The following is a 57,671-nucleotide window of genomic DNA, read 5'->3' as shown; positions in this document are numbered from 1 at the left end:
AGCTTGCTTGAGTGTAGGATATTTTCAAAAACTTGAAGATGAGGTAGATTTAGATAAGTGTAAGTGCATGAATATAGACTATGTCAGAAGAATCACAGGAGGAAGAGCTGTATTACATGATAATGAGCTAACTTATAGTATAATTATAGGAGAAGATAACCCTTTAATTGATAAAAGTATAAATCTATCTTATAGATATATAAGTGAAGGTTTAGTTAGAGGATTGAATTTAAGTGGTATAGAAACAGATAACTTAAATAGTGGAGAGAGAATAGGTAGAGAAAATTTATCAGCTGCATGCTTTAATGCACATGCATCATATGAAGTTACTATTAATAATAAAAAGGTAATTGGAAGTGCTCAAAGTAGAAAAGACGGTGTTTTGTTACAGCATGGTTCAATAATAATGGATTTTGATGTAGAAAAATTGTTTAAATTAATAAAGGCTAAAACACCAGAACTAAAAGAAAGAGCAATGAAATTCACAGCTAAAAAGGCCAGTGGAATAGAGAATGAAATTGGTAAAAAAATAGACATAGATATTCTACAAGCTAATCTAATAAAAGGACTGGCTAGTCAATTTAATGTTGAGTTTGTAGAAGAAGACTTGACTGATTATGAAAAGCAATTAGCTGAAGAATTATATAAAAAATACAAGGATGAAGAGTATAATAAAAAGCGTTAACTTTAATTGACTTTAAGTAAATTAAAGTGATATACTTAAGGTATAATAATATACGAAAATTGAAATCATGAAGGTTTCTTTGGTGTATTGAAATACCTGAGGAAGTCTTTTTTTGATTTTTAATAAAAATCATATTAGGAGGAGATTTATATGTGTGAATCATCAGCTTTCATTTGTAAGAATAACAATGAATTAGAAAAGGTTATGGAGAATGTGGTTAATATAGACCCTTGTGATGGAAAGATTTATTTAACTGATTTATTAGGAGAACAAAAAATAATAGATGGAATAATTAAAGAAATAAGATTGATGGACCATAAGATAATAATACAAGAAAATTAATTAATAGGGGAATTTCATATGATAATAGCAGTGATAGATGGAATGGGTGGAGGTATAGGAGCCCAGATAGTTTCTTCTCTGAGAGAAGAATTACCTACATATGTAGAAATTTATGCACTAGGAACTAATTCTATAGCAACTAGTTCTATGATGAAGGCTCATGCTAATAAAGGAGCTACAGGGGAAAATGCTATAGTAGTATCAGCTAGAAAAGCCAATATAATAGTTGCACCTATTTCTGTAATAATACCTAATTCTATGATGGGGGAAGTCACTTGTAATATAAGTGAAGCTATTGCAGATAGTGAGGCACTTAAGATACTTTTACCTATTATGCCAGAAAATATAGAGTTAGTTGGATTAGAAGGTAAACCATTAGCACTACTTGTAAAAGATTCTGTTAATGTTATAAAAAAAGAATTTAATATAAAATAACAGGGGGAATAACTAATGATGTTTGATAGAGAGATTATAAGATACCACCATGGGCACCATGACCATGACGACCATTGCCATGAACATACTCATGGAGATATGTGCCATGAACATCCACACGACCATGACCATGACCACGAACATAATCATGAAGAATCATCAGAGTCTAAAGATGAGAAAACTTTAAAAATACTTTTAGTACATTGGATAAATCATAATGAGACTCATGAAGAAGGATTTAGAGAATGGGTAGAAAAGGCTAGAGCTATTGGAAAAGAAGAAACTGCAAAGAGTATTGAAAAAGCTATAGAATGTATGGAAGAAGCAAATAAAATGTTATTAGAGGCTAAAAAACATATGTAAATATGATTGTTAAAATCGCTTATATATTTTGATATAGGCGATTTTTTATGCCTTATTTATATTTAATTATTGAAATTTCTAATGAGTATGTACTATACTTTAATGAGGAAATTTATTATAAAACTGAGTTATTTAATATATCTTCGGCTTCAAATATTACTGGAGATAGTTAAGGAGGAGTAGTTCAATTTAATAAAAGGAGAGAATTAGTTATGAAAGATGGTCATATACATTCACCTTATTGTCCTCATGGAAGTAAGGATGATTTTGAAAAATATATACAAAGGGCAATTGATGTTGGTCTAACAGAAATGACATTTACAGAGCATTTTCCATATCCAAATGGATTTCAAGACCCTGCACCTGAAAATGATAGTTGCATGAATCCTGAAAATTTATCAAATTACCTTAATGATGTTAAAAATTTCAAGCATAAATATGAGAGCGAAATTAAGATAAATGTAGGAGCGGAAGTAGATTTTCTTGAAGGTTATGAAGAAGGCATAAAAAACAATTTAGATAAATATGGTGATGAATTAGAGGATTCTCTATTATCAGTACATATAATTAAAATTGATGGTGCCTATTGTTGTGTGGACTATAGTGTAGAAGAGTTTCAAAATCTGATTGATAAGCTTGGAAGCATTGAAGCTGTTTATAATAAGTATTATGAAACATTAATAAAAGCTGTAAATGCTGATTTAGGTACATATAAACCAAAGAGAATAGGTCATTTAAATTTAGTTAGAAAGTTTAATCAAGTATTTCCATATAATTATGAAAGAAATAAAGTTCTTGAAGAATTAATAAAGTTAGTTAAAGAAAAAGGATATGAACTTGATTACAATGTTTCTGGAAACAGAAAAGAATATTGTAAAGAGCCTTATGTAGATGGATACTTATTAGAATTAGCAAAAAAATATGATATTCCATTAGTTCTTGGCTCAGATTCTCACTGTGCAGAGGAAATAAATAATTATGATATAGGATAAAGATGTATATATTATAATCCTAAAGTTATGATAATTTATATTTTTAAAGTATTTATTTAAAAGATTGTAAGTAGATTTATGTAAAATAAATCTACTTACAGTCTTTTTGTTAAATTAGAAAAATATTTATAGATTTGTTCAGTATGAAAGTTTTATAATTAATATTTTTTCATGGATATAGCCTATTTTTACTTATCTTAACAATCATAAAGTGCTTTTAGTATTTAGAGATATTACTGCATAAGTTTATCATTTTCCATTATTATTGGGTCTAGTAATTCTACATTTCCTTCTGACATCTTTAATCTATTGAACATATAATTTTTCACATCTTTTTTACTTTTGAACTTAGTAACTTGGTAAGGTGATGTAGAACCATATTTTTCTATAAATAAGATATCTTTATCAGTTTTGATACATATACCTGTATGACCTATAAATACATTTTTAGTTTCTGGATAACGAAGAAAGCCACTTATAATAGACATATTTTTATTATCTTTAAAAGATATTTTTCTTTTTTTCCACTCTTTTTTTATTTGTTCTGCATTTTTATTTATATCATCTGTGTCTTGAGTTGGTATTGCAGAGAAAAAGTTAATAAATTTTTCTACATCCTTTGAGTTAAATTTTGCATCTCTATTATTCATTATAGTATCTAAATCAATACTTAAATCGATAGAATCTCCAGTAAACTTCTCTTTTGAGTTGATGAAATCTTTAAAAAGTCTAAATGCTGTTATTCTACAATTTACATCCATATAGTTAGGAAACTTTTCCATCCAGTTACTTTGTAATTTATCTAAATTGTATGGAACCTGTTTTGTGTTAATTGAACTATATCCAGACTTAGATATATTTACATTGTTTTGAAGTATTTTAATTTGAAGTTTGTTGTAGCTCCTAACTGATTTAATAAAAATATCAATATCTTTCTTATTTATTTTATTTTTTTCTAATACATTTTTCACTTGATTTTCTATCTTTCTATCTATTATGTTAGAGTATACTAATCTGCTATTATCTTTAATAGTTGAATATGCAAAGATTGTAAGTATGCTTGATAACACTAAAATAGCAGACAATATTGCTATTAGTAAATTTTTTCTCACCTGTTTTTCTCCTTTATAAATTTATTTTGTCGACATATTTATAGTATATAGTACATTTAATTTTAGCTTCAATATGTTTTTAATTACAAAACTGTTGCAAAAAATATAACTTTATTTAAAACTTTTTTTTAATATATAAAAATATATACTAAATAGGGGTATATATTCTTTGAATTTTTAACTAATTTATTTGGAGATTGATTATAGGATTTTATAAGTAAAAAATGAGTAAGCTATCAATGAAATATATAGTGAGACTAGTTTTTTGGATGTAGTATTTTGGTAAATAAGTAGGTTTGAGATATATGATAAATTTTACTTTATTAAAAATAAAATTTATTAAGTTCAATAAATATACTATTAGACTCATTAAAAGTTTAAAAATTTTATTTTTTTAATTCAACTATTCCCCAAAAAATTAGGTTTTAAGGAATAGTTGAATTAAAAAGTTTGGTTACATAATAGTAATTTTAGTTACAAGAATGAAACTGTAAAAATTAGATTTTTATTTATATAATTTCACTAAGAACATTTAATTTAGGAGGTAAAATATGAAGTTAAAAAAATTAAAAACTGGTATGGTCATGGCATTAACAATAATAACTATTGGGACGTCACTGATAAATGTATCAGCTATGGAATTAAACAGGAGTGAAGAATTTGAGACTAAGTACAGTGAAATGAAAAAAGAATTTCAAGAAGAGTATGGAAAGGAAGATAAATTCAAAGTCGTGCTAGATGATGAATTTACAAAAGAAGAAGTAAATGGAGCTAAAGGGATTATAAAGACAACTAATAAAATAAATAATGAGGTTGTAGTTTTAAATTATTTTGATGAAATGAAATCAGGAATTGAATTTGAATTAAAACCAAAAGCTGAAAAAAATGTAATTTTAAGAGCTGAGTTTCAGCAAGGATATGGAAATGAAGATAAATTTAAAGTTGTACTAGACGATGAATTCACAAAAGAAGAGGTAAATGGAGCTAAAGGGATTATAAAGACAACAGATAAAGAAACAGGTGAAGTTATTGTATATAATTACTTTGATGAGCTTGAAAAGTAATATTTAAAGCCTTTAATTAAAAAAAGAATCAGATTTAAAAGTATATAGTATCATGTATAGATTTTAAATTTATAACAATCTATACAGTTAAATAGCCGAATTGTATCAAAAATATAAAAGAATTAAATATAAAAAGAATTGTATAAAAATAAATTTTTCATATAGGGGTGAACTTTACATATTAGAGTTCACCCTTATAAAAAAATATAAAACAACATCTGGCTATATTTAATGTTCAAGTATATTTTTGAATATGTTCATATAGAGTGATTATTTATAGATAGCTGTTATTTACAGACCATAATCTAGTTTAACTTGAGATATTTATATAGTTTTTTTATTTATGGTCTTGAGATATTTATATGGCTTTTTTAACTTCTAGCTTTGATTTTAAAATATCAAGGAATTTATAACAATCGTCTGGATAAATTTCTCCCATATTTGCAACTTGGAACATATTATCATCTAGAAATTTGCCTTTTCCTGGATATACCACATAACCATTTTCTTCTTCTAGTTCTAATATAAATCTATTTATATCAATTTCTTTAGGAAGAAATACAGACGTAACAGTATTAGACATATATTTATCTGGAAGTAAAAATGTTAGACCTAGTTCCTCCATACCATTTCTTAAAATAGCAGAACATTCTTTATATCTTTCTATCTTACTGTCATCTTCTAAAAATTCAGTTAAAGCTTCATTAAGAGCAAATATTAAAGTGACATTAGGTGTATTTGGTGTTTGAGAAGATGATTTTGCAAGCTTATAATGTTTGTAAAGGCTAAGATACACATTTTTACATTGATCTTCTTTAATATTTTGTAAAACGCTTTCTTTAGCACAAAGATATGCAGAGCCTGGAAATGCCCCAAGGGCTTTGCCACCAACACCTGTTATTATATCTATATTAAACTCATCAACATCAATGTATTCACCAGCAGATGCACTTATTGCATCAACAAAAAATATTTTGTTATATTTTTTTGCAAGTTTTCCTAATTCAGGTACAGGATTTATCATTCCTGAACTAGTCTCATGAAATACCATAGCAATTACTTTTATGTCAGGATTTTCAAGTAAGTATTTTTCTAAAATATCTAAGTCTGGATATTCAGCCCATTTAAAGTCTGGTTTGTAGGTCTTAACACTATAAGCAGATAATATTTCTTCTAGCCTTTCTCCAAATACACCATTACTAACTAATAAAGCAGCATCTTCTTTATCAAATATAGAAGATAATACACATTCATTTACAGATGTTCCAGAACCAGATACAACTAGAGAATAATAATCAGAAGTTGCATTATATAATTTACCGATTTTTTGTTGTGTATCTTTAAATAAATTCATGAATTCATTTCCTCTATGACATATATCATAGTGAAGAAGTGAATTTCTAACCCTATCTGTAACCATTACTGGTCCAGGACTAAATAGATATGTTTTTTTCATTGCAAATCCTCCTTAAAGTTTAATTTAAATTTTATGATGACTGTTTATGTGTATATATTAAAAGTTTATGTGTTAATTTAACTAGATTATAGAATAAAACTAATAATATTGCAATAATATTTTAATTAAAATACTTTAACAATCAAAAAAAGTAAAAATATACAAAAAATATTGTAATAAATATTGTATAAATCCCCAAGATGATATAGAATATAAATAAGTTGAATAGATTTTATATTCAAAAAATAATAAAAAATCTATTAATTCTGAAAATAAAGGGGGACGCTTAAAGTGAAATATGTATTAGCAATTGATCAAGGAACAACAGGAACAAGAGCAGTATTAATAAATGAAAAATCAGAGTTTGTTTTTAGTGATTATATGGAGCATACTCAAATCTATCCACAATCTGGATACGTCGAACATGACCCTATAGAAATTTGGAATAACACAAAAACTGTAAGTAATAATGTACTACAACAAGCTTTTAAAAGTGGAATAGATGAAAGTGATATAAAGGGAATAGGTATAGATAATCAAGGTGAAACAGTAATGCTATGGGATAAAAATACAGGTATGCCATTATACAATGCAATTGTATGGCAGTGCAGAAGAACTTATGATTATGTTGAAAATTTAAAGAATATACCAGGATTAGAAAATAAGATAGTAGATAAAACAGGACTAATCATAGATCCTTATTTTTCAGGGACAAAAATTAAATGGATAATAGATAATGTAAAAGGTGTAAAAGAAAAAATCAAAAATGGAGAAGTACTTGCTGGAACATTAGATAGCTGGTTAATTTGGAAAATGACAGGAGGAAAGTCTTTTTTAACTGATGTTTCTACAGCAGCAAGAACCATGCTTTTTAATATAAGAGATATGAATTGGGATAGAGAATTACTTGATATTATAGGAGTTCCTAGAAGTATTTTAGCGGATATAATGCCTACAAGTGGTGATTTTGGGACTACAGACAAAGGGGCATTTTGTGGTGTATCAATAAAAATTACTGCTTCGATGGTTGACCAGCCAGCAGCTCTATTTGGAAATGGATGCTTTGAGCCAGGTATGGTTAAAAATACTTATGGAACAGGATGTTTCTTATATATGAATATAGGTGAAGAGTTGAAAATAGCGGGTAATGGTATATTAACAACTGTTGCTTGGAAAATAGGAGACAAAATTACATATGCTTATGATGGCGGAGTATATATAGCAGGTGCTGCAATACAGTGGCTTAGAGATGGAATTGGAGTTATAAAAAATTACTCAGAAACTGATGATATGGCTAACTCAATACCAAGTACTGGTGGTGTATATTTTGTTCCAGCGTTTGCAGGGATTGCAGCACCTTATTGGGACCAATATGCAAGAGGTACAATGGTTGGTATAACAGGCAGTACTAAGAAAGAGCATATAGTAAGAGCTACTCTTGAATCTGTTGCACTTCAGGTCAAAGATGTTGTTGACTCTATGAATTTAGCTTCAGGAAAGGATATAAAAATGCTAAGAGTGGATGGTGGAATTACAAAAAATAATTTTACAATGCAGTTTCAATCCGATATATTAGATATACCAATTGAAATTGCAGAAAATCCTGAGACAACAGTGCTTGGAGTAGGATATATGGCAGGTCTTTCCTGTGGTGTTTGGAATAGTATTGATGAAATTAGAAATGAGTTTACAATAAGTAAAGAATACACTCCAAATATGACAAAACAAAAAAGAGAAGAAATTTTGCTTGGATGGAATCAAGCAGTAAAAAGAGCTATGAACTGGGAAAACGATACCAAAAAGATGTGTGCTAATTAAAGTACAACATAGTATTTACATGTATAGGAGGAATTAAATATGCCCTTTGATAAAGTTATATTATATATAATGGCTGTAGGGGTGCTTTTAGGAGCATTAGATAGGATAATTGGAAATAAATTTGGTCTTGGTGAACAATTCGAAGAAGGTTTTAATTCAATGGGTCCACTAGCTTTAGGGATGGTTGGTATAGTTTGTTTAGCTCCAGTTATCTCAAATGTATTAGGACCAGTAATAATACCAATATTCAATTTATGTGGAGCAGACCCATCTATGTTTGCAACCATATTAGCAAATGATATGGGAGGATATCCATTAGCGATGGAACTTGCACACAATAAAGAAGCAGGGATGCTTGCAGGATTAGTTGTATCATCAATGCTTGGGTGTACACTTGTATTTTCAATCCCAGTAGGATTAGGCCTTATAGAGTATGAAGACAGACCATTTTTTGCAAAAGGGTTATTAATAGGATTAATAACAATACCTTTTGGGGGGATTGTAGGAGGAATGATAGCAGGATTTAATTTATCAATGGTGATTATAAATATGGTGCCAGTAATAATATTAGCAGTAATATTAGCAATAGGTCTGAAAGTAAATTCAACACTTATGATAAATGGGTCTTTAGTTTTTGGAAAAATTATATCTATATTGATAACAATAGGATTAGGTGCAGCAGCATTTCAAGAAATAACAGGGGTAGTACTTATAAAAGGAATGACACCTATAAGAGAGGGTATTCAAGTAATTGGAAGTATTGCAATAGTATTATTGGGTACTTTTCCTATACTACATTTATTAGTTAAAGTTTTAAATAAACCACTTACAGCAATAGGTGGAAAATTAGGTATGGATGCAACAAGTGCAGCTGGATTAGTTTTCACTTTAGCTAATAGTATTCCAGTGTATAAAATGATGAAAGACATGAGCCCAAAGGGAAAAGTAGTAAATACAGCATGGTTAGTTTGTGCAACAGCAGCACTAGGTGATCACCTAGGATTTACAGCAGGAGTAGTGCCAGAGATGATTACACCTGTTGTAATTGGAAAGTTAGTTGGTGGAGTATTGGCGATTGCACTTGCTATGGTAATGACAAAAGATTTAACAGCAGAAGAAGAGCAAAGTAGTAAAATGAAAAAAGAGGTTGTATAAAAGAATTAATGTTAAAGTAAGCGTTAAGCTAAATTAAAAAATAGAGTTAAGTTAAAAAAATAAGGTAAATAAAAAAAGACATAGTGACATAGTAAAAACACTGTATAGTTTAGGTATAAATGGAGCTAAATAAATAATTATTTGGCTCCTTAACTTTAATCAATGATATTTTATAAGGAACTAAAAAGCAATCATATAAGCTAATTATCAGCTATGACTAAAGGTATTCCTTTTTGAGAAAATTCTATAATTATGTCGTGGTCTATACTAGCAGATGTAATAATAGTATCTATATGCTCTATAGGAGCAACAGAAGCAAATGAATTTATTCCAAACTTAGGTGGCTCAACAACTACTATTGACTTTCTAGACCTTTCAATCATTTTTTTTCGAACAAGTGATTCTTCTAAGTGATAGTCAGAAATACCATTTTCAAGTGTAATACCTCCAGCACCTAAAATTGCCTTATCAACATTAAATTGTTCAATGGCTGCTAATGTAAGTGGTCCAGAAAAAGAACCTTCAGTTTCTCTAAGATATCCACCAAGTACATATACTTTTATATTAGTATTCATAAGTTCATTTGCAACCAAAATTGAGTTAGTTATTACAGTTAAGTTTTTTTTGTCTTTTAAACTTTTTGCAACTTCAAGAACAGTAGTTCCAGTATCCATAAAAATAGTGTCATTTGTATTTATAAATTCACTACATTTAAGAGCAATTTGTTTTTTATCATTTGAATTTATTTTTTTTCTTTTAATATAGTTAAGTTCTACGCTACTTGCTATAACTGGTATAGCACCACCATAAACTCTTTTTAAAAGTCCAATACTTTCCATATGTGCTAAGTCTCTTCGTGCTGTTTCTATTGATATATCAAACATTTGGACTATGTCATTTATTTTAATTATATTATCTGATTCGAGAATACTTAAAATCTTCTCATATCTTTCCTGTGGTAACATGGAAAATCCTCCTTGGATTAATATTATTTTAGTTTTAAGCATAACTTATGATGAATTAAGGATTTATGTCTATATGTTAATGTGTGTATATTTAGTAAATAATATTATAAGCGTTATGCAAGATAATTTTACCATATTTCAAACTTACATTTAAGTAAAAAAGTGAAAATAGATATTTAATGACTTAAAATACCTTAAATTTCATAAATTAATTGACTAAAATATAATTTTATTATATAATTTAATTGCATAGAAATAAGGAGAAGTACTCAAGTGGCTCAAGAGGATCCCCTGCTAAGGGATTAGGCTGGGTAACCGGTGCGAGGGTTCGAATCCCTCCTTCTCCGCCAATTATCAAAGGCTATCCTTGTTGAAGGTAGTCTTTTTTGTAATGTCTATTAATAAAAACAACCTAGCAGACATAATTAAAGAAAGGAGGTAATATATGACAACTTTAATTTTCTTTATAGTGGGAATAGCATCTTTAGTGGTTGCTTTCGTTATTGATGGGGGACACATTGGAGCCTTATTTGTATTTTCATCAGCACTTGTTGTTTTTGGTGGAACTATAGGGGCTGTTGGTGCTTCAACACCATTTCCTGTATTCAAAAAGTCCATAAAGATAATGTTGTTAGCTTTTAAAAATAAAAAGCCTAACAATATAGAAAACATAGTTTATTTCAAAGAAATTGCAATCAAGGCCAGAAAAGAAGGTCTTCTTAGTATTGATAAAGAAATAAGCGAAAATGATGAATTGGACCCATTTATTAGAAAAGGTCTTGAACTTATGGTAGACGGCGTTGATGCAGCTACAATAAGAAATATATTAGAATCTCAAATACAAATAACATCAAAAAGACATAAAGAAGGAATAGCAATATTCGATTCAGCAGGAGGGTATGCACCTACACTGGGAATCATAGGTACAGTTATGGGATTAGTACATATTTTAGGAAATCTTTCGAGTAATCCAGATGCACTTGGACCTCAGATATCTGTAGCGTTTTTGGCTACTTTATACGGTGTTGGTTCCGCCAATTTAATTTGGTTACCAATAGCATCAAAGCTTAAAGCTATAAATCAGCAAGAAACTAATGAAAGACTTTTAGTGATAGAAGCGATACTATCTATACTTGAGGGAGATAATTCTAATTTAATGACAGAAAAATTAAAGATATTTTTGAATTCAAAAGAATTAATTGAACTTGGAGAAGCTGATGGTAGAATTGAATAATATAAAAGGATGGAATATTTATGTTACATGATGAAGACGAAAAAGAAGAAAATAATGAGCGATGGCTTTTAACTTATTCAGACCTCATAACATTACTTATGATTTTCTTTGTCATAATGTATTCTATGAGTAATGTTGATGCAGAGAAATATAAACAATTATCTCAATCCCTAAGTTCTGCATTTGGTGGTTCATCTGGAGTTATTGAAGGTGGACAAAATAAAATAGAACCAGTAGTTGACCAAAACAATAATAATCTAGATAGTTTACAAAATCCTGAGTTTAAAGAAGTTGGTGAAAATATTCAAAAGTATTTAAATGAAAGTGGATTGGCAAATTCGGTATCATTAAAAGCTCAAGATAGAGGACTAGTAATAAGCCTTAAAGATACTATATTATTTGATACTGGAAAAGCTGTTATAATAAATGATTCTAGAGATAAGATTATTCAAATAGGTAAGATGTTAAATGAAATGAATAGTTATATAAGAGTAGAAGGTCATACAGATAACCTATCTATAAAAAATTCTGAATTTAAATCTAATTGGGATTTATCAGTTATGAGAGCAACCAATGTTGTCCAACTTCTTATTGATAGTGCAGGTATTGCACCAAATAAGTTGTCTGCTGTAGGATATGGTGAATTTAGACCAATAGCTGACAATTCATCTCCAGATGGCAAATCAAAAAACAGAAGAGTTGATATAGTCTTGGTTGATAGTAAGTTCGATGATGTAGAAAATGTTGGAGAAAATAAATAGTTAAATAAGCTATCTCAATACAGAGTTATTTCTAATAAGGGATAGCTTTTTTATGCGAAAATTAAAAATAGATGATTAGTAAGTTACCTTTTTGTGATAATATATGGTATCTTAAATATATAATATTTAAATTATGAAAGGACTCAATTTTAAAATTGATATCAAAGGTGAGTAAATAAATGGGTAATAAGAATAAAAACACAAAATATAAAGATAAAACAAGGGCAAGGTATAATAAAAAGGTTGAAACTTTAAATAAAGAGAAGTTAAAAGAATCTAATAAACAACATAAAAAAGAAGATAAGATTACTACTATTATTAATAAATCTAGTATTGTATTATGTGTTCTTTTAGTAATATTTTCTTTACTTTATCTGTTTAAGTTAGTTCAGCTTAATATAATAATGACACTTTTAGTAATTACAGTGGCTATTCAACAAGGTTTGGTATCATTTGGTGCATTTAGAGAGAAGAATTATGCTAAAGGTATATTTTCAATATTTGTAATCATTTGTTTTCTAGTTGCTTTTAAATATACTGTTAGTCCTATTTAAATATATCAGTAAATATTTTATAATTAATATAAGTAATTAAGTTACGGTTTTAATGCTATAATAAATTTTATACATTTGAAGGAGTCGATTTTATGAATAGGAGTGGATTTGTAAAATTAATTATCACATCAATGATTATTTTATTACTTACAGGGTGTGATTTGAAAAAGGAAGAGAGTTATAAACTAGATCCAGAAAATCCGACATCAATAGAAATTTGGCATTATTATAATGGACAGCAAAAAATGGCGTTTGATAAGCTAGTTAAGGAATTTAATGACACTGTAGGTGCTGAAAAAGGAATTATTGTTGAAGCGTTTAGTCAGGGAAATGTAGTTGATTTATCTGAAAAGGTGCTGGATTCTGCTAATAAAAAGGTTGGTTCTGAAGATGTTCCAAATATTTTTGCAGCGTACTCAGATACTGCATATGAAATGGATAAATTAGAACTACTAGTAGATATTGATAAGTACATAAGTAAGGATGAATTAAATGAGTATATAGAAGAATATGTAGATGAAGGTAGACTAAATTCTGATAACGAACTTAAGCTTTTTCCGATTGCAAAGTCTACTGAGATTTTGATGTTAAATAAGACAGATTGGGATAAGTTTGCCAAAGCAACAAATTCAAATATAAATGATATACAAACAATTGAAGGATTAGTAGAGACATCAAAGAAATACTATGAATGGACAGATAGTTTAACAAAAGAGCCTAATGATGGTAAAGCATTTTTTGGAAGAGATGCTCTAGCAAATTATATTATTATAGGAAGTAAGCAGTTAGGAGTAGAAATTTTTTCAGTTAAAGATGGAAAAGTTACACTGAATCTTGATGAAAAGGTTATGAAAAAATTATGGGATAATTTTTATGTCCCATATATAAATGGATATTTTGCATCTTATGGTAAATTCCGTTCTGATGATGCAAAAACAGGAGATATACTAGCTCTTGTTGGCTCTAGTTCAGGAGCATCATATTTTCCAGATGAAGTAATGTTAAATGATAATGAGAGTTATAAAATTGAGACATCTGTCTTTCAAGCTCCACGTTTTAAAGATAAAGAAAAATATGCTGTACAACAAGGGGCAGGAATGGCTGTAACAAAATCTACTAAAGAAGAAGAGTATGCATCAGTAGAATTTTTAAAATGGTTTACAGATAAAGAGTCTAATGTAAAATTCTCTATTGCTTCTGGATACCTACCAGTAAAGAAAAAAACAAATAATTTGGATGTTATAAAGGATGTTATGAATAAAGACGATTTAAAGGTATCAAATAAAGTGGAAAGTTCAATTGTTTCATCTATTGAACAGATTAATAGTTGTAAGTTGTACACTAATAAAGCATTTGATGGTGGGACAAAAGCCAGACAAATCCTTGAGTATTCAATGATTGATAAAGCTAAAGAAGATTTAAATAAAATAAATGAATTAATAAAAAATGGAACCTCTAAAGAGAATGCAGTAGCACAATCTAATAATAATGAAAATTTTTCAGCATGGTTTTTAAATTTTAAGACTGAGCTTGAAAATGCTGTAAAAGAGTAGGTGAATTGGCAACGTGTACCAAAATGCACAAAGGTATGGGTGGAATAAATATGGAAAATAATCTAAAAAAGAATAACTCAATAATGAAAAAGATGATATTTCCTCTAATTATTGTTATGCTAATTCAAACAAGTTTATTTTGTGCCACAATTTTATGGGGAGGAACTATTAAAAGACTAAATGATAATTCATTTGATATTTTAAATGAAAGAGTAATTAATCGTAAAAATTATATACAAAATGAGATGTTACAAAGATGGTCAAAGACAAGCGAGACAGAACTAGCTATTAACTCATCTGTAAAAAAGGTTTTAGATGAAAATAATGTCTCAATTAAAGATGTGGGTATAAACGAAGAAATTAATAAAGAAATTATAAAAAATATATCAAAAGATTTAATATATCTTTTGAGAAAAAATTCTGTTACAGGTTCTTTCATAATTTTAAATAACAAAGATATTGAAGGTGATTCAATAAATAGTAAAGATGAAATAAGTAGGACAGGATTGTATATAAGAGACCTAGACCCTAAATTTAACCCAAATGATAATTCTGATTTGCTAATTGAAAGAGGCTCCTCAGAGATAGCAAGAAGTTTTGGAATATCTATGGATAGTTATTGGGCTCCAAAGTTTTCCTTTAAAAGTGAAAATGAGGAAAAAGGAGATAATTTCTTTTATAAACCATTTAGAGCTGCAATTGATAATCCAAATACATCAAGTTCTAATTTAGGATACTGGGGGAAGTCAGTTCTTATTAACAAATGAAGGCGATAGAGTTATAACATATTCAGTTCCTCTTATTTATGAAGATGGAACTGTATATGGAGTACTTGGAATAGATTTAGGTATAAATTATTTAAGAGAGTTGCTTCCATATGGGGAGATAAATGAGAATAAAAAAGGTAATTATATTTTAGGCGTAGATAGAAATGATGATTTGGCATTTGAAAATGTTGTTTCGAATGGTTATACATTTAAAGACAAATTTTGGGATGGTTTACATTCGAACCTTGAGCAAAAAGAATCTTATAAAAATGTATATAAAGTTAAAAATGAAGATGATGGTAAAATTAAAGAAAGTACTTATGCTAGTGTACAATATTTAGATTTATACAATTCCAATACTCCATTTGAAAATGAGCGTTGGGCTCTTTTGGGAATTATTGAAGAAAAAAGTTTATTGTGTTTTTCAAAAAGAGTGGAAACCTTGGTAATAGTGTCTGTTGCAGTTTCCTTAGTGATAGGGCTTATAGGTATTTATATTGCTTCGAGATTGTTTACAAAACCAATTGTTCTTTTGGTTAATAAAGTTAGAAATAGTAATCCATCAAAACCAGTAAATCTTGATAAAATAAACATATCTGAAATAGATGAATTATCTTCAGCCATAGAGCTACTTAGTGCAAATGTTGCAGATTCCTCATCAAAATTATCACAAATTATTGAAATTGCAGATATGCCAATTGGAGCTTTTGAATTATATAAAAATGGAGATAATGTTTTTTGTACAAAAGGATTTTTTAGTATATTTACTACGGATGATGAATTTCAAGAATATGGATATATATCAAAAAGTAAATTTATAAAAAAAATGAATGAAATGGATACATATTTACAGAAAAATTATAAGACAGAAAATATATACATATATAAATTTGAATCTAAAGATAAAACTTCTAAGTGGATAAGATTAAATATTGTTGAAGATGACTTAAAGATATTAGGTGTTGTTGTTGATGTTACAAAAGAGTTTATTGAGAAAATGAAAATTGAGTATGAAAGAGATTTCGATATTTTAACAAATCTTCTAAATAGGAGAGCTTTTTATTCACAAGTACGAGAAAAATTTGAAAATAAAGAAGAGATTAAAATAGCTGCATTTATAATGTGGGATTTAGATAATTTAAAATATATTAATGATACCTATGGTCATGATGCTGGTGATGAATATATTAGATGTGCAGCAGATATACTTAAAAAGTTTATATCATGGAATGGTATAGTTTCTAGACTTTCAGGGGATGAGTTTTATGTATTCATATATGGGTATGAAAGTAAAGATAGCATAAGAACTATTATTAACTCTGTTAAGACACAGATGAATAATACTTTATTAAAGCTTCATGATGGGACAGAATTTAAAATAAGAGCATCAGCAGGAATTTCTTGGTATCCTAGCGATTCAACTAACTATGATGAACTAATGAAATATGCAGATTTTGCTATGTATCAAATTAAAAATACAATTAAAGGTGAAGTAAGTGAATTTGATGTCAATATATATAATAAAGATTCATTCTTGTTGCATAATAGAGAAGAGTTAAATAAATTAATTGATGGTCAATTGGTTGAATATGCATTTCAGCCTATTGTGGATTGTAAAGGTGAAGTATTTGCATATGAAGCACTTATGAGACCCAAAATGGAAACTTTTAGTTCTCCAATGGATGTTATTAGATTGGCTCGTTCACAGTCTAAGTTATATCAAATCGAACGTATCACATGGTTCAAAGCACTTAAATCTTTTAAGAGATATAGGGAACAGTTTGGAGTGTGTAAATTGTTCTTAAACTCTATACCAAATAATAATTTATCAAAAGTTGATTTTGAAGAAATAGAAGATTTATATGGTAATTATCTAAATAGGGTAGTGCTAGAAATAACAGAGAATGATAAGATTAGTGAAGATTTTATTGACAAAAAGAAAGTGTATATAAATCAGTGGAATATAGAAATTGCTTTAGATGATTTTGGAACAGGTTACAATGGCGATGCTGTACTACTGTACATAATGCCAAATTATGTGAAGATTGATATGTCTATTGTAAGAGGTATTGACAAAGATGAAGATAGAAGAAAAATACTAAAAAACCTTATTTCATATTCTAAGGAAAGAAATATTAAAGTTATAGCAGAAGGTGTAGAAACCAAAAGTGAAATGGAAGCATTAGTAGCTATTGGAATAGATTATATTCAAGGATATTACATTGGTAAACCAGAATTTGTTCCTCAAGATATAAGTGATAAAATTAAACAGGAACTCAAGATATGTTATGAAAATAGAGATGATATAGTTTAATAGAAGAAAAATTAAATGTATTTTTAGGATACTTTTAGTTTATAATTAAAAAAGAAAATAGGATGATTATAAATTAAGGTGGTGGATGTAATAATCACAACAAATATAGATATAAGACAGTTAAATGAAAATCAACTAGAAGCAGTTGAACATATAGATGGGCCTTGCATGATACTTGCAGGGCCTGGTTCAGGTAAGACTAGGGTAATTACATATAGAATAGCTAATATGGTAGTAAACAAAAATATAGCACCAGCAAGAATATTGGCGATAAGTTTTACCAAAGCATCCTCAGTAGAAATGAAAAATAGAGCATTGAGTTTAAGTGATGATATAAGACTCAATAAGGTAACATATGGCACTTTTCATTCTGTGTTTTTTAAGATTTTGAGGTATTTTGAAAGGTACAATTTAGATAGCATATTTGATGAAAAGTCAAAGAGGATAACAATAAAGGCAATATTAAAAAGTCTAAATGTAGAAAATGCAGATGATGATGAAAATATAGGTCAAGTTATAAATGAAATATCTTATGTAAAAAATGAACTTATGGATAAGAATGAATTTAGCTCAGAAGTGTTGACAAAAGATGAGTTTTTAAAAGTATATAATTTATATGAAGAGCAAAAATCAAAAGTTAATAAGATTGATTTTGATGATATGCTTATAAAGACTTATTATTTGCTTTTGAATAATAAATCAGCCTTAGAAATGGTTAGGAATGTATATAAATATATATTGATAGATGAATTCCAAGATATAAATAAAGTGCAATTTGAGGTTTTAAAGTTAATTTGTAATCCACTAAACAACATATTTGCGGTTGGAGACGAAGACCAAAGTATATATGGTTTTAGAGGAGCTAGACCAGATTTTTTGCTTGAATTTGAAAAATATTTTAATAATACTAAAAAAATAGTGCTGGATGTAAATTATAGGTCTAAAAGTGAAATAGTAAATACTGCAAACAGGCTTATAGAAAAAAATAGAAATAGATATGAAAAAGTTATTAAATGTAGTCAAGGTAAGGGAGGCATTGTGAGTTATATTTCTCCATATGATTCAGAGGAAGAAGCTTTACATATTGCCAAGGAAATAATTGACGAAATAAAAAAGGATTATGTAGAGTATTCAGATTTTGCAGTAATTTATAGAACTAATATACAGTCAAGAGCCTTAGTAGATGTATTTATGGATATGAGAATTCCATTTGTAGTAAAAGATTCAGTAATTACAATATATGACCATTGGGCAAGTCAGGATATACTAGCATATTTAAGAATAGGTATTAATCCAAAATCAAATAAAGATTGGTTAAGAATTATAAATAAGCCATTTAGATATATATCTAAAGATAATGTAAATATGGTTAAAGATGAAAAAGATTTTGTAACAGCACTAATAAACAAATGTAACCTTCATCCCAAACAAGTCAAAACAATAACAGATTTGGAGATAGACTTGAGCTATTTGAATACTTTAAATCCTAAAAATGCAATATCTTATATTAGAACTAGTCTTGATTATGATAGATATGTCTTGGATTACTGTAGCAATAGAAAGATAAAGACTAATGGGCTTGTAGAGATATTAAACGAACTTGAGAGCTCTGCTACAAATTTCAATACAGTGACAGAGTTTTTAGACCATATTGAGAGAGTAAAGATTGAGTTAATGGAAAATAACAAGAATAAACAGACTGATGGTGTTATATTTACAACTATGCATAGTGCAAAAGGATTAGAATTTAGGAATGTCTATATTATAGGTGCAAATGAAGGAACAATACCTCATGAAAAATCATATGATATTTGTAAGGAAGAAAAAAAAGAGGAACAATTAGAAGAAGAAAGAAGACTTATGTATGTAGCTATTACAAGAGCTGAAGAAAAACTATGTATAAGTTCTACTTTAAATAAATATGGTAAAAAAGTTGATAAATCATTGTTTATCAATGATATAAAATCTCCAACTAAAAAAGAAATTGATAGTATTGGTGTTGGTGATAAGGTATACCATAAAAAATTTCACGAAGGCGAAATAATCAAAAAAGATGGAAACATGTTTACGATAAAGTTTAAAGATAGAGAGCGAACTTTAGATTTGAAAACTTGTTTATTGAAGAATATAATCCATATTATTTAACTTAGTATATAAAATTTAATAAATATAAGATATATTATTTATAAGTATTTAAGCAATGAAAATGAAAGAGAAAAATATTATTTATAAGCATTTAAGAAATAGAAACAAATAAGAAGTATATTATTTGTAATTACCTAAAGAACAGAAATAAATAAGAAATACATTATTTATAAATATATGGATAATATTAACAAGCATGTAATACAATATCTAAATTTTAGAAAATAAAATTATTAAAAAAATAAAAAACTTATTGACAAAAATATTAGAAGGAAGTACAATTGTATTAACAATTTAAGGAAACAAATCCAGTGATAGAGAAAGTAGCATATATGGATTTACAGCGAGTTAGGGGTTGGTGTAAGCCTAGCAATGAAGTCTATGTGAAGAGAGCTCTGGAGGAAATTATCAGAAGTTTTAGTTAGTATGATAATTGGTTTGCCCGCCTTAAGGGATTGAGAGGATAAGTACTTACTTATCAAAAAGAGTGGTAACGCGGATATAATTCGTCTCTTAGCTGTAAAGCTAAGGGACTTTTTTGATTTTAAAATTAAAATATCCCTGTAGCTATAAAGGCTAAAATTCACAAATTTTGAAGGTTGTATAAGTATTTATCAATAAGAGTGGTAACGCGGTAAAGTCGTCTCTTAGTCATTAAAGACTGAGGGACTTTTTTTGTAACTCGAAACATTAAAGTATTAAAAATTTGAGGGAAAATTATAATTAAAAGAGAGGGGTAGTTAAAATGAAAGTATTTAAAAAATTATTAAGTTTAGGATTAGTATTAGGATTAACATTATCGCTAGTAGGATGTAGTGGTGGAGAAGAAAAAACAAAATTAGAGCAAATAAAAGAAAGTGGAAAATTAGTTGTCGGTACTAGTGCAGAATTCCCACCATTTGAATTTCATAAAGTAGTAGATGGTAAAGATTCAATAAAAGGATTCGATGTAATGTTGGCTGAAGAATTTGCAAAGGAACTTGGTGTAAAGGTTGAAATTAAAGATATGTCATTTGATGGATTAATAGGTGCTTTAAATGCAGACCAAGTTGATATGGTTCTTGCAGGGATGTCTCCAACACCAGAAAGAGAAAAGAGTGTTGATTTCTCAGAATTATATTATTTAAGTAGAAATGCAGTTATAGTTAAAGATGTAGATATAGACAAAGTAAAAACTGAAGACGATTTGAAAAAACTTAGAGTAGGGGTACAGGCAGGAAGCATTCAAGAAGAATATGTAGTTAACACTCTAAAAATGACAACTACAAAATCTTTAAAAGCAATACCTGATTTAATTACAGAATTAAAAAATGGAAACATAGATGCAGTTGTTACTAATGAGGCAGTTTCTTTAATAAATGTTAAAAAATATGATGGAATAAAAATGGCAAATACTGAAGTTGGTAAAGATGTAACAGAAGGTATGGCAGCAGCAATCAAAAAAGCTGATAACAACAAAGACTTTATAGAATTATTAAATAAAAAAATAAAAGAATTACAAGATGGTAAAAAAATAGAAGAATTTTTAAATGAAGCATCTACTGAAGCTGCTTCAAATTAGTAAGAAAGTTATGTGGGAGATGAAATTATGAGTTTAGATTTTAGTTTTTTAAGTAGATTTGGGACTTCTTTTTTGGAAGGAACAGGTGTGACAGTAGGAATTTCTCTTGTGGCATTATGCTTTGGATTTGTAATAGGTATAATTATCTGTATGGCAAAAATATCAAAGAGTAAAGTATTAAGAGTAATATCATCAATCTATATTGAGATTTTAAGAGGAACACCATTATTAGTACAGATATATATAGTATGGTTTGGATTACCTCAATTAGGAATAAGATTCCCTATGTTATTTGGTATACCAAGTGAATTTATAGCTAGTGCATTTGCATTGTCAGTAAACTCTGGTGCATATGTGGCAGAGATACTTAGATCAGGTATACAATCAGTTGATAATGGACAAATGGAAGCAAGTAGATCATTAGGATTAAATTACTGGTCAACTATGAGATATATAATAATACCTCAAGCTATAAAAAATATACTACCTTCATTAGCAAATGAGTTTATTACACTTGTAAAAGAATCTTCAATAATATCTGTAATAGGTGTTGTTGAGATAATGCGTACTGCTGATATAGTAAAAAATGCAGCATTCAGAGCATTAGAGCCATTAATAGTAGCAGCAGCAATTTATTTTGTTATAACATTTACTCTATCAAGATTAGTTGGATTATTAGAAAAGAAACTATCTGTGTCTAACTAGATGAGAGCATGTTTAGCATTTAGGGAAAACATAGAATAGTAAAAAGGAAAGTGATAATATGATTACAATAAAAAATTTAAGTAAATCTTTTGGAGATTTAAATGTATTAAAAAATATAGACTTAGAAATCGCTAAAGGCGAAATAATGGTTATAGTAGGTCCAAGTGGCTCTGGTAAAAGTACACTTCTTAGATGTATGAATTTATTAGAAATACCTACAGGTGGAGAGATAATATTTGAAGGAAAAAATTTAGTTGATAAAAAAACTAATATTGATGAAGTTAGACAAAATATAGGTATGGTGTTTCAGAACTTTAATTTATTCCCACATAAGACTATTTTAGATAATATAACATTGGCACCAATTAAATTAAAAAAAATGACTAAGGAAGAAGCAGAAAAAAAAGCAGAAGTTTTATTAAGTAGAGTTGGTCTTTTAGATAAAAAAGATTCATATCCATCACAATTATCTGGAGGGCAAAAGCAAAGAATAGCAATAGCGCGAGCTCTTGCTATGGAACCAGATATGATGTTATTTGATGAGCCAACATCTGCTCTTGACCCAGAAATGGTAAATGAAGTTTTGGATGTTATAAAAGAACTTGCTAAAGAAGGAATGACAATGGCAATTGTAACTCATGAAATGGGATTTGCTAAAGAAGTTGCAGATAGAGTTATCTTTATAGATGGAGGAAGTATTCTTGAGGAGGATTCTCCAGAAGAAGTCTTTGGAAATCCAAAACACGATAGAACAAAATCATTCTTAGCAAAAGTGTTATAATATATAAAAAAAGGATGTATTGATATTAGAAATTCAATACATCCTTTTTTAGTGATAATTAATATAATTTTTAAAACTAAAATTATACTGACATTAACTTTATCTTAGCTTAATATTATATTTTTGCAGAAAAAAAAAGAGCTCGGGGTAAGCTCTTTTTTTCCATCGAATTAGTTTCCGATATTAATTCGATTTTTAATAAATATAAAATATATCCTTATGAAAGGGTATTGGGAATAGATATATTAACTAACTAGGGTTACCAGGGGGATAACCTTAATTTATTATAACAAAATGCGACACAAAAATCAATATTTTTTTTGATATAAATTATAAAAGTTATTTTTATAACAAGTAAGCTTATAAAAATAGACTTTATAGCAAAAATAAGTATATGTATAATATAATATATTTATTTTATATAATATATTATTTTATCATATATTGTATGTTATCACGTATTTTTGTAGGGTATAGTATAAATATATTATATTTTAGCATAAAATTTTGTAGTTAAGTGAAAAAACTAGATTTTTATGAAAGAAGATTCTATAAACTTAAGATTATCTTTTTAATAAAGATTAACAAAAAAAATACTGTAATTAATGGTATAATAATTAGAGTTGAAGATTTTAAATAAAGGCAGGTGTAATTAAGTTGGAAATATACTTAGATAATAGTGCAACTACAAAACCTTATCCAGAAGTTATAGATAAAATGGTATATGCACTTAGTACGGATTATGGAAATCCTTCTTCTGTTCATAGAAAAGGTGTGGAAGTTGAAAAAGGTATAAAAGAAGTAAGACAGATTATAGCTAAATCTCTAGGCGCGAAAGATAAAGAGATTTATTTTACATCAGGTGGAACAGAATGTAATAATACTATAATAAGAGGTATTGCCAATCTAAATAAGAAGAGAAGAAATCATATAATATCTACAAATATAGAACATCCTTCTGTTTTAAACACACTAAAAGATTTAGAAGAAGATGGATTTGAAGTAACTTACTTAGAGGTCGGAAAAGATGGAAAGATAAATATAGAAGATTTGAAAAATGCTATAAAATCAGCTACATGTTTAGTAAGTATGATGCATGTTAACAATGAAATAGGAACTATACAGCCAATAGATGAAGTTGGAAAATATCTGAAGTCTTTAAAAGAGAAGATATATTTCCATGTAGACGCTATTCAATCATATGGAAATATAAACTTTAGACCATCTAAATACAATATAGATTTTATGAGTGTAAGCGCACATAAATTTCATGGTCCAAAGGGAATTGGATTTATGTATATTAAGGAAAATAATCGCTTAAAGCCTATGTTAACAGGAGGAGGACAAGAAATTGGAATTAGGTCTGGAACAGAAAATGTACCTGGAATATATGGGCTTGGAGAAGCTGTAAATATATTAAGTAAAGATTTAGATGCTGTTATTTTGAAGATAAATAACTTAAAAAACATATTTAGAAATAAAATAGTTGAGAATATAGAAGATATAAAAATTAATTCTCCCGAAGATGGCGTATGTCATATATTAAATGTATCATTTATAGGTACAAAGGGAGAAGTTTTACTTCATTACCTAGAGCAAAAAGGAATTTATGTGTCAACTGGATCTGCATGTTCTTCTAAGAAAAAAGGAAGTCATGTTTTGAATGCCATAGGTCTTACAAATGAAGAAATCAATGGAACAATAAGGTTTAGCCTATCTGATATGAATACAGAAGATGAGATATCTGAAGCTGTGAAAGTATTAAAAGAATCAATTTGTGATTTAAGGTCAATAATGAGAAAGAAATAAAGAATACTGTATAAATAATAAGAAGAAAGTAGTTTAAGAGGTGAAATGGTGTATAATATATTAATAGTAAAGTATGGAGAAATTGGAGTAAAAGGAAAAAATAGATATATATTTGAGAATAGACTTATAAGAAATATAAGAAATATGTTAAAGCCAATTGGCAAATTTAATGTATATAAAGAGTATGGAAGAATATATGTCGATTTAGAAGATTATGATTATGAAGAAGTTATTGAAGAAGTTAGAAAAGTATTTGGTATAGTAGGTGTATGTCCTGGAGTAAGAGCTAAAAAAGATTATGATACATTAAAAGAAATAGCTTTAAAGATGCTAGAAGAAAAAATAGATGCTGGATATAAAACTTTTAAGGTAGAGTCAAGAAGAGGAGATAAATCTTTTAGATTAACTTCTCAAGAAATGAGTATGGATATAGGTGGGTACTTATTATCAAAGGTAGGAGATAGAATTGATGTTGATGTAAGAAATCCAGAAGTTAAAATAAAATGTGAATACAGAGAATTTCATACTATGGTTTATAGTGATACTATACCTGGATACGGTGGATTACCACTTGGAACTAATGGTAGAGCGATGTCTCTTTTGTCTGGTGGTATAGATAGTCCAGTAGCAACATGGATGGTCGCAAAAAGGGGTATGGAAGTAGAAGCAGTGCATTTTCACAGCTATCCATTCACAAGTGAAAGGTCACAAGAAAAAGTTAAAGATTTAGCTAAGATATTAGCTAAATATTGTGGTAGAGTAAGGCTTCATAAAGTAAATATACTAGAAATACAAAAAGCAATTGGCGAGAATTGTAATGAAGAAGAAGCGACTATTCTTTCAAGAAGATTTATGATGAGAATAGCACAAAAACTTTCTGAAAAAAGACATTGTGATGCTTTGATTACAGGTGAAAGTATTGGTCAAGTTGCATCTCAAACTATACAAGGGCTTACTTGCACTAATGCTGTTGTAAATTTACCAGTATTTAGACCACTTATAGCTATGGACAAATCAGACATAGTTGATATAGCTAAGAAAATAGGGACTTTTGAAACATCTATAATACCTGAAGAAGATTGCTGTAGCGTATTTTCTCCTAGAAAACCTGTTACTAAACCTAGACTAGCAAAAATAGAAAAATCTGAGTTGTCACTTGATATTGAAAAATTAGTACAGGATGCAATTGACGGAATAGAGGTTGAAGACATAGAATTTTAATATGGAAGTGATTTAGTTATTTGGGGTAGGTGTTATATGTGATTCAAGTATTATATGTTGGTATTGGTGGATTTTTAGGAGCTATATTAAGATATTTAATATCTCTAAAGTTTGTAGGAACTAAGTTTCCATTTGGGACTTTGGTGGTCAATATTCTGGGTGGAATTTTAATTGGCTTTGTAATGGAAATGAGTATAAGGACAGATTCTATTTCTAATAATTTAAAATTGTTTTTGACAACTGGTTTAATGGGAGGACTAACTACATTTTCTACTTTTAGCTTCGAAACTGTAAAGTTTTTTGATAGTGGGAATTATATATTATTTGGACTAAACATATTTTTTAATTTGGCATTAAGTATTTTGGGAGTTTTTGTTGGAAGGACTTTATGTAGACACTTTATTACTGTATAGCAGATTAAATTAAACACTATAATTTTATTTAATGGGAATGATTATTATGAATAAAAAGGGTTTTACACTAATTGAATTATTGGTAGTTATATCTATAATAGGAATTTTGGTTATAGTTGCGTTACCAGCACTTTTTAAAAATATAGAGAAAAGTAAAGCAGTAACATGTCTTTCCAATAGAGAAAATATAAAGACTCAAATTGTTATTGCTGTGGCTGAGGAACCTAGCAAAGATAAAAAAGAAGTTATAAAAGATGTGTTAAAAAATACTGATGGTAAGTATTTTGAAACAGAGCCAAAGTGTAAGTCAGGTGGAACATATTCAGCAGAGTTTGATGATGGTTATGATGGAATAACTGGAGAAGAAAGTATTGCAAGAGTTTATGTTACTTGTACAGAACATCCAGATGGTGTTGAGATGGCTAGAGATGTACACCAAAGTATGATGGACTTGATTGCATCATTTGCAGTAGACCCTTCTGTAATACCAGGGCCTTCAAAGGGGAATGATGCTTTTAGAAATTATTTACTAAATAATAAATATAAAAATGGTTGGCCTACAATTCCAGATGAATTTAAAAAGAAATATAATTTAAGTAAGGCAACATTATATATACAACCATATGCATATAACCCTACTGAATCTGATGCTACTGTAGTTGTATTTGCAAATGATAAGACTGGAGGTAATTGGTACACATCTTTAGTTTATGATTATGATGAAGGTAGATGGTATAAAGGTAACAATGGTATTTCTGTTGCAGGTAGGTCATGGAATGTTGATTCAGCTGATGGTAAGACTAAATCTGTAAAAACAGAGATTCATACAAAAGCTGGTTGGGGTCCTTTAAATTAATATAGTAAATTTTATCAACTTTACTGGTATTAATCGTTCTATAGAAAAATGATATTTTCTATAGTTGAGTGATACCAGTTTTGTATTTAAGTTTATTTGTGAGGTAGATATATTGATGTTTTGATATTATAAAAGCTTCACATATAAACTAAAAATAATTATAATAAGAATATAAAGAAGTTTAATTATAAAATTAATTTTCTAAAGATTTGGTATTTAAACTAACAAATACATAAAAAGGGGAATCGATGTAATGAATAATTTACAAGATAATCAAACAATAAACTTGATAAAAGAACGTAGAAGTATACGAAAATTTACAACAGAGCAAATTACAGATGAACAATTAGATACATTATTACATTGTGCATTTGCAGCACCTTCAGGGTGTAATAAACAGCCATGGCACATAACTGTTGTACAAGACCAGAAACTTTTAAAAGAGATTAGTGATGATACTCTTTCTAGAATTCATGAAGTTAGTAACGTTGAAATAAATAAAAATTTTAAATTATTTTATGGTGCACCAACTGTTTTATTTATTTCTTATGATGAAGAGAGTTCATGGGCTCCATATGATGTGGGAATACTTACAGGAAACATAACAACAGCTGCACAAGCTTTAGGGCTTGGGAGTTGCATAATAGGAATGGTTAGGGGGCTATTTACACCTGTTGAGCAAGGGGATATTGTAGGTCTTGTTAGTGTATTGGATGACAATGATGTAAAAGAATCAGATTCAATAAAGATGAAGTTTGATACAAATAAAAAATATAGAGAATTACTAGATATACCAGAAGGATATTCTGTACCATTTGGTATTGCTGTTGGTGTCCCAGAAGGGAATTTACCACAAGCTAGAAATGTAGTTTATAAAGTCTCTAGAGTTTAGAATATTTGAGTAGGAGTAGTTATAATGTCTATATCTGTTAATACAAGAAGTACACATGTAAATCAGAGTAATTATAGCAATAAAAGTAATGACAAGTTAGAAAAGTTTGATGAGCAAATACAGAAGCTAGAAAGTTTTATCACAGATTTGAAAACTGATAAAAATATGGATTCTAAGATAAAAAATATGAAAATTGAAGCATTACAACAACAAATTAATGATTTGAAAAATCAAAAACAGGAATATGCAAGTCAATTAATCAAAGAGGGTACACTTAAAAAAGAATCTAAACAATCTGATATTAATCAAGAAAATTCTCAAGATAAATATGATTATGTAAAAGGATTAACTTACTATACCACAAAGACTTTAGTGTCATCTGATTGTGATATAAAAAATATTTCTAAAACTAATAGTATGAGAATTAGTTTATCTGATGATATTCGTACTAAGAATATGGAAATGAGTAGTCAAACTCGTCATTCACCTACCAAATTCGATTTATTTGAGAGTGGTAAATTAAGTAGCGGATTAAGCAAGATTAATATGTCTTTTGGAGAACAACTATATGCTAGTACAGATAAAATTAAAGATAATAATAAAATGAGTTTAATTAATTTAAGTATTATGTATAAAGAATATAAAGTCGAAAAAGATAAAAAAATAATAATAATATTTTAGAAAAAAGTGGTATAAGATTGAAATAAATAAAAAATCATGATACAATAAATGTAAAATAAAGGAAAAAGTGACCCTTAGTTATAAAAAAGTCACTATTTATATGATTAATAGTTTTTTTTACATATATATACATTTTTTAAAAAAAATTATATATATATGCTATTAAAATTATAATTATTTCTTTAACTTGTAAACAGTCGTTCTGTACTTTTACTGATAATCAATTATTAGAAGTGGCAAAAAATTTTGAATGGCTTTGATATACATTTTTTATAATATTCTTATAGTTTTTTTTACATAAAAAAAAACCCTTTTATAACAAACGGAAACTATAATAACCATAATTAAAATAATTATTTTAATTGAAATAATTATTTTAATTAAAAAATTATTGATACTCTAAACACATATCATACTTATATCACAACTAATTTTTATGAAATTGAAAACAATTAAAGTTAATTACTTTAAGTAATATAAATATATAAAATATCTTACTTTATTGTTTTTTAGGTTGTTTAATTCTACAAAAATAAAATTAAAATATTTAGTCTATAGAGCATTAATATCTTTGTGTAAAAATTAAATATATTTTTTATTTAATAAAAAGGATTTCAAGTGAAAATTAAATAAACTATAAAAACTTCACTTTTAAGATAGACTTCATAATAGATTAATTAGACTTTAAATAAATAGTTTTGATAAAGACTATGCAAAATAAAGTATGAAAAATCTGTTTGAAATAAAAAATATTGGAGGGGGATTTTTAATGAAACACAGATTGAGTAAACTAACATCTGTTTTGGCAACCTTAGCTTTAGTTGTTGGTGTAGGAGTACCATCATATGGACAAACTTTACCAGATAAAGTTAATAATGAAGTACTACAAAATACAGAGCGAAGATATGATATTAATGGAAGATATCAAGTAGATTTTCGTGCAAATATGGGAAATGGATATGTAACATTTTTCTCATTATTTGTCCCATGTGGTGGTAACTCATTAAATGTAAAATATGTATGGGGGACTGACCCAAAAGGAGGTTCTCAAGAAGGGTGGGTATTACAAGTTAATGGGGAAAAAGTTTCAACTATTTATGGAACAAGCTATGGATTTCCTAATGGCATACCATCTGCAGGGATAACAGGAAGTCAAATGACAGGAATTTATTCTTTTGTTACAAATCGAGACATGTCTGGAGTAAATTGGAGCTATACATCACCTAATACAGGTAATGGAAACGCTACAAGAACATCATATGCATCTACTGAGATTTCAAATGCAAAACTTTCTATTAAAGTAAATTATAAAAATAAAGAAACAGGAGCTATAGTTGGGTCATATACAACTCAAGTTCCAGCTAAGTATGGAAATAGCACTGTTACACCTGATACTACACAAATTCCTGCTGGATATAAATTAGATCCGGCAAGTCAATCTAAAGTAGTAAATCTTGTTCAAAATGGAGTTAATCCAAATGTAGTTGATTTTACAGTTATTCCTGATAATGCAGGAGTTCCAGAAGAAGATCGTGTTCTTATAGTTGGATTTAAAGATAAAGATGGAAATAATGTTGGAAGTACTTATATAGAAGAAATTCCAGATATACTAGGCTCACATGATGTAACACCAAACACATCAAAAGTTCCTAATGGTTATAAGCTTGATCCTTCTAATCAAACTCAGACTGTTAATTTACAACCAACAGGTCTTGACAAGAGTATTGTTTATTTTACAGTAAGTCCTGATATTCCACTTGTAAATCGTATAGTTACAGTTAACTTTAAAGATAAAGATAGTGGAGCAATAATTGGAGACCCATATACAGTTACACTACCAGCTGAATATGGAAATCATAGAGTGGAATCTGATTCTACAAAGGTACCAAATGGATATGTACTTAATCCAGATAATCAATTTGAAATGGTAAATCTTAGTACCAGTGGTCTTGTACCAGATAGAGTTTACTTTACAGTAAGTAAGATGCCTTCAGAAGCAGAACGTACTTTAACAATTGGTTTTAAAGATAAATATGGTAATATAGTTGGAGATACATACACAGAGGTTGTTAATGCTGTACTTGGAAACCATACAATAACTCCAGATTCTACAAAGGTTCCTGCTGGATATAAATTAGACCCAGCAAGTCAGTCTCAGACAGTTACACTTAATTCTTCTGGAATTAATCCAAATACAATTTATTTTACTGTAGCCGAAAAAACTTATAGGGTAGCTTATGTATCAAACTTCCCTTCAGGAGTAGCTGTTTCTGGTTCAGTACCAAGTGATACAACAGAATATAAAAAAGGAGATACTGTGACTGTTTTAGGAAATACTAATGGGCTTGATGCCGATACTTATACATTTGTAGGTTGGAGTACAGTTAGAAATGACCCATCAACAATATTATCAGGAACAATCACTATGGGAGAAAGAAATATCATATTATATGCAGTGTGGCAAAAAAATTAATAATATAAGTTGTTTATTATTGTAATTTATAAGTTAGAATCTTCTTTAATATTTATATAAGAATAAGATTCTAATAGTTATAAGAAATTCTGATATAGATTTTATCAGTATTTCTTTATTTTACAAAATGAAAAAATAAAATTATTTTTTAAACAAATAAGGAGGGTTTTGATGAATCAAAAGTTAAAAAAATTAACTATATGTATACTTACATTTGCTATAATTCCTTTAAATTATTCAAATGTTTTTGCTGAGTATGATTTAAATAAGATATTTAATAAGCAGATTCAAGATAAAAACTTAAGGAGAGTTAATAATATTACAATAACTTATGATGGTAATGGGGCTACTGGAGGAACGATAAATGAAGCTATACTTAGTGGAGGAGCGTTTATTCCTGGACCAGTAATAACAGGTCCAAAAGTATATGACCTTGATGATTTTGATTCTTATTTAGCACTAAGTAGTAACCTTACAAGAGGAAACTATCATACTGATGCTTGGAGTGTCTCAAGGGACCATTTGGCAAGTGGTACTCAACCATATGCAGGTGGAGAAAATATAGTAGCAGTAGGTATAGACAGAGATATAACACTTTACGCCATTTGGATTCCAGACTTTTTACAAGTAAGATATAACGGAAATGGAAATACTTCAGGTAATGTTCCATCAGATTCAAATAAGTATCATCAGAATGATAATTTGCAAATTAAAGAAAATGAAGGTAACCTTAAAAAAACAAATTATAAACTTACAAAGTGGAATACAAAAGCTGATGGCACAGGAAAATCTTATAATTTAGGCTCAAGTTTTGAGGTATTATTAAAAAATTATGACAATTTTAACATAGACCTTTATGCACAATGGGAATATGATTTGCAACTGGATGGTAATGGAGGAACAGGTGCACTTCCAGATTTGCCAAAACCAGGAGAGGCTGACAAATTCCCAGGGTCAGGTGGACTTATCAATGGTGATGAAGAATTCATAGGGTGGAATACAGAAGAAGATGGAAGTGGTACATCTTTTAAAGAAGGAGACCCTATTCCGCCAGATATCTCAGGAGATACAATATATGCACAATGGGGATATAAATTAGATTATAACTTAAATGGAGGAGCAGGAAGTATATCAGAAGAAAAACATAAAAAAGGCGCTGAAGTAACTGTTACAAGCCAGATACCATCTAAAGTTGGATCAATATTTATGGGATGGAATACAAAAAATAATGGTGAAGGGACTTCATACAGAGATGGTGATAAATTTAACCTTACGAAAAATACAACTTTATTTGCACAATGGAAAGAGGAATGTAGAATAACATATGATAAAAATGGAAGTACAGGTACAGCTCCAATAGATAATAATGTATATGGAAAAGGAGATGAAGTTACTGTACTTGGTGATAATGGTTTAGTAGCACCCTCTGGTAGAGGAGGAAATTTTTATTGGAGTACAAAAGCAGATGATACAGGCAGTAGATATAAATCAGGAGAAAAGTTTAACATAAAGGATATAAATACAACCCTTTATGCATTTTGGACAGATAAATACAGAGTTAAATATGAAAATAATGGTGGACAAGGAGATGTACCTGAAGATGAACTGCATGATGGAAATGCAAATACAAGTGTAAAAGCGAATACAGGAAATCTTACAAAAGAAGGATACAAATTTATTGGATGGAATACAAAACCAGATGGTAGTGGAACTCCATATAAAGGTGATGGAAGTGAGATAATTAATGTTGATGATAATATAACACTTTATGCTCAATGGGAAAAGATATCTGATAATTCAGGTGGAGATGATAATTCAGGTGGAAATAGTGGAGGAAGTAGTGGTGGAAGTAGTGGAGGCTCATCTACTAATACAACTAGCCCATCAGAAGAAAATTTGACAGGTGATGATAGATATGAAACTGCTATAAAAATAAGTAAAAGAGGTTTTGAATCAGCTGAAAATGTGATACTAGTAAATAGTACATCAATACCAGATGCCCTATCAGCAACTCCATTTTCATCTACTAAAAATGCACCTATTTTATTAACTGAAAAAAATAAATTAAATACAAATACAGAAGCAGAGATAAAAAGATTAAAAGCAAAAAATATTTATATAATAGGTGGAGAAAATACATTAAGTTCCGATTTAGAAAAAGAATTAAAATTAAAAGGGTTTACTATTGTAAGAATAGGTGGAGTGGATAGATATTCAACTTCTCTAAAACTTGCTAAAGAAATAGATAAAATAGTAGATGTAGAAAAAGTATCTGTAGTCAATGGACACGATGGATTAGCAGATGCAATAAGTGTTGGTGGTATTTCAGCACAAAATAAAACTCCAATAATTCTTACAAATGTAAAAAATGAGATGATATCTATTAAAAAATTTATAGATGAAGAAGAAATATCAAAATCTTATATTATAGGAGGAGAAACTTCTTTGCCAAAATCTATAGAAAAACAATTTCCAAATCCAAAGAGAATAGGTGGAGAAGATAGAAATAAAACAAATTCAAAAGTAATAGAAGAGTTTTATAAGGATAAAGAACTAAGAAATCTTTATGTAACAAAAAATGGGATGTTAAGAGAAAATGATTTAATAGATGCTTTAACAGTAGGTGTTTTAGCAGGTAAAAATAAATCGCCAGTAATGATTGTAGCAAAATCACTTGATGAGTCTCAAAAAACTTTAGTTAAAAGTAAGAAATTTGATAAGATAACTAAGGTAGGAGGAAATGGAAATGAAGATGCATTTAATGAGATAAAAAAATTAGTAAAATAGTATAATCTAAATAAGAATATTTTGTTGATTAAACTACACCAATAGTAATAAATTATAACCCTACTTTTATTTTTATTATAAGTAGGGTTATAATCTTACTATATTACTTATATTGTAGGGGGAAAAGATGAGAGAAGAACTAAACTCTTTAGATTTAAATCAGGTAGAAATTTTCTTTGAACTTTTATCTCAAAATACAGAAGATTATATTTTTTTTTGGGATATAAATAAGAATAATTTTAAAATATCCTCAACCGTTTTTGATGAATTTAATCTAAGTAAAGATATAGAATATGATTTAGTCGATTGTTGGAGCAAAATTATTTATCCAGATGATGTTCAAGTGTGGAAAGACGATATACAAGTCTTGCTAAATGGAGAAAAGGATGAACACAATTTAGAGTATAGATTAATAAACAAGTATGAAGAGATAGTATGGGTTTCTTGTAGAGGTAAAGCTTATGTATCAGATGATAAAAAAACTATAATTATGGTTGGTAGGATAAAGAATATAGGCGAAAAGAATAAATTTGATTCTATCACAGGGACATGGAATAGAGAACAATTTGAATACAGAATGAATTGTATTACAAAAGAGAAAATCTATACAAGTGGAGCTATGTTTATCATGGATATTGATAATTTTAAAAATATAAATGAGAAATATGGACACTCTTATGGTGACAAGGTTTTGCGTGCAATTGCTACAGAAGTTTTAGAATATTTACCTAAGGATGTTAGATTGTACAGATTAGATGGAGACGAATTTGCATTTTTTTACCCTATGTGCAATAAAGAAACTATAGAAAATTTATATGAAAAAATACAATTGTATACAAATACTCAGCATGAAATCGAATCAAATAAATATTATTGTACAATAACTGCGGGGGTTGCTATGTATCCAGAAGATGGAGATAATTATTTGGACTTATTTAAACATGCTGATATTGCGTTAGATATCGCAAAAATTGGTGGTAAAAATAGAATGAAGTTTTTTTCAAAAGAACTCTATGAAAATAAGTTAAAAGTAATTTCAATGCAACAGAAGTTGAGAGAGTGTGTTGAAAATGATTTTAATGACCTTGAATTATTTTTCCAGCCACAGGTAGATGCATTTAACAAAAATGTCATAGGGGCAGAGGCACTTTTGAGATGGCATTCAAATACTTATGGAGAAGTATCTCCTGTTGAATTTATACCAATACTAGAACAAAGTAATCTAATTATACCAGTAGGAAAGTGGATTATAAAAAAGGCTGTAAAACAGTGTAAAGAATGGCATAAAGTAAATCCAGATTTCAAGATATCTGTAAATGTATCATATATTCAACTAAAGGAAGATTTTTTTAGAGATTTTATAATAGAATGTTTGATAGAATATCAATTAAAACCTGAATTTTTAATTTTAGAATTAACAGAGAATTGTTGGGTACCAGATATAAATTTATTGAATGATAAGTTTATTAGTTTAAAAAGTATTGGAGTACATATTGCAATTGATGATTTTGGTACTGGATATTCATCTTTAAATTATCTTAAAGAGTTATCTGTTAATATAATAAAGATTGAAAGAAGTTTTGTTAAGAATATTACATATAATAGTTATGAACATACCTTCCTAGAATATATTATTAAATTAGCTCATATTATCAACTTAAAAGTTTGTGTTGAAGGTATTGAGTCCTATGAAGAATACAATATAGTGAAGAGTTTAGGTGTAGATATTATTCAAGGTTTTTTATTTGGTAGACCTGTAAGTGCATCTGAGTTTTATAGACTTCAATTATCAAATTGATGAGTGTAGATAAAGTATACTAAAAATAAGGTAAAATATAAGGTTTTTTAAATCTTATATTTTACCTTATTTTATTGTGATAACTATTAATCTCAAGTAGTATTAGCTATTATACACTTTTGCTCCAAACTTAGAGATTATTTCACTAGCTTTTTTAATATCTTCTTTGGTAGCATCAGGAACATCTTTTAATTCATAATCAATACCTAGATTTTCCCATTTGTGTATTCCCATAGAATGATATGGCAGTAATTCGAATCTCTCTACATTTTTTAATGTAGCAACGAATTTACCTAATTTTTCTAAGTTGTCTATATCATCAGTAATTCCAGGAACTAAAACATGTCTTATCCATACTGGAATATTTCTTGATTCTAAGTGTTTAGCAAGTTTTAAAGCTTTATCCATACCCACACCAGTCAAATCAATAGATTTTTCTTCAACCATATGTTTTAAATCAAGCAAAACTAAGTCAGTATTATCTAAAACTGAGTCTATAGTTTCTATATCTACAAATCCAGATGTATCTAGACAAGTGTGTATGTTATTTTCTTTAGCTTTTTTAAATAGCTCACTTAAAAACTCTGGTTGAAGAGTAGACTCGCCACCAGAAGCAGTAATACCTCCACCAGAAAACTTCATAAAAGAAGTATACTTAAGAGCATCAGTTATTATTTCATCAACTGTATATTCTTTTCCAGATTTGGTATCCCATGTATCTCTATTATGACAGTATTTGCATCTAAGAGGACATCCTTGAAAGAATAGTATGTATCTTATTCCTGGACCATCTACAGTACCAAATGTTTCTATAGAGTGTACTTTTCCCTTAATCATAGAGTTCACCTCACAATATATTTTGATAACTTTATTAATAGTTATAATATTTCTCTAAAAAAGGCCATCTTATACCAGAAATAATTCAAGTATAAGATAGCCATTTATTTTTATTTTCTACACAGTAGTAATCTTAGCTAAAGTATAAAAATTTAAAGACTAAGCCATTTTACCGTGGAATGTTCTGTTTATAACATCTAATTGTTGTTCTTTAGTTAATTTTATGAAGTTAACTGCATATCCAGAAACTCTTATAGTTAATTGTGGATATTCTTCTGGATGTTCCATAGCATCTTCTAAAGTAGCTCTATCAAATACATTAACATTTAAGTGATGAGCATTTTGAGCGAAGTAACCATCCATCATTGCAGAAAGATTATTTATTCTTTCATCCATATCTTTTCCTAAAGCACCAGGTACTATAGAGAAAGTATTAGATATACCATCTTGAGCATGCTCATATGGTAATTTAGCAACTGAAGATAATGAAGCTAAAGCACCATTAGTATCTCTACCATGCATTGGGTTTGCACCAGGAGCAAATGGAGCACCAGCTCTTCTACCATCTGGTGTATTACCAGTTTTCTTACCATAAACAACATTTGAAGTTATTGTAAGTATAGATTGAGTAGGATAAGAATTTCTATAAGTTTTATTTTTTCTTATCTTATTCATGAAGCTTTCAACTAGTTCTACAGCTATACTATCAACTCTATCATCGTTGTTTCCGTATTTTGGATAATCTCCTTCTATTTCGAAATCAACAGCTATTCCTTGTTCATTTCTGATAGTCTTAACTTTAGCATGTTTTATAGCAGATAATGAATCCGCACAAACTGATAATCCAGCCATACCACAAGCCATAGTTCTAAATATATCTCTATCATGTAATGCCATCTCTAATGCTTCATAAGAGTATTTATCATGCATATAATGTATTACATTTAAAGTATTTACATATAAGTTTGCTAACCAATCAGTAAATGGTTCAAATTTACTCATAACTTCATCAAAGTCTAAATACTCAGAAGTTATAGGCTCAAATCTTGGTCCAACTTGAGCACCAGATTTTTCATCAATACCACCATTTATAGCATATAATAAAGTTTTTGCTAAGTTAACTCTAGCTCCGAAGAACTGCATTTGTTTACCTATTTTCATTGCAGATACACAACAAGCTATACCGTAATCGTCTCCCCAGTATGGTCTCATTAAATCATCATTTTCATATTGAACTGAACTTGTATCTATAGATACCTTAGAACAGAAATCTTTGAATCCTTGAGGTAATCTAGTTGACCATAAAACTGTTAAGTTTGGTTCTGGTGATGGTCCTAATGTATATAGAGTATTTAACATTCTAAATGAGTTTTTAGTAACTAATGTTCTACCATCTACTCCCATACCTCCTATACACTCAGTTACCCAAGTTGGGTCTCCAGAGAATAAATTGTTGTAATCAGGAGTTCTTAAGAATTTAACCATTCTTAATTTCATAACAAAATGGTCCATATATTCTTGTAATTCTTCTTCTGTCACTGTTCCAGCTTTTAAATCTCTTTCAAAGTATATATCTAGGAAAGTAGACGTTCTACCTAAAGACATTGCAGCACCATTTTGGTCTTTAACAGCAGCTAAATAACCAAAGTATAACCATTGTACAGCTTCTTTTGAGTTAGTTGCTGGTTTTGATATATCAAAGCCATAAGATTCAGCCATCTTTTTAAGTTCATTTAAAGCTGATATTTGTTCAGTTATTTCTTCTCTTAGTCTTATAACTTCTTCATCCATGCAAGAAACTTCTAACGATTTCTTTTGTTCAATTTTATCTTCTATTAAGGCATCAACACCATATAAAGCAACTCTTCTATAGTCACCTATTATTCTACCTCTACCATAAGCATCTGGAAGACCTGTTATTATACCAGATTTTCTAGCAGCTCTCATTTCTGGAGTATATGCATCAAAGACTCCTTGGTTATGTGTTTTTCTATATTTAGTAAATATTTCTTTTATTTCAGGGTCTAATTCATATCCAAAAGCATCACATGAATTTTCAACCATTTTTATACCACCATATGGCATAACCGCTCTTTTTAAAGGGGCATCCGTTTGTAATCCAACTATTGTTTCTAATACTTTATCTAAATATCCTGGAGCATATGCAGCTATTCCAGAAATAGTTTTTGTATCTACATCTAAAGTACCACCATTTTCTCTTTCTTTTTTAAATAAGACCATTGCTTTGTCCCATAGTTTTTTAGTGTTTTCAGTAGCACCAGCTAAGAAAGAGTCATTTCCTTCATATGGAGAATAGTTTAATTGTATAAACTCTCTGACATTTACTTCTTTAGTCCATCTTCCTGTTTTAAATCCTTGCCATGCATTCATTAAGTATTTCCTCCTTAGATTTAAATGATAAATAATGTTGTTAAAATTAATTTTTATATACTTAATTTGTTTTATATATTTTTTTAAAAATATATTTTCTAATATAATAATAACATATTATGCGTATTCTGTATACAAGAAAAATAAAAAAATGTCGTTTTAAAGTATAAAACAAATTATATGTTAGTAATGTGATGAAATTATACCCATATATTAATAAAATGAAACAAATAAATATCTAAAATAATAAGGTAATATTTGAAAAAATTATAAATTAGAAATAAATAAATCTCAGTACAAAAAAGAAAAAGCATACATCTTGATAACTTGAATATTTATTTAATAGGGGGAGGTGATATATTGTTTATCACAGTGATATTATTTTTAGTAGGTTTCCTATTAATTACTAAAGGCGCAGATATCTTTATAAATTGTACTGTAGAGATAGGTAGAAAAACGAATATTTCAGAAATTATACTTGGAGCAACTATTGTTAGTTTTGCAACAACATTGCCTGAATTTACAGTGTCATTACTTGCTTCTATTGATGGTCATACTACAATGAGTTTAGGAAATGCAATTGGTTCTATAATATGTAATACAGGGTTAGCATTAGGTTTAGTTGTTTTTCTAAGTCCATTTAATGTAGATAAAAAAATGTTTTTTTCTAAGTCTTTACTATTAATAGTATCTGTTATAGTTTTAATTTTATTGGGGTTAGATGGAGTTATAACAAGAGGAGATTCATTATTACTTATAATAATATTGATTTTTTATATGGTTAATAACTATAAGAGTGTTGTAGGAAAATCGAATACTAAAAATAGAGGTATTCAAAAAGATACTATTAAAGAAATACCTATAAAGAAGAGTAAACAGTACAGAGGTTTTTCTATAGCAGAAATTATAAAAATACTAATACTTTTTGCTACAGGCTTAATAATGATGATAATAGGTTCTCAAATTCTTATAGAGAGTGGTGTAAGAATAGCTAGTTTTCTTAATATACCTCAAGGTATAGTGAGTTTGACTATAATAGCACTTGGAACTTCTTTACCAGAGATAGTGTCTTCAATTACTGCCATAAGAAAAAATCATCATGAAATATCTGTAGGAAATATTCTAGGTGCAAATATATTGAACATAGTATCAGTAATAGCTGTATCAGCAATACCAAATGACATACCAATATTATCTCAAAATAGAAAACTTGATATACCATTCATGATATTATTATTGTTATTAGTAATAGTACCAACTCTTAAATCAAATAGACTTAGTAGACTACAAGGTGTATTAATGTTATTTACATATTTTATATATATATCAATTTTGTATTTTATGTATATTATTTAATCATACTGTTAAAAATATTAATTGCAGAATATCCTAAAAAAGTATATAATGGATAGGTTAAGATTAATTGATAACGGAGAGGAATAATATATGAATATAACAAAGTTTGAAGATTTACCAATAAGTGAGGGAATAAAAAAAGCTATAGCTGAAATGGGGTTTGAAGAGCCATCTCCTATACAAGCACAGTCTATACCTGCAATTTTGTCAGGTAAAGACGTTATAGGACAAGCACAAACTGGTACGGGGAAAACAGCAGCTTTTAGTATACCTATACTAGAAACAATAGACCCAAATAATAGAAGTTTACAAGCTGTAGTACTTTGCCCAACAAGAGAGCTTGCAATACAAGTATCTACAGAAATAAGAAAACTAGCTAAATACTCGCACGGAATAAAGACATTACCTATATATGGTGGTCAACCAATAGATAGACAAATAAAATCGCTAAAGAGTGGTGTGCAAGTTGTAATAGGTACACCTGGACGTACAATAGACCATATTAATCGTAAAACATTAAAGATGGATAATGTAAAAATGATTATACTAGATGAAGCAGATGAAATGCTAGATATGGGATTTAGAGAAGACATAGAAATGATTTTAAGTAAGATTCCTGAAGAAAGACAAACAACTTTCTTTTCAGCAACTATGCCAAGAGGAATTTTAGATTTAACTAAGAGATATCAAAAAGACCCAGAACATATAAAAGTTGTTAGAAAAGAACTTACAGTTTCAAATACAAAACAATATTATATAGAAACTAGATCATCAAATAAATTGGAAGTATTATGTAGATTAGTTGATGTGTATGACCCTAAATTATCTGTTGTTTTCTGTAATACTAAAAGAAAAGCAGATGAGTTAGTAGGAGATTTACAAGCAAGAGGATATTTTGCAGATGCATTACATGGTGACTTAAAACAAACACAAAGAGATATAGTAATGGATAAGTTTAGAAATGGTACAATAGATATACTTGTTGCTACTGATGTTGCGGCTAGAGGTATAGATGTTGATGATGTTGAATGTGTATTTAACTATGATTTACCACAAGATGAAGAGTATTATGTTCATAGAATTGGTAGAACTGGTCGTGCTGGTAGAGAAGGTATGTCATTTACTTTTGTATTTGGAAAAGAAATGAGAAAGATGAAAGATATAGAAAGATATACTAAATCTAAATTAATCAAGCATAATATACCAACAATAACTGATGTTGAAGAGAAAAAAGTAGGCTCTTTCTTTGCACAAGTTAAACAAACTATAGAAGAAGGTCATTTAACTAAACAATTACAATGGTTAGAAAGTTTCTGTAATGATGAAGATTATGCAATGGTTGATATTGCTGCTGCACTTGTTAAGTTATCTCTAGGGGAAGAAATGAAAGAAGAAATAATAGAAGAAAAACCTAGAAGAGAACGTGGAGATAGAAAAGGTGCTACTGGAGCTAAAGATGGTATGATTAGATTGTTTATCAATATTGGTAGAAATCAAAGAATACAAGCTAAAGATATCGTTGGTGCTATAGCTGGAGAAGTTGGAATACCAGGTAAAATGGTAGGAACTATAGATATATATGATAAGTATACTTTTGTTGAAATACCTAAAAAAGATGCAAAAACAGTAATTGAAAAAATGAAAGATATTAAGATAAAAGGTAACAAAATTAATATAGAAAAAGCCAATAAAAAGAAAAAATAATATATAGTATATAAAAATATAATCGAAAGATATATAAAATAGTATATTGAATATTTAAAAAGCCTAATGTGTTTTCAAAACAGATGATAAATAATCTGTAAGAGTCAACAACATAAGGCTTTTATTGTTTTATATAATAGTATTATTAAAGACATTTTAAATTTTGTTTGTGCTTTATTTACATAAGTATAAAAAATATATTAGAAAATAAATAATCAAATAAAAATTAATATATGATTTTCATTTGATAATGGAAGTAAGAGATTGATTTATCACTTTATGATAGGCACATGTATAGAGAAAAACACCACTTACTAGAATATTTCATCGCCACTCTTAAAGCCAAAGGCTGGATGAAAATCAAATTTAACTGCACCCACAGCAACCTTAGGTCCAACAGCCTTTTTAATTCTATAAATACCCTCATTGCCGAAACCAGCACATAGCTCAATAGCTGTATATCCTTTTTCCTCATTTTCTTGTAATTCTAATGATAGCATAGTACTTTCTCAATTTAATTTGCTTAAAAGTAATTTTATATGAATATCATATTTATAAGGTATTTTTAAATTTATTTTGATAAAATATACTTATGTCTTAAACAGAGTATTTTAAGTATATGAAATTTAATGAAAATATAGTGAATATGTAACTTTTATAAGGAGATAAAGATATTTTATGGATACAATAAAGAAATTAAGTCATGGATGTACACTAGATTGCCATGATTGTTGTAAATTTAATGTTTATACTAAAGGAAATAATGTGATAAAAATTGAAGGAGATAGAAATCATCCTTATACAAAAGGATTTATATGTAAAAAGGGGTTTGCTCATTTAGATAGATTAAATCATAAAGATAGGATAGAGACTCCAATGTTAAAGGTAGATGGTCTATGGAAAAAGATTTCTTTTGATGAAGCATTAGAGATAATGGCAGATAAACTCCTATTTTATAAAGAACATTATACATCAAAGTCTATTATGCACTATGACCAATATGGAAGTGGGTCTATATTAAAATATATAGGAGATGTATTTTTTAATTTTTATGGAGGAGTTAGTAGGCATAAGGGTGGCCCATGTTGGAGTGCAGGAATGCATGCCCAAAAGTATGACTTTGGAGTAGCTAAGGGACATGCTATAGAAGATATGCTAAACAGCAAGAGTATATTTATATGGGGAAAAAATCCAGCATATACTACCATTCATACTATGCAAATAATTAAAAAAGCCAAAGAAAAAGGGATAAAAATAGTAGTCATTGACCCTATATATACAAAGACTGCTCAAATGGCAGATAAGTACATACAAGTAAACCCTGGAACAGATGGAGCATTAGCTATAGCTATGGCAAAAATTATAATAGAAGATAACCTGCAGAACGAAGAATATATAAATTCGTATGTTGTTGGTTTTGAGGAATATAAAAAATATTTGGATTCATTAGATTTAAACTTTTTATGTAATGAATGTGGTGTTAAAGAAAAGGATATAAGTGCATTAGTTGATTTATATGCTAATAAATATTCAAGTATAAATGTAGGTTATGGTCTTCAAAAGTATAAAAATGGAGGAAATACAATAAGAGCGATAGATGCATTAGGAGCTATAACAGGTCAAATAGGATTTAGTGGTGGTGGAGTGAATTATGCTAATAAGGTTTATCCAAATGTGATAGATGCTGACCCTTATAATAGCCAATCATATGGCGAAGATAGGGAGTTTTATGTAAGTAATATTAGCAAGTTTATAGAAGAATCCTTAAAAGACAGTATATCAGATGAAGTTAATAATACATTAGAGAAACCAAATAATACATTGAACAAGTTTGATAAGATGTCAAGTAAATCACTAAAAGGAAATATTCCTATAAAGATGGCAGTAATAACTAAAAGTAATATGTTAAATCAATTGCCAGATTTAGTAGAGTTAGAAAGAGTTTTTTCAAAGATTGAATTTAAAGTATGCTTTGATATGTTTATGACTGACACAGCTACTTTATGTGACTTATTTATACCTTGTACAAATACGCTTGAAAGTGAAGATATAATTTATAGTTCAATGACCAATCCATATATAACATACAATGAAAGAGCAGTAACACCAAAGCATGAATTGATGGATGAGTATTATTTTTTTATGGAGTTAGCTAAAAAGATGAAACTAGAAGGTTATCCTTTTGTAACAAAAAAAGAATACTTAGAAAAAGTAATTGAGCCGCTTAAACGTTTTGAGAAAAGTCTAGATATAGAGAAACTTAAAAATAGTTATTTTACTATACATAATCCTATTGCTTGGGAAGATAAGAAGTTCGAAACTCCATCTGGAAAATATGAACTTTATTCAGAAAGGATAAGAGATTTAGGAATTAGTCCAATTCCAGTGTATATAAGTAATAAAACTAGAAACTTTGAAGATGAAAATAGGAAAAATATTTTTAGACTGCTAACTAATCACCATGCAGATACTTTGTTTAGTCAACACTTTATGGATAAGACATCTATAGCTCAAGCGTATATAAATCAAATTATGGCTAGAAAAATAGGTGTTAACAATAAGGATATTGTAACTTTAAAGTCAAAAAAAACAAAAATAGATGTACAGATAAATATAGATAGTGGAGTAAGTGATTATATAGTAAAAATGTATGTTGGATGGTGGAAGAAACATGGCAATCCTAATAGTTTAACAGATACTGGTATATCGGATATTGGTGGTCAAGTAACATATAATGAAACGATGGTAGAAATAATACGACAAAACTAGTTAAATTTCATTGAAGGAATAGAAATGCGATTATAGAATTGATTAAAAGTTACTATTTTTACAAAACTATTGAAGGAGGGATTTTGATGGTAAAATATTCCTTAGAACATAAGAATCTATACATAGAATTTATGTGCTCAGAACTAGACCACCATGTAGCTAATGAAATAAGGGAAGAAATAGATAACTTATTAAGTGTTAATCAAGTAAAAAATGTTGTATTTGATTTTGGAAATATTAATTTTATGGATTCTTCAGGTATAGGTGTCATCATAGGTAGATATAAAAAAATTTCTAATGAAGGGGGACGAGTTTCAGTAATTAATATAAGTTCACGAGTTAAGAAAATTTTTGATTTATCTGGGTTAAATAAAATTATTGGCATTTATGATACGTATGAAGAAGCTCTAAGTTCTTTGTAGGGAGGAGTATGTGATGAATAATATTATGGAAGTTAAATTTTCGGCACTATCAGAAAATGAAAGTTTAGCAAGAGTTATAGTAGCATCATTTGCAGCAAAATTAGACCCAACAGTAGATGAATTAGTTGATATAAAGACTGCTGTCTCTGAGGCTGTTACAAATGCTATAATACATGGATATGAAGAAGACAGTTCTAAGTTTGTTTTTTTGAAATGTGAGATAGAGGGAAATACTATAAAAATCGTAGTTGAAGATGAAGGGTATGGAATAGAAAATGTGGAGAAGGCAATGGAACCACTTTATACATCAAAACCAGAACTTGATAGATCAGGAATGGGATTCACAGTTATGAAAAGCTTTATGGACGATGTAGAGGTAAGTTCTAGAAAAGATAATGGCACTAGAATTGAAATGACTAAAAAAATAAATTTGCCTAAATAAAGTCCAAAAGTGAGGTTTTATTATGGAAGTAACTGTTGCCAGAGAAGAAAAAAAACCTCTTCTTAGTCATGAAGAGACTCTAGAACTTATTGATAAAGTTCAAAATGGAGATGAAGAGGCAAAAGAAATATTAATATCAAGTAATTTAGGTCTAGTTAGGAGCGTTGTATCTAGATTTTTAAATATAGGGTATGATAGAGAAGATTTATTTCAATTAGGTTCTATAGGTTTAATAAAATCAATATATAAATTTGACCCTAAATTTAATGTTAAATTCTCTACTTATGCAGTACCAATGATTCTAGGTGAAATAAAGAGATACTTAAGAGATGATGGTATGATAAAAGTATCAAGGTCATTGAAGCAAATAGCTGTAAAGGCCAAGATGGAAAGTGAAGCTTTAACTAAAAAGCTAGGCAGAGAACCAAGTATAGAAGAAATAGCTCAAGCATTAGATGTAGAAAAAGAAGATTTAGTAATGGCTATGGAAGCTAATTTTAATGTAGAGTATTTGCAAGGTGTTATTCATGAAGAAGAAGGTTCTCCAATATGCCTTATTGATAAGATAAGCATGAAAGGAGAAAGTGAGGAAGAAAAAGTTGTAGATAATATATTATTAAAGGATATACTTGGAAGACTGGATAAGAGAGAACGTCAAATAATAGTTCTCAGATATTTTGAAGATATGACTCAAAGTGAAATAGGAGAAATGCTCAATATATCACAGGTTCAAGTATCAAGAATAGAGAAAAAAGTATTATCTAAGTTAAAAGAATATATATCATGATAATACTTATGATATATTAAACTTTTTAGAATTTTTATATTAAGTTTTTAAGTTACTATTAAAAAATTATAAGTTCAAATAAAAAATATTAAAAAACAAGGTGTCTTTATGATAGAAAATAAATTATTTTCTTTATTAGGCATCTTTTTTATTTTTTGACAAAACTTTGAGTGTCTAAAATAAATAATAGGTTTATTTTTTTAAAATTAACAAATAATACTTTAGAGAGGTGTTTAGTATGGATAAAAATTATAAAAAATATGTAGACCAAATAAGCCCAAAACCTACATATTTAAAAAACTATACACTTGCATTTATTGTAGGTGGAATTATTTGTATGATAGGGCAAGCCATAAGTGATTTATACATGAAAGTTGGAGGTCTTGATAAATTAGGTGCTAGTTCCGCTACATCAATAACACTGATATTTATAGGGGCATTTCTAACTGGATTAGGAGTTTATGACCTAATCGGAAAAAGAGCAGGAGCTGGTTCTATAATACCAATAACAGGTTTTGCTAACTCAATAGTATCTCCTGCTATGGAGTATAAAAGAGAAGGATATGTATTAGGTGTAGGTGCAAACTTATTTAAAATTGCAGGGCCAGTTTTAGTTTATGGTATAGGTTCTTCTATTTTATGTGGAATTATTTATTATATTTTTAAGATGTTTTAGAGGATTTTTATTTAATTTAAATTTTATTAATTATGAAGAAGATATGAAATCTGAAAAATAGTTATGGAAGTAGTTAGTTAGGAAATAATCATGCAGATTTTAATTAATATTTTTAATTAATATTAAAAAATTAAATATTAAAATGCAAAATTAAAAAGGTGTGAAAATATGAAAAATAAAAGAATTGGAAAAAGAACAGTCAAGCTAGAGAATAAACCAACAATAATATCAGCTGGTACTATTGTTGGTTCTAAAGAAGGTGAAGGACCATTAAAAGATTATTTTGATATGATTATGACTGATGATTTATATGGTGAAAAAACTTGGGAATTGGCTGAAAGTAAAATGGTAGAGACTGCATCTCAGAAAGCCATACAGAAGGCAGGAAAAAAACTGTCAGATGTAAATTATATGCTAGGCGGGGATTTAATCAATCAAATAGTACCAGCATCTTTTGCTGCAAGAGAATTAGCAATTCCATTTTTGGGTATATATGGCGCTTGTTCTACAATGGCAGAAGGACTTTGCATAGGCTCTATGCTTGTAGATGGTGGTTTTGCAGATTTAGTGCTATCAGGAACATCAAGCCATTATTGTACAGCAGAAAGACAATTTAGATTTCCACTAGAATTAGGAAATCAAAAGCCAATGACAGCTCAATGGACAGTTACAGGAGCAGGAAGTGTTTTATTAGCTCCTAATGGAGAAGGTCCTAAAGTAAAATATGTTACAGTTGGAAAAGTAATAGATAAAGGTATTGATGATGGTAATAATATGGGACCAGCCATGGCTCCAGCAGCAATAGATACTATATATTCTTATTTTGAAGATACTAATGATGACCCAAATAGCTTTGACATAATTGCTACTGGCGATTTAGGTACACTTGGCAAACAAATAGCAGAAGACTTTTTGAAAGAGAAGGGTGTAGATATTTCAAAGTGTTATACTGATTGTGGTATAGAAATGTTTAACCTTAAAGAGCAAGATGTTCACTGTGGTGGGAGTGGATGTGGATGTTCAGCTACAGTATTTGCAGGATATATATATGAAAAATTAAGAAAAAAAGAATTTAACAAAGTAATGCTTGTATCAACAGGAGCACTATTATCACCAACAAGTACACTACAAAAGCAAACAATACCTTGTGTTGCACATGCAGTAGTAATAGTAAATGAGTAGGAAGTGATATATATGTTAATGGAATACGTAAGAGTATTTATTGTAGGTGGAATTATATGTTTAATAGCTCAAGTAATGATGGACTACTTTAAAATGCAAACTCCATATGTTATGGTGACATATGTAACAACTGGTGTAGTTTTAACTTTTCTAGGACTTTATGAACCATTAGTTAAGTTTGCAGCAGCAGGTGCAACAGTTCCTATAATAGGATTTGGATATTCACTTGCCAAAGGAGTAATAAAATCAATACAAAGTGATGGATTTTTAGGTATTTTCCTAGGTGGAACAACTGCTACAGCTGGTGGGATAGCCGCAGCTATATTTTTTGGATATATTATGTCGGTAGTATTTACACCAAAAGCAAAACCATAAAACCACTTAAATATATGATAATTTTTTGTATAAAGTAGGTAGATATCTTTTTAGATTCTACCTATTTTTTTATACTTACAAGCGTTTACATAATCAAGTTGACAATTATTTACAACATGGTGTAGTATTATATTAGCAAAAATAAAATGAAGTGAAGTAGGGGATAAAGATGGTAACTATTAAAGATATTGCAAGGAACCTAGGCATTAGCTATTCAACTGTTTCTAGGTGCTTAAACAATAATCCTAATGTATCTGAAAAAACAAAAAAGAAGGTAGTGGAAGAGGCTAACAGGCTAGGGTTTCATTTTAATGTAAATGCGAGAAATCTAGCAAAAAAAGAAACAAATAGAATAGGGGTAATCTTTTCAAATAATTTTAATCATCAAGACACTAGAAAATTTTTCAGTGATATAATGGACAGTTCTATAAATTCTATTGAGACTAATAAGTACGACTTTATAATACAGCCCAATAACAACATTAGTGGTGATAGTAATGTCTATAAAATGGTTAATGGACAAATGGTTGATGGATTAGTAATAGTGTCTCAATCAATAAAAAAAGAAGAGTATGAGTTTTTAAAAGACAATAATTTTCCACACGTATTCATATATTTTAAGCCATCTTTTGTAGGAGAGGTAGATAACTTCTTTTGGGACGATAACGTATATGGAGGCTATATAGCTACTAAACATTTAATCGACCATGGTCATAAAAATATAATAACAATAACTTCAGAAGATAAGAGTTCAAAAATGCATGAAGATAGAACAAAAGGGTATTTAAATGCTATGGAAGAAGCTAATTTAAAGACAGATGTAATTGAATCTAAAATGGATTTTGAATCTCAAGTTGAACTATTAAGAAATCATATTGATAAAATAAAAAAGGCTTCAGCTATATTTGTGCAACAAGATGTACCAGCTATTTCTATAATACAAGAATTAAAAACTACTTATGGTATAAATGTACCAGAAGACTTATCTGTAATAGGATATAATAATATTGAATTAATATCTTACTTTAGGTCACACTTATCGACAATAGATGACCCAAGAGAGCAAGTTATAAAAAATGGAGTAGATAGTTTAGTAAATACAATAAATAAAAAGAGCACAGAACATATCCCAAGAAAACTTTATCCAAGACTAATTATAAGAAACAGCGTTAATAGAATAAAAGACTAAAAGTAATCCAGTTGATTATAGAATTTAATATCAATAAAAACTTGAATAAATAAAAATACTGGAATGAAAGTTCATTCCAGTATAAAATCTAACTTTTGAGTCTCGGTACAACATTGAGATTTATTATTTTTTAAGTAGTTTCATTAAGATAGTTTTTTATAAAATCAATAAACATTCTTGTTGACTTGTTTAAAAATTTATTATCTGTCCAATATAGCTCAATAAATTGCTCACATCTTATATCATTAATAGGTAATAGTTTAATAGAAGATTCATAATCTATACACCATGATTTTTCAGGAATAAATCCAACTCCATGACCTTCTTTTATCAAATTATAAACGGTTGAAGGAGAATCACATTCAAAACCTACATTAGGTTCAAAGTCAGCATAGTTACAAAATCTATCTGTAATTTTTCTGAAATTTGTACCTTCATCTAAACATATAAAATTCTCATCTTGTACATCTTTAAAATACACACTATTAAGCTCTGATAGTGGATTGTTGTAAGGTACACCTATAAATATTTCTTCACTAGTTAATACTTCATAATTTGATGACTTAAATTCAAAGCAATATGAAGTAATACATATATCAAAATCGTAGTCAAATGTTGATTTTGGAATATGTTGCATTAATTTGAATGAAATATTTGGATGTAATTTTTTAAATTCACTAAGTACATCTAAAATTAACCCTGATGCAGTAAGTACGATTAATTTGATTTGGTCAAATTCACTACAAGCTAAATCTTTTATTTCTTTAGTTGATGTATCTAATAAATTAAGTATAGAATCAACTCTTTTAAGAAAAATATTTCCACAATAGTTTAATTTAATAGACTTTCCTTTCCTGTCAAATAATTTTACACCTAAATCCATTTCAAGTAGAGCTATACTTTTGCTAAGTGCTGACTGTGTTACATGTAATTGCTTAGCAGCATTAGTCATATTTTCAGTACAAGCTACAACTTGAAAATATTTTAATTGTAATAAATCCATGATGCTTAATCCTCCTTTTGCTTTATGACTAAAAGCATATAAAAATAATGAAACATTTATATTATACATTATCGATGAGAGAATATATAATTAAATCACTGATACTTATATTGTAAGAAAATTATAAAAATTGCAAGGAGGTATAAAAATGAAAGGAATTAAAAATGCTCTGATAGCAGCCTGTATAATTACAGTATTGGCTGAATTAATTGGGCCTATTTCATTTAAAGTTATGGGTATTAATATAACTTTACTTAGTATACTATGGGCTATCTTTATAGGTATGGCTGTTTCCCCTCATTTGTTAGGAAGGGTTATACCAGCTTTAAAAAAGTTTATAGGAGATAATGAAATAAATGTATCTCCATATCTTTTATCTTTAACTCTATATCCATTAGGAATAATGTTTGGAATTAATGCAGGTCCTAAAGTTGGTATATTACTTCAAGCAGGACCAGCACTTTTATTACAAGAGTTTGGTCATATGGGTACAATGTTGATAGCATTACCTGTTGGAGTAGCACTAGGTCTTGGAAGAAGTGCATTAGGAGGGACTTTTTCATTATGTCGTGACACAGCACTAGGAATTATTGGGGATAAGTATGGATTAAATTCACCAGAAGGTATAGGAACATTGGGAACTTATATAAGTGGTAGTATCTTTGGAACATTATTATTTTCATTTTTGGCACCATTGGGTGTTCTTATAGGCTTTCATCCATATGCTTTAGCAATGGCATCAGGAATGGGAAGTGGTTCTATGATGGGGGCTGCAACAGCATCATTGATGAATACTGTCCCAAATATGTCTGAACAGATTTTAGCTTATTCAGCTACCAGTGGATTGATTACAGCTGTTACTGGAATATACATAGAATTATTTTTATCATTACCAGTTGCTAATTATTATTATAGTAAAGTGGCTCCGATTATTGAGAAGTTTAGAAGTAGAAAAAAAACAAAAACAAGAGATGTCTTATAATGGAGGATGTATAGATGGAAAAGACTTTGAAGACTATTATGGAACAGATAAAAATAGTAATGTTCATATATATTATTATTTGCTTTGGACAGGCTATAGCACTTAAAACACAGGCTAAAGATTTGTTGATTGGAAGTGTATTTGGGTTTATATTAGTAATAATTGCTATTGTAATAAAGAATTTTGTTAAGAGACCAAATTTACCAGGTTTTGCATGGGCGACTTTAGTTGCGTTTGTATTATCACTTCCCATATCACCAGTTGGAGATTTTATAGCAAGTAATATAGGAAAAATCAATTTTATGTCTACAGTAACACCATTATTAGCTTTTGCAGGAATTTCTGTAGGTAACCAATTAGACATATTAAAGACTTTGAGTTGGAAGCTAGTAGTTATATCATTTATAGTTATGACATCTACTTATTTTGGTTCTGCTTTTATATCTCAAACAGTTCTAAAAATAAATGGAATGATTTAAGGAGGTAGTAAGTATGAAAGAATTAAAATTAAAAATCAAAGAAGATATAAAGCTGTTATCTGATGAGAAAAAAGCATCATTTGAAAAGGTATCCAAATCTTTATTTGAAAATCCAGAATTAGCATTTGAAGAATTTAAGTCACAAAAAGCATTATGTAATTTATTAGAAGAAAATGGATTTGATGTGACAAAGGGTGTAGGAGGATTAGAAACATCTTTTGAGGCAGTCTACTCAAATGGAACTGGTGGAAAGACAGTAGCTTTTCTAGCTGAATATGATGCACTTCCAGGTATGGGACATGCTTGTGGACATAATATAATAGGTACAAGTTCTGTTGGAGCGGGTATTATTTTAAAAGAAGTTATAAAAAAATATGATATAGAAGGAACTGTAAAAGTATTTGGAACACCTGCAGAAGAAAGAGTAGGTGGAAAAATAACTATGATTAGAGAAGGGGTATTTAAAGATGTAGATGCTGCATTAATTTTACATCCATGTGATGCTTCAATACCTGATGATATATCATTTGCTCAAGTTAACTTAAAATTTGATTTTAGTGGAAAAGCTTCTCATGCTGCTGCTTATCCTTGGGAAGGAAGAAGTGCATTAAGTGGAGTAATAGCATTATTCAATAGTGTAAATAGCATGAGATTACATCTTAAAGATTATGCAAGAGTACATGGAATTATAACTGATGGAGGTAGTATACATAACATAATTCCTGAAAAATCTATAGCTATATTTAATGTAAGAGCATTAAGTATAGAATACCTAAATGAAATTTGTGATATGCTTAAAGATTGTGCTAAGGGAGCTGCAATTTCTACAGGAACTAGTGTAGAAGTAATTCAATTAGATGAGATATATAAAGAGATAAAAAATGATTCAAGATTGGTAAATATAGTTAGAGAAAATTTTGAAGTATTGGGTGAAGATTATATTGAAAGAGATTTAACTCAAGGTATTGGTTCAACTGATACTGGAAATTTAACTCATGAAATACCTGCAATACAAGCATATATAAAATTAAAAGAAAACACTGCAACTCATACAGAAGAATTTGCTGTAGCTGCTGGTGGCGAAGAAGGGAAAATAGCACTTATAAAAGCAATTAAAGTACTAGCAATGTGTGGTGTAGATGTTTTGTACAGTAAATAATGTATTACTAAAAAAATACATGAAGAAAGGAGACTAAATATGATATTAAAACAAGTATTAGAGGTTTATGACATTTTAGACAAATCAACTGCAAGTGGAGAAGAAGTGAAGACATACTTACAAAGCTATGGTGGAGAAAATATAATAGTAAAAAAGCTATCATCAAGTAAAGGTTCTACAGACTTAGTTAAGCTTACAATTGCTGGTAAGAATGGTAAATTAAACGGAGGAAATGCCCCTACTCTAGGTATTTTAGGCAGACTTGGAGGTATTGGAGCAAGACCAGATGTAATAGGTTTTGTTTCAGATGGTGATGGAGCATTAGTAGCAATTTCAGTAGCAGCGAAACTTTTAGATATGCAACGAAAAGGAGATGTGCTAGAAGGAGATATTATAATTTCTACTCATATTTGTCCAGATGCTCCAACTAAAGAGCATTATCCTACACCTTTTATGGATTCACCAATAGATATGACAACTATGAATGAAAATGAAGTTGACAGTAGTTGTGATGCAATACTTTCAATCGATACTACTAAAGGTAATAGAATAATCAATACTAGAGGATTTGCAATATCGCCAACTGTCAAAGAGGGGTACATATTGAAAACTAGTGATAATCTTTTAGATATTATACAGACTGTAACTGGAAAATCTCCATTTGTATTTCCTTTATCTATTCAAGATATAACACCATATGGAAATGACCTGTATCACTTGAATAGTATTTTACAGCCAGCAGTTGCTACAAATTCTCCAGTAGTTGGAGTAGCAATTACTACAGAAATGCCTGTTGCTGGATGTGCTACAGGTGCAACTCATTTTAGTGATTTAGAGTCAGCTGGTAGATTTGCAATTGAAGTTGGCAAATTATTTGGTGTAAATAAGTGTGATTTTTATGATAAGGAAGAATGGGATATACTTATCAAAAGATATGGGAAATTAAACGCATTCCAAACTTTTGGTATACAATAAGCAAAAAATATAAAGTTTATATAGTTTGTAATATATAAATATTATAACAATCGCCACATTAATTATAATTACTAAAAAAGGAGTGTCTCATCGAGGATTTCTAAAAATCACTTTGAGGCAACTCCTTATATTTTTGTTTTAATTTTAATTATTTATTAATATTTAAATGTAATCTTTTATTAAACTATGGTGTTGTATTTCCACCACCATCAGGAGGGGTGACAGTACCACCACTGTTTCCACCATTGTCAGGAGGGTTAGTAGTACCACCACTGTTTCCACCATTGTCAGGAGGGTTAGTAGTACCGCCACTGTTTCCACCATTGTCAGGAGGAGTAGTAGTACCACCACTATTTCCACCGTTATCAGGAGGAGTAGAGCCACCACCATTATTACCTGAATTATTGTTGTTATTATTGTTTTCTTCTTCTTGTTGATTATTATCTGGTTTCTTTGTATCTTCAGGAGATGGCTGAGAACTTACTCTAGAAGGAGCAGTACCTTCAATAAATGCTGCTTTAGAGCCAGAAGATTGCTTTCCTCCATCTTCTAAATTAATTTTTGTAAAATATACATTTTTAGGAACTTCAAATTCAGTAACTGTTAAATTTGCATGTATTTTTGCCATGATTTTTTGCCAAAGTTTTGCTGTACTAGTACTTCCATGTGGAACATCTCTACGTTTTATAGTGTTACCAGCATCATCTTTTCTACCAGCATCATCTCCAATGTATGTTGCTCCTACATAATAAGGTGTATAACCAACAAACCAAGCATCATATGCGCTATTTGTAGTACCTGTTTTACCTGCAACAGGCATTCCTTTAGGAAGTGATGCAATACCACCTGTACCTTCAGTAATTACACTTTCTAACATATCTGTAACAACATAAGCTACTTCTGGGTCTACAACTTTATGCTCTTCAGGAGCGTTTTTAACTAATAATTGCCCATCAAAAGTAGTTATAGTAGTGTAAATAGATGGTTCTACATAAACTCCTTGATTTGCTAATGTACCATAAGCAGCAGCCATCTGAAGTGGAGTAATACCACTTGCCATACCACCAAGTGTTAATGCTGGGAACTGTCTATCAGTTGCTCCTGTTTGGCTATTTTTAACAGTTGTTATACCAAAGTTCTTTAAGTAGTCCATCATTATATCTATACATTCATCATAAGAATCTCCAAGCATCTCAGCAGTTTTAACTGCTATTGTATTTGAAGATTTAGCAAGAGCTTTACGTAAACTCATAGAGCCATGACCACTAGTGGTAGTTCTTGGATTCCATTTAGTGTTTTCTTCAAATTTATATCCTCCTCTAACATCATTTAGAGCAGTTGATTGTGTAATCTTTAAAGTATCAATAGCTGGTGTATAAATTGCTAGAGGTTTTATAGAAGAACCTGGCTGATGAGGGCTAGTAGCACGATTTAAAGTTTTTCTGCCACTTATGTTTCGGCCTCCAGCTAGTGCTCTTATTTCACCATTTTTGTAATCTAAAATTACCATTGCAGACTGTGGCTGGCTAACGCCATCAGATCCAACCATATGTCCTGGGAAATTGCTATTTTTATCAAATTCTTCTTCCAAAGCATCCTGCATTTTAGGGTCTATAGTTGTATTTACAATTAGACCACCATTGTAGAATAAGTTTTGAGCTTCATCATTTGTATGTCCTTGTTCCATTAGGGCATTTATAACTTCACTTTCAATAAGGTCTTCTACAGATGAAGAAACTTTATCTGCTGATTTAGGTAATTTTATTTCTATCTTAGCATTAATTGCTTCATCATATTCTTTTTGTTTTATATATCCTAGGTCTAGCATTTTCTTTAGAACAACTTCTTGTCTTTTCTTAGCCTCAGGATTACTTACAGCTTTTCTGACAACTAATGTACCTGCTTTTAGCTGTCTATAAGTATCATTAGATATAAGTTCCCAAGTTTTTAATTTCTCAATCATATCAAAGTCTACTTGAGTTGGGTCATCTAAATTATCATCAGTTGTATTAACAAAAAATAACAACTTATTCTCTAAGTCACTCTTAGTTTCATTTCCATCTAATTTAGAAGTTTTGTAAGCTGAGAACCTAGATGGATTTTTAGTTGAACCAGCAAGAAGTGCTGACTCAGCTATAGTAAGGTCAGCTGCAGACTTATCAAAATAACCACGTGCACCAGCCTCAGCTCCTGCTAGACCTCTACCAACGAAGAAGTTATTTAAATAAGTTTCTAGTATTTTGTCTTTACTTACTGTCTTACTCATCTCATATGCATAATAAATATCTTTTATTTTACGAGGTAGAGTTTGTTGCTCAGTAGTCAATAGCATCTTAGATACCTGCATAGGAATAGTACTACCACCTTGCTTAGTACCAGTAAGAGTTTTTAATACTGATCTAAATAAACCTTTAATGTCAACACCCTTGTGTTCATAAAAACGTTCATCTTCTATTGCAATTACTGCATGTTGAAGATGAGTTGAAATTTTATCTAATGGAACGGGTGTCTTTTTATTTACACTTGGAGCAGTAGATAATGTTTTTCCATTAGCGTATTTAATTGTAGTTGTCTGGTTTGTTTGCTTGTCTAAAACAGCTTCTGTAACTGGAGAGACATCTCTTAGTGATGCAAATACTAATCCAGCAGTACCTGCTGCACCAACAACTAATAAAACTAAAAATACTATACCAAATACTCTTAGTTTTTTAAATTTATCGCTTTTCTTAGATTTCTTCTTGCTTTTAGTTGAATGAGTTTTGTTAGCTGAATTTCTATTAACTGGTTTATTTGAGCTACTAGATGAACTAACCTTTTTTCTTCTTATTTTATTTCCATTTTTATCATTATCGTTATTCATAAGATTTTAACCTCCTTACTTAATGCAATATTATAACACAAATAGGAGTAATTTTGTAATTAATAGAAAAAATGAATTTGCTATAATATTCTGTACATTGTAGATATGTATAAACAAAATGTATTAATAAGTCTATATTTTTATTTATTTATTTTTGACAAATATTATAAAAATTATGCCAAAGTTACATATAAATAAATAGGAGGGGATAAATTTGAATAGGATAGTAGATAGAAAAAAGAAAAATGAATTTAGAAAAATTGTAGCTATTTTCTTGTTAATTCTTTTCTTGTCTGTATTTATAGGCAGTTTCATATATATAGATAAAAGTTTAAGACCAACAATTACAGTTTTAGCAGAAACAAAAGCTCTTGAATTGGCAAACAGGTCT

The 57,671-nt window shown here is 29.0% G+C and carries 50 protein-coding genes, 1 tRNA gene and 1 other annotated feature (2 of these 52 cut by a window edge); of the genes, 43 read left to right on the top strand and 8 right to left on the bottom strand.

What is annotated here, in order from left to right; genetic code table 11:
* The 5 genes from IC173_RS08810 to hisJ all read left to right on the top strand — a co-directional run.
* A protein-coding gene (locus IC173_RS08810; RefSeq protein WP_227433439.1) for a biotin/lipoate A/B protein ligase family protein crosses the window boundary here: on the top strand, positions 1–685 show its 3' portion. 131 nt of this gene lie to the left of the window's left edge; 685 of the gene's 816 nt are visible here — the last part of the coding sequence; the start codon falls outside the window, past its left edge; it ends in the stop codon at positions 683–685.
* A gap of 150 nt (positions 686–835) precedes the next feature.
* Positions 836–1,027, top strand: coding sequence for a CooT family nickel-binding protein (locus IC173_RS08805; RefSeq protein ID WP_227433438.1), 192 nt, complete (start codon positions 836–838; stop codon positions 1,025–1,027).
* Between the two features lie 18 nt (positions 1,028–1,045).
* Positions 1,046–1,462: a DUF3842 family protein gene (locus IC173_RS08800; RefSeq protein ID WP_227433437.1), complete on the top strand. Its 417-nt coding sequence runs from the start codon at positions 1,046–1,048 to the stop codon at positions 1,460–1,462.
* A 15-nt stretch (positions 1,463–1,477) separates the two neighbouring features.
* Entirely contained in the window at positions 1,478–1,825 is a 348-nt protein-coding gene (locus IC173_RS08795) for a zinc transporter (RefSeq protein ID WP_227831284.1), read from the top strand.
* Positions 1,826–2,037: 212 nt separating this feature from the next.
* Positions 2,038–2,817: a histidinol-phosphatase HisJ gene (gene hisJ, locus IC173_RS08790; protein WP_227831283.1), complete on the top strand. Its 780-nt coding sequence runs from the start codon at positions 2,038–2,040 to the stop codon at positions 2,815–2,817.
* Positions 2,818–3,050: 233 nt separating this feature from the next.
* Here the strand turns inward: hisJ and IC173_RS08785 are convergent, their stop codons facing one another.
* Positions 3,051–3,929: a DUF4300 family protein gene (locus IC173_RS08785; RefSeq protein WP_227483000.1), complete on the bottom strand. Its 879-nt coding sequence runs from the start codon at positions 3,927–3,929 to the stop codon at positions 3,051–3,053.
* Between the two features lie 551 nt (positions 3,930–4,480).
* On the opposite strand from IC173_RS08785, the gene IC173_RS08780 reads away from it, so the two are divergent.
* The gene (locus tag IC173_RS08780) at positions 4,481–4,993 is read left to right on the top strand and encodes a hypothetical protein (protein WP_227831282.1); all 513 of its coding nucleotides are present in this window, start codon (positions 4,481–4,483) and stop codon (positions 4,991–4,993) included.
* Between the two features lie 358 nt (positions 4,994–5,351).
* Here IC173_RS08780 and IC173_RS08775 read toward each other — a convergent pair whose 3' ends face one another.
* Positions 5,352–6,449: a pyridoxal-phosphate-dependent aminotransferase family protein gene (locus tag IC173_RS08775; protein WP_227433432.1), complete on the bottom strand. Its 1,098-nt coding sequence runs from the start codon at positions 6,447–6,449 to the stop codon at positions 5,352–5,354.
* A gap of 291 nt (positions 6,450–6,740) precedes the next feature.
* Here IC173_RS08775 and glpK point away from each other — a divergent pair, with 291 nt between their 5' ends.
* Positions 6,741–8,267 carry a glycerol kinase GlpK gene (gene glpK / locus IC173_RS08770; protein ID WP_227831280.1) on the top strand — a complete coding sequence of 509 codons (1,527 nt, stop codon included), beginning with the start codon at positions 6,741–6,743 and terminating at the stop codon, positions 8,265–8,267.
* Between the two features lie 39 nt (positions 8,268–8,306).
* Complete coding sequence (locus IC173_RS08765; RefSeq protein ID WP_227433430.1) at positions 8,307–9,422, top strand: ethanolamine utilization protein EutH; 1,116 nt, start codon at positions 8,307–8,309, stop codon at positions 9,420–9,422.
* Between the two features lie 200 nt (positions 9,423–9,622).
* Here IC173_RS08765 and IC173_RS08760 read toward each other — a convergent pair whose 3' ends face one another.
* Entirely contained in the window at positions 9,623–10,387 is a 765-nt protein-coding gene (locus IC173_RS08760) for a DeoR/GlpR family DNA-binding transcription regulator (protein ID WP_227433429.1), read from the bottom strand.
* A gap of 259 nt (positions 10,388–10,646) precedes the next feature.
* Here IC173_RS08760 and IC173_RS08755 point away from each other — a divergent pair.
* The 20 genes from IC173_RS08755 (at position 10,647) to IC173_RS08655 (ending at position 35,692) form a co-directional block, all read left to right on the top strand.
* Positions 10,647–10,737, top strand: a tRNA-Ser gene (locus tag IC173_RS08755).
* Between the two features lie 95 nt (positions 10,738–10,832).
* Entirely contained in the window at positions 10,833–11,621 is a 789-nt protein-coding gene (locus IC173_RS08750; protein ID WP_227433428.1) for a flagellar motor protein, read from the top strand.
* Positions 11,622–11,641: 20 nt separating this feature from the next.
* A complete protein-coding gene (locus tag IC173_RS08745; RefSeq protein ID WP_227433427.1) occupies positions 11,642–12,382 on the top strand; it encodes a flagellar motor protein MotB in 741 nt (246 codons plus the stop codon).
* A 179-nt stretch (positions 12,383–12,561) separates the two neighbouring features.
* Positions 12,562–12,936, top strand: coding sequence for a hypothetical protein (locus tag IC173_RS08740; protein WP_227433426.1), 375 nt, complete (start codon positions 12,562–12,564; stop codon positions 12,934–12,936).
* A 92-nt stretch (positions 12,937–13,028) separates the two neighbouring features.
* Positions 13,029–14,489: an extracellular solute-binding protein gene (locus IC173_RS08735; protein WP_227855429.1), complete on the top strand. Its 1,461-nt coding sequence runs from the start codon at positions 13,029–13,031 to the stop codon at positions 14,487–14,489.
* Positions 14,490–14,539: 50 nt separating this feature from the next.
* Entirely contained in the window at positions 14,540–15,256 is a 717-nt protein-coding gene (locus IC173_RS08730; protein WP_227855428.1) for a hypothetical protein, read from the top strand.
* A 100-nt stretch (positions 15,257–15,356) separates the two neighbouring features.
* Positions 15,357–17,570, top strand: a complete 2,214-nt coding sequence (locus IC173_RS08725) for an EAL domain-containing protein (RefSeq protein WP_227855427.1) — start codon at positions 15,357–15,359, stop codon at positions 17,568–17,570.
* Between the two features lie 78 nt (positions 17,571–17,648).
* Positions 17,649–19,715 (top strand): ATP-dependent helicase, encoded by a 2,067-nt coding sequence (locus IC173_RS08720; protein WP_227855426.1) that lies wholly within the window; start codon positions 17,649–17,651, stop codon positions 19,713–19,715.
* Between the two features lie 302 nt (positions 19,716–20,017).
* Positions 20,018–20,232, top strand: a binding site (T-box leader).
* 228 nt (positions 20,233–20,460) lie between these two features.
* A complete protein-coding gene (locus tag IC173_RS08715; protein ID WP_227855425.1) occupies positions 20,461–21,276 on the top strand; it encodes a transporter substrate-binding domain-containing protein in 816 nt (271 codons plus the stop codon).
* A gap of 27 nt (positions 21,277–21,303) precedes the next feature.
* Positions 21,304–21,981 carry an amino acid ABC transporter permease gene (locus IC173_RS08710; protein ID WP_227433421.1) on the top strand — a complete coding sequence of 226 codons (678 nt, stop codon included), beginning with the start codon at positions 21,304–21,306 and terminating at the stop codon, positions 21,979–21,981.
* A 58-nt stretch (positions 21,982–22,039) separates the two neighbouring features.
* Positions 22,040–22,762 carry an amino acid ABC transporter ATP-binding protein gene (locus tag IC173_RS08705; protein WP_227433420.1) on the top strand — a complete coding sequence of 241 codons (723 nt, stop codon included), beginning with the start codon at positions 22,040–22,042 and terminating at the stop codon, positions 22,760–22,762.
* 657 nt (positions 22,763–23,419) lie between these two features.
* Positions 23,420–24,571, top strand: a complete 1,152-nt coding sequence (locus IC173_RS08700; RefSeq protein ID WP_227855424.1) for a cysteine desulfurase family protein — start codon at positions 23,420–23,422, stop codon at positions 24,569–24,571.
* A gap of 45 nt (positions 24,572–24,616) precedes the next feature.
* Positions 24,617–25,792 (top strand): tRNA uracil 4-sulfurtransferase ThiI, encoded by a 1,176-nt coding sequence (gene thiI, locus IC173_RS08695; protein ID WP_227855423.1) that lies wholly within the window; start codon positions 24,617–24,619, stop codon positions 25,790–25,792.
* Between the two features lie 38 nt (positions 25,793–25,830).
* Complete coding sequence (gene crcB, locus IC173_RS08690; RefSeq protein ID WP_227433417.1) at positions 25,831–26,205, top strand: fluoride efflux transporter CrcB; 375 nt, start codon at positions 25,831–25,833, stop codon at positions 26,203–26,205.
* Positions 26,206–26,251: 46 nt separating this feature from the next.
* On the top strand, positions 26,252–27,061 hold the full coding sequence (locus IC173_RS20845) for a prepilin-type N-terminal cleavage/methylation domain-containing protein (protein WP_285894571.1): 810 nt from the start codon (positions 26,252–26,254) through the stop codon (positions 27,059–27,061).
* A gap of 253 nt (positions 27,062–27,314) precedes the next feature.
* A complete protein-coding gene (locus IC173_RS08675; protein ID WP_227433416.1) occupies positions 27,315–27,953 on the top strand; it encodes a nitroreductase in 639 nt (212 codons plus the stop codon).
* Between the two features lie 24 nt (positions 27,954–27,977).
* A complete protein-coding gene (locus IC173_RS08670) occupies positions 27,978–28,634 on the top strand; it encodes a FlxA-like family protein (protein WP_227855422.1) in 657 nt (218 codons plus the stop codon).
* Between the two features lie 769 nt (positions 28,635–29,403).
* Positions 29,404–31,107, top strand: coding sequence for a hypothetical protein (locus IC173_RS08665; RefSeq protein ID WP_227855421.1), 1,704 nt, complete (start codon positions 29,404–29,406; stop codon positions 31,105–31,107).
* A 171-nt stretch (positions 31,108–31,278) separates the two neighbouring features.
* Positions 31,279–33,894, top strand: a complete 2,616-nt coding sequence (locus IC173_RS08660; protein WP_227433412.1) for a cell wall-binding repeat-containing protein — start codon at positions 31,279–31,281, stop codon at positions 33,892–33,894.
* A 127-nt stretch (positions 33,895–34,021) separates the two neighbouring features.
* Positions 34,022–35,692, top strand: coding sequence for a GGDEF and EAL domain-containing protein (locus IC173_RS08655; RefSeq protein WP_227834729.1), 1,671 nt, complete (start codon positions 34,022–34,024; stop codon positions 35,690–35,692).
* Between the two features lie 102 nt (positions 35,693–35,794).
* Here the strand turns inward: IC173_RS08655 and pflA are convergent, their stop codons facing one another.
* Both pflA and pflB read right to left on the bottom strand, forming a co-directional pair.
* Entirely contained in the window at positions 35,795–36,529 is a 735-nt protein-coding gene (gene pflA, locus IC173_RS08650) for a pyruvate formate-lyase-activating protein (protein WP_227433410.1), read from the bottom strand.
* Positions 36,530–36,688: 159 nt separating this feature from the next.
* Positions 36,689–38,920 carry a formate C-acetyltransferase gene (gene pflB, locus IC173_RS08645; RefSeq protein WP_227433409.1) on the bottom strand — a complete coding sequence of 744 codons (2,232 nt, stop codon included), beginning with the start codon at positions 38,918–38,920 and terminating at the stop codon, positions 36,689–36,691.
* Positions 38,921–39,280: 360 nt separating this feature from the next.
* Here pflB and IC173_RS08640 point away from each other — a divergent pair, with 360 nt between their 5' ends.
* Both IC173_RS08640 and IC173_RS08635 read left to right on the top strand, forming a co-directional pair.
* Positions 39,281–40,276 carry a calcium/sodium antiporter gene (locus IC173_RS08640; RefSeq protein WP_227482989.1) on the top strand — a complete coding sequence of 332 codons (996 nt, stop codon included), beginning with the start codon at positions 39,281–39,283 and terminating at the stop codon, positions 40,274–40,276.
* A gap of 90 nt (positions 40,277–40,366) precedes the next feature.
* Complete coding sequence (locus IC173_RS08635; protein WP_227433407.1) at positions 40,367–41,980, top strand: DEAD/DEAH box helicase; 1,614 nt, start codon at positions 40,367–40,369, stop codon at positions 41,978–41,980.
* Positions 41,981–42,294: 314 nt separating this feature from the next.
* On the opposite strand, the gene IC173_RS08630 is transcribed toward IC173_RS08635, so the two are convergent.
* Positions 42,295–42,480: a DUF6506 family protein gene (locus tag IC173_RS08630; protein ID WP_413926627.1), complete on the bottom strand. Its 186-nt coding sequence runs from the start codon at positions 42,478–42,480 to the stop codon at positions 42,295–42,297.
* A gap of 178 nt (positions 42,481–42,658) precedes the next feature.
* Here IC173_RS08630 and IC173_RS08625 point away from each other — a divergent pair, with 178 nt between their 5' ends.
* The 8 genes from IC173_RS08625 (at position 42,659) to IC173_RS08590 (ending at position 49,822) form a co-directional block, all read left to right on the top strand.
* A complete protein-coding gene (locus tag IC173_RS08625; protein ID WP_227482988.1) occupies positions 42,659–44,749 on the top strand; it encodes a molybdopterin-dependent oxidoreductase in 2,091 nt (696 codons plus the stop codon).
* A gap of 86 nt (positions 44,750–44,835) precedes the next feature.
* Complete coding sequence (spoIIAA, locus tag IC173_RS08620; RefSeq protein ID WP_227433405.1) at positions 44,836–45,171, top strand: anti-sigma F factor antagonist; 336 nt, start codon at positions 44,836–44,838, stop codon at positions 45,169–45,171.
* Between the two features lie 13 nt (positions 45,172–45,184).
* Positions 45,185–45,613: an anti-sigma F factor gene (spoIIAB, locus tag IC173_RS08615; RefSeq protein ID WP_227433404.1), complete on the top strand. Its 429-nt coding sequence runs from the start codon at positions 45,185–45,187 to the stop codon at positions 45,611–45,613.
* 22 nt (positions 45,614–45,635) lie between these two features.
* Positions 45,636–46,400: an RNA polymerase sporulation sigma factor SigF gene (sigF, locus tag IC173_RS08610; protein ID WP_227433403.1), complete on the top strand. Its 765-nt coding sequence runs from the start codon at positions 45,636–45,638 to the stop codon at positions 46,398–46,400.
* Positions 46,401–46,638: 238 nt separating this feature from the next.
* On the top strand, positions 46,639–47,076 hold the full coding sequence (gene spoVAC / locus IC173_RS08605) for a stage V sporulation protein AC (protein WP_021425350.1): 438 nt from the start codon (positions 46,639–46,641) through the stop codon (positions 47,074–47,076).
* A gap of 168 nt (positions 47,077–47,244) precedes the next feature.
* Positions 47,245–48,258 carry a stage V sporulation protein AD gene (gene spoVAD, locus IC173_RS08600; RefSeq protein ID WP_227433402.1) on the top strand — a complete coding sequence of 338 codons (1,014 nt, stop codon included), beginning with the start codon at positions 47,245–47,247 and terminating at the stop codon, positions 48,256–48,258.
* A 12-nt stretch (positions 48,259–48,270) separates the two neighbouring features.
* Positions 48,271–48,633 (top strand): stage V sporulation protein AE, encoded by a 363-nt coding sequence (spoVAE, locus tag IC173_RS08595; protein WP_227433401.1) that lies wholly within the window; start codon positions 48,271–48,273, stop codon positions 48,631–48,633.
* Positions 48,634–48,802: 169 nt separating this feature from the next.
* Positions 48,803–49,822 carry a LacI family DNA-binding transcriptional regulator gene (locus tag IC173_RS08590; protein WP_227482987.1) on the top strand — a complete coding sequence of 340 codons (1,020 nt, stop codon included), beginning with the start codon at positions 48,803–48,805 and terminating at the stop codon, positions 49,820–49,822.
* A gap of 130 nt (positions 49,823–49,952) precedes the next feature.
* Here IC173_RS08590 and IC173_RS08585 read toward each other — a convergent pair whose 3' ends face one another.
* Positions 49,953–50,825 carry a LysR family transcriptional regulator gene (locus IC173_RS08585; RefSeq protein ID WP_227855420.1) on the bottom strand — a complete coding sequence of 291 codons (873 nt, stop codon included), beginning with the start codon at positions 50,823–50,825 and terminating at the stop codon, positions 49,953–49,955.
* A 148-nt stretch (positions 50,826–50,973) separates the two neighbouring features.
* Between IC173_RS08585 and IC173_RS08580 the strand changes: the two genes are divergently transcribed.
* From IC173_RS08580 to IC173_RS08565, 4 genes are read left to right on the top strand one after another with little or no spacing between them, the layout of a single operon-like run.
* On the top strand, positions 50,974–51,807 hold the full coding sequence (locus IC173_RS08580) for a DUF3100 domain-containing protein (protein ID WP_227433398.1): 834 nt from the start codon (positions 50,974–50,976) through the stop codon (positions 51,805–51,807).
* A 14-nt stretch (positions 51,808–51,821) separates the two neighbouring features.
* Positions 51,822–52,286, top strand: a complete 465-nt coding sequence (locus IC173_RS08575) for a hypothetical protein (RefSeq protein ID WP_227433397.1) — start codon at positions 51,822–51,824, stop codon at positions 52,284–52,286.
* Between the two features lie 13 nt (positions 52,287–52,299).
* Entirely contained in the window at positions 52,300–53,445 is a 1,146-nt protein-coding gene (locus IC173_RS08570) for a M20 family metallopeptidase (RefSeq protein ID WP_227433396.1), read from the top strand.
* A 39-nt stretch (positions 53,446–53,484) separates the two neighbouring features.
* Positions 53,485–54,420 carry a DUF1177 domain-containing protein gene (locus IC173_RS08565; RefSeq protein WP_227433395.1) on the top strand — a complete coding sequence of 312 codons (936 nt, stop codon included), beginning with the start codon at positions 53,485–53,487 and terminating at the stop codon, positions 54,418–54,420.
* Between the two features lie 184 nt (positions 54,421–54,604).
* Here the strand turns inward: IC173_RS08565 and IC173_RS08560 are convergent, their stop codons facing one another.
* A complete protein-coding gene (locus IC173_RS08560) occupies positions 54,605–57,280 on the bottom strand; it encodes a transglycosylase domain-containing protein (RefSeq protein ID WP_227855419.1) in 2,676 nt (891 codons plus the stop codon).
* A gap of 214 nt (positions 57,281–57,494) precedes the next feature.
* Between IC173_RS08560 and yunB the strand changes: the two genes are divergently transcribed.
* On the top strand, positions 57,495–57,671 hold the 5' portion of the coding sequence (yunB, locus tag IC173_RS08555; protein WP_227855418.1) for a sporulation protein YunB. The gene runs 522 nt beyond the window's last position; 177 of the gene's 699 nt are visible here — the first part of the coding sequence; the start codon lies at positions 57,495–57,497; the stop codon falls past the right edge of the window.

The sequence above is a fragment of the Clostridioides sp. ES-S-0048-02 genome (assembly GCF_020658495.1).
Taxonomy (GTDB): domain Bacteria; phylum Bacillota; class Clostridia; order Peptostreptococcales; family Peptostreptococcaceae; genus Clostridioides.
The sequence above is the reverse complement of the archived record's forward strand: the minus strand, read 5'-3'. Positions and strand labels throughout refer to the sequence as shown.

Excerpts from the sequence above, each read along its gene's own strand:
- IC173_RS08580 (WP_227433398.1), top strand. The coding sequence starts at position 50,974 with ATGAAAGGAATTAAAAATGCTCTGATAGCAGCCTGTATAATTACAGTA.
- IC173_RS08705 (WP_227433420.1), top strand. The coding sequence starts at position 22,040 with ATGATTACAATAAAAAATTTAAGTAAATCTTTTGGAGATTTAAATGTA.
- IC173_RS08675 (WP_227433416.1), top strand. The coding sequence starts at position 27,315 with ATGAATAATTTACAAGATAATCAAACAATAAACTTGATAAAAGAACGT.
- IC173_RS08765 (WP_227433430.1), top strand. The coding sequence starts at position 8,307 with ATGCCCTTTGATAAAGTTATATTATATATAATGGCTGTAGGGGTGCTT.
- spoVAC (WP_021425350.1), top strand. The coding sequence starts at position 46,639 with ATGGATAAAAATTATAAAAAATATGTAGACCAAATAAGCCCAAAACCT.
- IC173_RS08710 (WP_227433421.1), top strand. The coding sequence starts at position 21,304 with ATGAGTTTAGATTTTAGTTTTTTAAGTAGATTTGGGACTTCTTTTTTG.
- IC173_RS08750 (WP_227433428.1), top strand. The coding sequence starts at position 10,833 with ATGACAACTTTAATTTTCTTTATAGTGGGAATAGCATCTTTAGTGGTT.
- IC173_RS08780 (WP_227831282.1), top strand. The coding sequence starts at position 4,481 with ATGAAGTTAAAAAAATTAAAAACTGGTATGGTCATGGCATTAACAATA.
- IC173_RS08570 (WP_227433396.1), top strand. The coding sequence starts at position 52,300 with ATGAAAGAATTAAAATTAAAAATCAAAGAAGATATAAAGCTGTTATCT.
- IC173_RS08635 (WP_227433407.1), top strand. The coding sequence starts at position 40,367 with ATGAATATAACAAAGTTTGAAGATTTACCAATAAGTGAGGGAATAAAA.
- spoIIAA (WP_227433405.1), top strand. The coding sequence starts at position 44,836 with ATGGTAAAATATTCCTTAGAACATAAGAATCTATACATAGAATTTATG.
- IC173_RS08745 (WP_227433427.1), top strand. The coding sequence starts at position 11,642 with ATGTTACATGATGAAGACGAAAAAGAAGAAAATAATGAGCGATGGCTT.
- pflB (WP_227433409.1), bottom strand. The coding sequence starts at position 38,920 with ATGAATGCATGGCAAGGATTTAAAACAGGAAGATGGACTAAAGAAGTA.
- IC173_RS08670 (WP_227855422.1), top strand. The coding sequence starts at position 27,978 with ATGTCTATATCTGTTAATACAAGAAGTACACATGTAAATCAGAGTAAT.
- IC173_RS08560 (WP_227855419.1), bottom strand. The coding sequence starts at position 57,280 with ATGAATAACGATAATGATAAAAATGGAAATAAAATAAGAAGAAAAAAG.
- spoIIAB (WP_227433404.1), top strand. The coding sequence starts at position 45,185 with ATGAATAATATTATGGAAGTTAAATTTTCGGCACTATCAGAAAATGAA.
- IC173_RS08760 (WP_227433429.1), bottom strand. The coding sequence starts at position 10,387 with ATGTTACCACAGGAAAGATATGAGAAGATTTTAAGTATTCTCGAATCA.
- IC173_RS08800 (WP_227433437.1), top strand. The coding sequence starts at position 1,046 with ATGATAATAGCAGTGATAGATGGAATGGGTGGAGGTATAGGAGCCCAG.
- IC173_RS08795 (WP_227831284.1), top strand. The coding sequence starts at position 1,478 with ATGATGTTTGATAGAGAGATTATAAGATACCACCATGGGCACCATGAC.
- IC173_RS08585 (WP_227855420.1), bottom strand. The coding sequence starts at position 50,825 with ATGGATTTATTACAATTAAAATATTTTCAAGTTGTAGCTTGTACTGAA.
- IC173_RS20845 (WP_285894571.1), top strand. The coding sequence starts at position 26,252 with ATGAATAAAAAGGGTTTTACACTAATTGAATTATTGGTAGTTATATCT.
- IC173_RS08740 (WP_227433426.1), top strand. The coding sequence starts at position 12,562 with ATGGGTAATAAGAATAAAAACACAAAATATAAAGATAAAACAAGGGCA.
- IC173_RS08665 (WP_227855421.1), top strand. The coding sequence starts at position 29,404 with ATGAAACACAGATTGAGTAAACTAACATCTGTTTTGGCAACCTTAGCT.
- pflA (WP_227433410.1), bottom strand. The coding sequence starts at position 36,529 with ATGATTAAGGGAAAAGTACACTCTATAGAAACATTTGGTACTGTAGAT.
- sigF (WP_227433403.1), top strand. The coding sequence starts at position 45,636 with ATGGAAGTAACTGTTGCCAGAGAAGAAAAAAAACCTCTTCTTAGTCAT.
- IC173_RS08735 (WP_227855429.1), top strand. The coding sequence starts at position 13,029 with ATGAATAGGAGTGGATTTGTAAAATTAATTATCACATCAATGATTATT.
- hisJ (WP_227831283.1), top strand. The coding sequence starts at position 2,038 with ATGAAAGATGGTCATATACATTCACCTTATTGTCCTCATGGAAGTAAG.
- IC173_RS08730 (WP_227855428.1), top strand. The coding sequence starts at position 14,540 with ATGGAAAATAATCTAAAAAAGAATAACTCAATAATGAAAAAGATGATA.
- thiI (WP_227855423.1), top strand. The coding sequence starts at position 24,617 with ATGGTGTATAATATATTAATAGTAAAGTATGGAGAAATTGGAGTAAAA.
- IC173_RS08775 (WP_227433432.1), bottom strand. The coding sequence starts at position 6,449 with ATGAAAAAAACATATCTATTTAGTCCTGGACCAGTAATGGTTACAGAT.
- IC173_RS08565 (WP_227433395.1), top strand. The coding sequence starts at position 53,485 with ATGATATTAAAACAAGTATTAGAGGTTTATGACATTTTAGACAAATCA.
- IC173_RS08660 (WP_227433412.1), top strand. The coding sequence starts at position 31,279 with ATGAATCAAAAGTTAAAAAAATTAACTATATGTATACTTACATTTGCT.
- IC173_RS08630 (WP_413926627.1), bottom strand. The coding sequence starts at position 42,480 with ATGCTATCATTAGAATTACAAGAAAATGAGGAAAAAGGATATACAGCT.
- spoVAD (WP_227433402.1), top strand. The coding sequence starts at position 47,245 with ATGAAAAATAAAAGAATTGGAAAAAGAACAGTCAAGCTAGAGAATAAA.
- IC173_RS08715 (WP_227855425.1), top strand. The coding sequence starts at position 20,461 with ATGAAAGTATTTAAAAAATTATTAAGTTTAGGATTAGTATTAGGATTA.
- IC173_RS08590 (WP_227482987.1), top strand. The coding sequence starts at position 48,803 with ATGGTAACTATTAAAGATATTGCAAGGAACCTAGGCATTAGCTATTCA.
- IC173_RS08625 (WP_227482988.1), top strand. The coding sequence starts at position 42,659 with ATGGATACAATAAAGAAATTAAGTCATGGATGTACACTAGATTGCCAT.
- IC173_RS08655 (WP_227834729.1), top strand. The coding sequence starts at position 34,022 with ATGAGAGAAGAACTAAACTCTTTAGATTTAAATCAGGTAGAAATTTTC.
- spoVAE (WP_227433401.1), top strand. The coding sequence starts at position 48,271 with ATGTTAATGGAATACGTAAGAGTATTTATTGTAGGTGGAATTATATGT.
- IC173_RS08805 (WP_227433438.1), top strand. The coding sequence starts at position 836 with ATGTGTGAATCATCAGCTTTCATTTGTAAGAATAACAATGAATTAGAA.
- IC173_RS08575 (WP_227433397.1), top strand. The coding sequence starts at position 51,822 with ATGGAAAAGACTTTGAAGACTATTATGGAACAGATAAAAATAGTAATG.